Annotated in this window: 29 protein-coding genes and 2 pseudogenes; 18 read left to right on the top strand and 13 right to left on the bottom strand. The window is 43.3% G+C overall.

Annotated features, from left to right (window positions below; translation table 11 throughout):
- From Xhom_RS22990 to Xhom_RS41210, 6 genes and pseudogenes are all read left to right on the top strand, one after another.
- Positions 1-373, top strand: a pseudogene (locus Xhom_RS22990) (hypothetical protein); the annotation flags it as partial.
- Positions 337-747: pseudogene (locus Xhom_RS22995) on the top strand (phage GP46 family protein). The pseudogenes Xhom_RS22990 and Xhom_RS22995, both read left to right, overlap by 37 nt.
- The gene (locus Xhom_RS23000) at positions 737-1,873 is read left to right on the top strand and encodes a baseplate J/gp47 family protein (protein ID WP_069315697.1); all 1,137 of its coding nucleotides are present in this window, start codon (positions 737-739) and stop codon (positions 1,871-1,873) included. The pseudogene Xhom_RS22995 and the gene Xhom_RS23000 overlap by 11 nt, the downstream one beginning before the upstream one ends.
- A complete protein-coding gene (locus Xhom_RS23005; protein ID WP_069315698.1) occupies positions 1,870-2,466 on the top strand; it encodes a YmfQ family protein in 597 nt (198 codons plus the stop codon). The genes Xhom_RS23000 and Xhom_RS23005 overlap by 4 nt, the downstream gene beginning before the upstream one ends.
- A gap of 51 nt (positions 2,467-2,517) precedes the next feature.
- Entirely contained in the window at positions 2,518-3,516 is a 999-nt protein-coding gene (locus Xhom_RS23010) for a hypothetical protein (protein ID WP_084023023.1), read from the top strand.
- Positions 3,516-4,130 carry a tail fiber assembly protein gene (locus Xhom_RS41210; protein WP_069315699.1) on the top strand — a complete coding sequence of 205 codons (615 nt, stop codon included), beginning with the start codon at positions 3,516-3,518 and terminating at the stop codon, positions 4,128-4,130. Before Xhom_RS23010 ends, Xhom_RS41210 begins: the two co-directional genes overlap by 1 nt.
- Before the next feature lie 25 nt (positions 4,131-4,155).
- Here Xhom_RS41210 and Xhom_RS23020 read toward each other — a convergent pair whose 3' ends face one another.
- Entirely contained in the window at positions 4,156-5,133 is a 978-nt protein-coding gene (locus Xhom_RS23020) for a tail fiber protein (protein WP_069315700.1), read from the bottom strand.
- Positions 5,134-6,182: 1,049 nt separating this feature from the next.
- On the opposite strand from Xhom_RS23020, the gene pntA reads away from it, so the two are divergent.
- The 3 genes from pntA to Xhom_RS23035 all read left to right on the top strand — a co-directional run bounded on the left by pntA (position 6,183) and on the right by Xhom_RS23035 (position 12,227).
- Positions 6,183-7,715 carry a Re/Si-specific NAD(P)(+) transhydrogenase subunit alpha gene (gene pntA / locus Xhom_RS23025; RefSeq protein ID WP_069315701.1) on the top strand — a complete coding sequence of 511 codons (1,533 nt, stop codon included), beginning with the start codon at positions 6,183-6,185 and terminating at the stop codon, positions 7,713-7,715.
- A gap of 10 nt (positions 7,716-7,725) precedes the next feature.
- Positions 7,726-9,114, top strand: a complete 1,389-nt coding sequence (gene pntB / locus Xhom_RS23030; protein ID WP_069315702.1) for a Re/Si-specific NAD(P)(+) transhydrogenase subunit beta — start codon at positions 7,726-7,728, stop codon at positions 9,112-9,114.
- A 455-nt stretch (positions 9,115-9,569) separates the two neighbouring features.
- Positions 9,570-12,227 carry a non-ribosomal peptide synthetase gene (locus tag Xhom_RS23035; RefSeq protein ID WP_069315703.1) on the top strand — a complete coding sequence of 886 codons (2,658 nt, stop codon included), beginning with the start codon at positions 9,570-9,572 and terminating at the stop codon, positions 12,225-12,227.
- Between the two features lie 99 nt (positions 12,228-12,326).
- On the opposite strand, the gene Xhom_RS44130 is transcribed toward Xhom_RS23035, so the two are convergent.
- The 9 genes from Xhom_RS44130 to Xhom_RS23080 are packed head-to-tail and all read right to left on the bottom strand — an operon-like array spanning position 12,327 to position 42,074.
- Complete coding sequence (locus Xhom_RS44130) at positions 12,327-15,236, bottom strand: salicylate synthase (protein WP_335673759.1); 2,910 nt, start codon at positions 15,234-15,236, stop codon at positions 12,327-12,329.
- Between the two features lie 35 nt (positions 15,237-15,271).
- Positions 15,272-16,075 carry a thioesterase II family protein gene (locus tag Xhom_RS23045; protein WP_418384822.1) on the bottom strand — a complete coding sequence of 268 codons (804 nt, stop codon included), beginning with the start codon at positions 16,073-16,075 and terminating at the stop codon, positions 15,272-15,274.
- Complete coding sequence (locus Xhom_RS23050) at positions 16,075-17,172, bottom strand: Gfo/Idh/MocA family oxidoreductase (protein ID WP_069315705.1); 1,098 nt, start codon at positions 17,170-17,172, stop codon at positions 16,075-16,077. The genes Xhom_RS23045 and Xhom_RS23050 overlap by 1 nt, the downstream gene beginning before the upstream one ends.
- Positions 17,169-28,970, bottom strand: a complete 11,802-nt coding sequence (locus tag Xhom_RS23055) for a hybrid non-ribosomal peptide synthetase/type I polyketide synthase (protein WP_069315706.1) — start codon at positions 28,968-28,970, stop codon at positions 17,169-17,171. The genes Xhom_RS23050 and Xhom_RS23055 overlap by 4 nt, the downstream gene beginning before the upstream one ends.
- A complete protein-coding gene (locus Xhom_RS23060; RefSeq protein ID WP_069315707.1) occupies positions 28,967-35,167 on the bottom strand; it encodes a non-ribosomal peptide synthetase in 6,201 nt (2,066 codons plus the stop codon). Before Xhom_RS23060 ends, Xhom_RS23055 begins: the two co-directional genes overlap by 4 nt.
- Before the next feature lie 51 nt (positions 35,168-35,218).
- Entirely contained in the window at positions 35,219-37,114 is a 1,896-nt protein-coding gene (locus Xhom_RS23065) for an ABC transporter ATP-binding protein (protein WP_232326280.1), read from the bottom strand.
- Positions 36,999-38,813: an ABC transporter ATP-binding protein gene (locus Xhom_RS23070; RefSeq protein ID WP_069315709.1), complete on the bottom strand. Its 1,815-nt coding sequence runs from the start codon at positions 38,811-38,813 to the stop codon at positions 36,999-37,001. Before Xhom_RS23070 ends, Xhom_RS23065 begins: the two co-directional genes overlap by 116 nt.
- On the bottom strand, positions 38,806-40,071 hold the full coding sequence (locus Xhom_RS23075) for an MFS transporter (protein ID WP_069315710.1): 1,266 nt from the start codon (positions 40,069-40,071) through the stop codon (positions 38,806-38,808). The genes Xhom_RS23070 and Xhom_RS23075 overlap by 8 nt, the downstream gene beginning before the upstream one ends.
- A complete protein-coding gene (locus tag Xhom_RS23080) occupies positions 40,068-42,074 on the bottom strand; it encodes a TonB-dependent receptor (RefSeq protein WP_084023025.1) in 2,007 nt (668 codons plus the stop codon). Before Xhom_RS23080 ends, Xhom_RS23075 begins: the two co-directional genes overlap by 4 nt.
- A gap of 294 nt (positions 42,075-42,368) precedes the next feature.
- On the opposite strand from Xhom_RS23080, the gene Xhom_RS23085 reads away from it, so the two are divergent.
- Positions 42,369-43,340 carry a helix-turn-helix transcriptional regulator gene (locus tag Xhom_RS23085; protein WP_069315712.1) on the top strand — a complete coding sequence of 324 codons (972 nt, stop codon included), beginning with the start codon at positions 42,369-42,371 and terminating at the stop codon, positions 43,338-43,340.
- A gap of 141 nt (positions 43,341-43,481) precedes the next feature.
- Here Xhom_RS23085 and Xhom_RS23090 read toward each other — a convergent pair whose 3' ends face one another.
- Complete coding sequence (locus Xhom_RS23090; protein WP_069315713.1) at positions 43,482-45,212, bottom strand: acyl-CoA dehydrogenase family protein; 1,731 nt, start codon at positions 45,210-45,212, stop codon at positions 43,482-43,484.
- Between the two features lie 570 nt (positions 45,213-45,782).
- On the opposite strand from Xhom_RS23090, the gene Xhom_RS31675 reads away from it, so the two are divergent.
- The 6 genes from Xhom_RS31675 (at position 45,783) to Xhom_RS23115 (ending at position 51,869) form a co-directional block, all read left to right on the top strand.
- Positions 45,783-45,920 (top strand): hypothetical protein, encoded by a 138-nt coding sequence (locus tag Xhom_RS31675; protein WP_157104603.1) that lies wholly within the window; start codon positions 45,783-45,785, stop codon positions 45,918-45,920.
- Positions 45,921-46,469: 549 nt separating this feature from the next.
- Positions 46,470-47,393, top strand: a complete 924-nt coding sequence (locus Xhom_RS23095) for a tyrosine-type recombinase/integrase (RefSeq protein WP_232326355.1) — start codon at positions 46,470-46,472, stop codon at positions 47,391-47,393.
- Positions 47,394-47,585: 192 nt separating this feature from the next.
- The gene (locus Xhom_RS23100) at positions 47,586-48,452 is read left to right on the top strand and encodes a DMT family transporter (RefSeq protein WP_069315715.1); all 867 of its coding nucleotides are present in this window, start codon (positions 47,586-47,588) and stop codon (positions 48,450-48,452) included.
- A 239-nt stretch (positions 48,453-48,691) separates the two neighbouring features.
- Complete coding sequence (locus tag Xhom_RS23105; RefSeq protein ID WP_069315716.1) at positions 48,692-49,783, top strand: amidinotransferase; 1,092 nt, start codon at positions 48,692-48,694, stop codon at positions 49,781-49,783.
- 442 nt (positions 49,784-50,225) lie between these two features.
- A complete protein-coding gene (locus Xhom_RS23110) occupies positions 50,226-50,852 on the top strand; it encodes a fatty acid desaturase family protein (protein WP_232326281.1) in 627 nt (208 codons plus the stop codon).
- A 150-nt stretch (positions 50,853-51,002) separates the two neighbouring features.
- Positions 51,003-51,869 (top strand): 2OG-Fe(II)-dependent halogenase WelO5 family protein, encoded by an 867-nt coding sequence (locus Xhom_RS23115; RefSeq protein ID WP_232326282.1) that lies wholly within the window; start codon positions 51,003-51,005, stop codon positions 51,867-51,869.
- Positions 51,870-51,966: 97 nt separating this feature from the next.
- Here the strand turns inward: Xhom_RS23115 and uspE are convergent, their stop codons facing one another.
- On the bottom strand, positions 51,967-52,914 hold the full coding sequence (gene uspE, locus Xhom_RS23120) for a universal stress protein UspE (protein ID WP_069315718.1): 948 nt from the start codon (positions 52,912-52,914) through the stop codon (positions 51,967-51,969).
- Between the two features lie 127 nt (positions 52,915-53,041).
- Positions 53,042-53,797, bottom strand: a complete 756-nt coding sequence (locus tag Xhom_RS23125; protein ID WP_069315719.1) for an FNR family transcription factor — start codon at positions 53,795-53,797, stop codon at positions 53,042-53,044.
- A 260-nt stretch (positions 53,798-54,057) separates the two neighbouring features.
- Between Xhom_RS23125 and Xhom_RS23130 the strand changes: the two genes are divergently transcribed.
- Entirely contained in the window at positions 54,058-54,942 is an 885-nt protein-coding gene (locus Xhom_RS23130) for a dimethyl sulfoxide reductase anchor subunit family protein (protein WP_069315720.1), read from the top strand.
- Between the two features lie 500 nt (positions 54,943-55,442).
- Positions 55,443-57,401, top strand: a complete 1,959-nt coding sequence (locus tag Xhom_RS23135) for a pyridoxal phosphate-dependent decarboxylase family protein (RefSeq protein WP_069315721.1) — start codon at positions 55,443-55,445, stop codon at positions 57,399-57,401.
- Positions 57,402-57,671 lie beyond the last annotated feature (270 nt).

Raw genomic sequence — 57,671 nt, forward strand, 5'->3', positions numbered from 1 at the left:
AAATCCCGGTGAAGTGGTGGTGTATAACCAGTGGGGACTGCATATCCTGCTGACCGAATCGGGGATCACCGTCGAGGCACAGGGGCAACCGGTCACGGTCAATAACGCATCTGAAGCGACCGTTAATGCATCAACAAAGGTGTTGCTGAATACGCCGGTATTAGAGGTCAAGGGCGATGTTATTGATAACTGTAACAGCAACAAAACTACCATGAAACAGCTCCGTGATACCTATAACGAACATACTCATCCGGTGCCGGGCGTGAGGTCAGGGGATTCGACCGTGACCAGCCAAACGACAGGAGCGACGGTACCTCAGCGTGGGATGTCAAAAATATCCATGCCGATTGGCTGGTTGGCCACGGTGATTTAGTCACCGGTAACGACCTGCAAACCGCGATTATTATCAGTTTGTTTACTGACCGGCAGGCGCGGGCGGATGATGACATTGACGGCACTGATCGCCGGGGATGGTGGGGCGATAACGGCGCTGATTATCCGATAGGTTCCCGTTTATGGTTGCTGCATCGACAGAAGCTCACCACTGCCGTCGCACTGGCGGCGGAGGATTACGCGCGTGAGGCGCTGCAATAGATGTTGGATGATGGTGTTGCGGAGTCCATCGATATTCGGACTCAGATTGTCTGGCCAAATCGTCTGAATATGATAATTCGTTACCAGCGTCCCGGCCGTGATGATGAGGGCGTTCGGTTTTTCTGGGTATGGGAGAGGGACAATGCCGTTTAAACGAAAAACGCTGACGGAACTCCGGGAGCAAAACCGCAGTTATTTGCAGTCAGAATTACAGGAAACAGGTCCATTATTACGGTTTTCCAATATGGGGGTATTGGCCGATATGGATGCGGGGATGGCACATCTGCATTATGGCTATTTGAATTATATCGCGAAACAAACCACGCCATTCACTGCAACCGATGAATGGTTGTCAGGTTGGGCCGCATTGAAAAAGATATTCCAAAAACCGGCGACGGCAGCACGTTGTGAGGACTATCAATTTACCGGGGCGGACGGGCTGATTATTCCTGCCGGTACGATACTCAACCGGGGCGATGGTTACCAGTATAAAACGGTCAATGAAACCCGGATTCATCATGGGCAGGGACAGGCTGTTCTCATCGCGCTATTGCCCGATGTTACCGACGATAATTCAGGCGGGGGTGCGGCGGGTAATGCGCCTGCCGGTACGGTCTTAATGCTGGACCAGAGTAGGGCCGGGGTGGATGTTGAGGGCACGGCAATTTCACCGATAGCGGGCGGCGCAAATATCGAGAGTGAGGCCGATTTTCGTTCCAGAATGCTGTTGGCCTATCAGGGATCACCTCAAGGGGGGTCGGATGATGACTATAAACAGTGGGCACTCGCCGTCCCCGGGGTTACCCGTGTCTGGGTCAAACCCCGAGCAGCAGGGGCGGGCACGGTGGGCGTGTATATTATGTGTGACAATAATGGGCGTGACGGTTTCCCCATGGGTACCGACGGTGTCTCATCACATGAACCCTATGCTGTTCATGCCTCCGGGGATCAGTTGCGTGTTGCTGATTATATTTACCCGTTACGGCCGGTGACAGCACTAATCTGGGTATTGTCGCCGATAAAACGACCCGTTGATTTCACGATTAACGGCCTCGCTCAGGTGGGCACTGACATCACCAACCGCATCGCCACCGCGATTGATACGGTGTTGTTTGAGAGCGGAAACCCGGACGGAACGGGGAAAATATTGATATCCGATCTGCAGTATGCGATTGCGGATGTGCCGGGCACGGCCGGTTTTGTTATCACGTCACCGACAAAAAATATGGAGTTGTCTGTCGGGCATTTGCCTGTGCGGGGTGAGGTCAAATACACATGAAACAATACAGCGTCAGTGAATACACCTCAGCACTCAACGGATTACTGCCAACGGGTATGGCCTGGACGCGAAATCTCCATTCAGTGATGAGTGCCACCATGAGGGCTATCGCGCACAGTTATCACCGCAGTGATCAGGATGCGCATTTGTTGCTGGAGGGCAGTTTCCCGGCAACCGCCACCATTATGTTATCAGAATGGGAAAAATCACTGGGATTACCTGATGAGTGTGCCATGGGGGAAATTGACAGTATTTCATTACGGCAAAAATCGGTGGTATCTAAATTATTACGAACAGGGGGCCAGTCAAAGTCCTATTTTATCAGTTTGGCGACTGAACTCGGGTTTAAAATTACCATTACGGAATTCAGGCAGGCCAGAGCGGGTCTGTCTGTGTGTGGTGATGCCCTGAACGGGGAGGACTGGCCCTTTGTCTGGCGGATTAATTCCCCGACAGCCACCATTAATTACGCGGTGGCGGGCGGAAGTTATTGTGGTGACCCGTTGCGGTCATGGGGAAATAAAAAACTGGAATGCCCATTTCAGAAAATCAGTCCGTCTCACACTATTCTGCAATTCGGTTATAACCCGTAATCAGTCATTAATTTTAATTTTATTATCACTTTCATTGAGTGAGGATTATTTATGCAAAAAATCGGTGATATTACAAATACCGCTGATGGCAATGGTGAGTATACAAACGGCAATGTCGCTGCGGGTGTAACACCAACACTATTAGATGCTGCGTGGTTTAATACAATCCAGCGAGAAATGATAAACGTAATATCCAAAGCGGGGATCGAGTTAAATAAAAATAATGATGCTCAATTATCAGAGGCAATATCTCAATTAATAGCCAAGAGTAAAATGACCCTGACAGATAGTTTAGGGAAATCGAGTGAATTAGCTGCCAGTCAAAAATTAACTAATCAGGTTAATGACAACGCCAACGCCCGATTAGCAAAGAACCAGAACGGGGCGGATATCGAGAATAAACAGCGTTTTGTTTACAATCTGGGGCTGACCGATACGGTAGACCTTGCCGTCAGTGCCATACCGAAATCCGCCATTACTCAACACTCCGGGATATCTCAGGATGAGGTGATGAGTCAGTATATTACTTCACAATTAATAAGTGAACGTATCAGGAAAGTGGATGCTGAATTATTAGCTGTGCCTATCGGGGGCATCTTGATGTGGTGCAGTCCGGTGTCCTATCCCGATAATTTCCTGTCAATGGCAGGGGGATGGATTGACCGCGAAAAATACCCTGAATTACTCAAACACTACCCGTCCGGACGATTACCCGACTGGCGGGGTTACGTGCCTCGTGGCTGGGATAATGATCGCGGGGTAGATTCGGGCAGTGGCAGGCAATTAGGCTCGTTTCAGGAAGATGCTATCCGGGATATCACCGGAGTGATTAGGACCGGCAGCCGTAAAACAGATGGGATTTACGACAATACCACCGGGGCGTTTTCAACGAGCGGCACGGGCGGCAAAATTGCGGTTTATGGTGAATCAGACCGTCCCAATGCCTATACCTATGAGGACAGGGAATTTCGGGCATCGCATGTCGTCCCGACCGCAACTGAAAACCGCATGAAAAACGTGGCCGTGATATTTTTAATCAGGGGGAGATAATGAACCAACCCACAATACCCCCCGTACAATTTGATGAAAAGGGTTTTGCCTTGTCTTATGGCTGGGCGCAGGTTTACCGTGCCAACACGGTAACCCGGGAATACGTCGGTGCAAGAGTGGAGCGTACGTCGGAAGGACTCAGTTTGTCTGCGGGGGCATATCTGGATGAACCGACTTTACCTCCGTTACCGGATATGACAATTTTCCGAACCGTTGACGATAAATCCTGGGAATATGTCCCTGATTACTGCGGTAAAATGGCGTATCGCACCCAAACCCGTCAACCGGTAGAAATCACTGAAATTGGTGACATAGCCGTCGGACTCACCTTTTTAGCCCCACAGACCCCGTTCGATAACTGGGACGGTAAACAGTGGGTAACCGATGTTCAGAAAGTACAGCAGTTACGGGTTCAGGATGCCGAACAACAAAAACGGCAATTCCTGTGGACAGCCAGAGAGAAAATTGATATCTGGCAGGACGCGGTTGATTTAGGTATCGCTACCGATGCCGAGAAAGCCGCTTTGCTTGCATGGAAGAAATACCGGGTGCTGCTCAACCGGGTGGATTGCACTACTGCACCGGATATCGCATGGCCGGAACAGCCGAAGTGATAATAGGGGCTGAGTGCCCCTGATTTTATTTCGCTGGGGTTATGTCAGTTAATGCATAAGCATAAACTTTCCCTTTAACCACCCCTTTGGGAGCTTCTGGAAAATTCGCCATATTTGATAGGTTATGGATCGTTGCATAACCTGACGCAAAAGCATTTAAAATGATCCCTTGGGCAAAAGGCCCTATTGATATGTAGATATCATAGTTATCACCGGATGTATTGATAGTTGCCAAATCAGTAGGTGCACTGCTATTGATTGTGTACATCACCGCATTGATTCCGTGAGGATAGTTATTCCCTGTTCTTAAGACTATATTGGCGATAGTGCATTGCTCAAAATGACCAACATTGTATCCAGAACCACCAATTAGATTAATATTAATGGTGCTTGGAGAGGCCATCGTCACCTCAGCAATTTTTACCCAAGCTGCTTTTTGAACCGTTAGGTCATAGATATATTGCTTACCTTGAATGGAATTTTTTGCCAATTCTACGGTTTTCTCTAAACCAAGATTGCTTACAAACGTATCCTTATCAGAAATATCCGCTCCATTTTGATTTTTAGCTAACCTACTTTCGGCGTTAGTATTTGCATTGACAGCATTCTGATTTGCGGTGATTGCCAATGCTTTAACTTCGCTGATATTAGAATCAGTCTCTGTTTTAGTGTAGGCTCCAACATCCCCCGCACTAAGGCTAATATCAGCAGACAGTGCCTTGCCATTAACTTTACGTCCGACTGGAACGCGGGCATTGGCATTATTGTTCGCGGCATTCGCCAAATCATGTGCAGCCTTCACTGCTTTTGGTGTTGCCGCCATAGTTTCGCTATCACTACCGACATCATTACTCAGGACAACAAATCCTTTATCTTGCAATGTTGCATCTGGATGGTTGCGGCTCTGGGCATGTTCTTCTATCGCGCTTTTAACATATTCACGAGTTGGCACAACTACAACGTTGTCTTCTAATGCTTTTGATTCAGGTTTTTTATCTTGCATATTTATTCCCTCAGTTCATCAACAATACAGATTGCTAAGATTGCTAAATAACATGAAGGCGGTGGGATACTGCTCCGCCAGTGAACATCAATAAAATCGGTTCATCAATATTGGAGAGTACGGCTTGATTAACTGTAATGGGTGAGTGGCATATTTTGATGGCAGGATGACATAAAATGACAGGTGGGGAATTAATAAAATCTATTCCTCTACTGATAAAATTTAGCATGATAAAAGCGAGATTTCCTGTATTTAACCTCTTAGTTTTCTTAATTTCTGGCTTTATGTATAAAATTAATAAAATCAATATGTTATATAAATGGAATTTGAAGGCTCGTTAAGGTGGTAATTCATGGAGAAGCGTTAAAAAAATAGAGAGCTAAAAACAGGAGGGAAGTTTCTTTTTCCAGTAATACACTGAAAGTAAGTTAATTTATTATTTTTGCCCAGTACCTTTAATATGACAGCTTAGATTCAAGCCCTCCCTGTAGTGATCCCCACATGTTAAAGGGCAGAAAGCAGCCCTTTGATGATTATCTTTCCTTTTTATTCTCACCTTGAAACCGCTCCCAATTTTTCTTATCTAATAAGTATAAAATCAATTTTTATGTACCACATTATGTACGCTTTTAGCGTGTACATGGTTGCGTACATATATTTTATTTTATATGAAAAATTAAATGTAATTCATTGTTTTTATTTATTTATTATTTTTTGTCATGAGTATTACATTTAATGCCAATTGTCGCACGAAATTATGCTTTGCAAATAAACGATTATTAGTTTTTGGTATATAGAACCAAGAATTTTAATAAATGTAGTGATTTATACAAACTGAAGTATCGTTTACATTGAAAGGTCATTTTGTTTCTCTGACAATATGTTTTCTTACGCAATGATGACAATTCATTAATACTATTTTCATGATGTTACTATTTTTCATTTTATTGATAGGTTTTACTGATGGTAGTAATAAACGCAATCTAATCGTTAAATAGATTTCAACAAGTAATAATCGGCAATATCTCATCTTCAAAGAAGGAAACATTATGCATATTGGTGTACCAAAAGAGCGCCTTCTCAATGAAGCTCGCGTTGCTGCCACTCCATCAACCGTGGAGCAATTGTGTAAATTAGGATTCCACATCACAGTTGAGACAGAAGCAGGGCAACTTGCCAGCTTTGGCGATGTTGCTTATCAAAAAGCAGGAGCTGATATTGTAGAGCATCATCAAGTTTGGCAAGCAGATATCATTCTTAAAGTTAATGCCCCTAAAGACAATGAAATAGCCTTGATGAAAGAAGGTGCTACGCTAGTTAGTTTTATCTGGCCAGCGCAAAACCCAGAATTACTGGCAAAGTTGTCAGAGCGTAAGATAACGGTTATGGCAATGGATTCAGTACCACGAATTTCCCGTGCCCAATCTCTCGATGCGCTCAGTTCTATGGCAAACATTGCAGGCTACCGAGCCATTATTGAAGCAGCCCATGAATTCGGACGTTTTTTCACAGGACAAATTACAGCCGCAGGTAAAGTACCACCAGCTAAGGTCATGATCATCGGAGCAGGGGTTGCAGGGTTAGCAGCGATTGGGGCTGCGGGTAGCCTTGGTGCCATTGTCCGTGCTTTTGATACACGCCCAGAAGTGAAAGAACAAGTGCAAAGTATGGGGGCCGAATTTCTGGAATTAAATTTCAAAGAAGATGCTGGTAGTGGTGATGGTTATGCAAAAGTGATGTCGGAAGCTTTTATCAAAGCAGAGATGGAATTGTTTGCTGCACAAGCAAAAGAAGTCGATATTATCGTCACAACTGCATTGATTCCAGGTAAACCTGCGCCATGCCTTATCACTAAAGAAATGGTTGATACCATGAAGTCGGGTAGCGTAATTGTTGACCTGGCTGCCCAAAATGGGGGTAATTGCGAATACACCGAGGCCGATAAACTTGTTGTGACACCAAATGGAGTCAAAGTTATCGGTTACACCGATTTGCCTAGCCGACTACCTACTCAATCATCGCAACTCTATGGAACAAATCTGGTCAATTTTCTGAAATTACTATGTAAAGAGAAAAATGGTGAAATCACCATTAATTTTGATGATGTCGTTGTACGTGGTGTCACTGTTATTAAAAACGGAGAAATTACATGGCCCGCGCCACCAATCCAGGTTTCTGCTCAACCGATAGCTAAACCTGAATCGGAGAAAAAAGACAATAAGCCAGCAGAAAAATCGCAATCTCCGTGGCTGAAATATGGGTTATTCGCATTAGCAATAATTCTATATGGCTGTCTAGCGCGTGTCGCTCCGAAAGAGTTTTTATCCCATTTTACCGTCTTTGTTCTGTCTTGTGTTGTAGGTTACTACGTTGTTTGGAATGTTACTCATTCATTGCATACACCACTTATGTCTGTCACCAACGCTATTTCCGGGATTATTATCGTTGGCGCAGTATTACAACTTGGTGAAGGAGGATGGGTGAGTTTCTTCTCATTCATTGCAGTATTAATTGCCAGCATCAATATCTTTGGTGGCTTTACTGTCACACATCGAATGCTGAAAATGTTTCGTAAAGGATAAGGGGTAGCTTATGTCGAACGGAATGGTTACAGCTGCATATATTGTTGCCGCTATTTTCTTCATTTTCAGCCTTGCTGGACTTTCCCGCCATGAAAGCTCCAAACGGGGTAATATTTTTGGTATCGTAGGTATGGCAATTGCGTTGATTGCCACAATTCTGGGACCTGATGCCGGTAACGTTGGCTGGATTATTTTGGCAATGGTCATCGGCGCTGTTATTGGTATTCGTCTTGCTAAAAAAGTGGAAATGACGGAGATGCCGGAGCTGGTCGCTATATTGCATAGTTTTGTTGGCTTAGCGGCGGTCTTGGTGGGTTTCAATAGCTTTATCAGCCATGACATTTTCGTCAATATTATTATGCATCATATTTATCTGACAGAAGTTTTCCTCGGGATATTCATTGGTGCTGTGACATTTACAGGTTCTGCTGTGGCATTTGGTAAATTGCGAGGGATACTCTCCTCCAAACCATTGATGTTGCCACATCGCCATAAACTCAATCTGGTTGCTTTAATTGTTTCCTTTGTTCTGATGGTCACCTTTATAAAAGCAGAAAGTACTGGTTTACAAATTTTCACTTTGCTAGCAATGACAATCATTGCACTTGCTTTTGGCTGGCACTTAGTTGCATCTATTGGTGGTGCGGATATGCCAGTGGTTATTTCCATGCTGAACTCATATTCAGGTTGGGCGGCAGCGGCAGCAGGCTTCATGCTGGACAATGACTTACTGATTGTTACTGGTGCTTTAGTGGGCTCTTCAGGTGCAATTCTTTCTTACATCATGTGCAAAGCGATGAACCGTTCTTTCATTAGCGTAATCGCTGGCGGTTTTGGTACAGATGGTTCTTCAGTAACTGATGAACAAGAGATGGGAGAATACCGTGAAACAACAGCAGAAGACGTTGCTGAACTGCTAAAAAACTCAACTTCAGTGATTATTACTCCTGGATATGGCATGGCCGTCGCCCAAGCACAATATCCGGTTCATGACATCACGGCAAAATTACGCGAGAAGGGGATTAATGTTCGTTTTGGTATCCATCCGGTTGCGGGACGTTTGCCTGGTCACATGAACGTTTTACTTGCTGAAGCTAAAGTTCCTTATGACATTGTCTTGGAAATGGATGAGATTAATGATGACTTTGCTGAAACAGACACAGTTTTGGTTATCGGAGCTAATGACACAGTTAACCCTGCAGCTCAGGACGATCCTTCCAGTCCGATTGCAGGAATGCCAGTTTTGGAAGTCTGGAAAGCACAAAATGTCATAGTGTTTAAACGTTCTATGAATACAGGATATGCCGGAGTACAAAATCCAGTCTTCTTTAAAGAGAATACACAGATGTTATTTGGTGATGCTAAAGCGAGTGTTGAAGCAATTCTTCGGGCTTTATAGCAGCCATAAAACAGACTTTATATCAAGAGCTTCGTGTTAAAACATGGAGCTCTTTTTTACTTCCTCTCAAATCTAACAAACTACCAAACATGAATAAGCCGTTGACAAGTTGGCTGAATATTATAATCAGCTATTAAATATCAGCCTATTTAGTCAGAGAAAGAAAATATTTGTCAATTTTATGAGTTAGATCCTAATAGGATAGTCTCTAACTCATTATAAATAATGAATAAGTTAGGCCTCATAGATGAGAGCAATGTTATGAAATATTATTTTTTGTTATTTAAATACGGTGTAAATATTACTAATGTATTCTTAATTAAGAACTTTCAAAACTAACCAATTATCCCATAAGCCATTTCTCAAATATTTATTGCTCCCTCAAGTCTGACATGTTTTATCCGGTTAATGGGGTTCTATTGTCCAGTATTTTATTAAATTAAAGGGAAATAAGTATGCTTGCTGATTCTCTGACAGAAAATCATTCTTCCGATTGTTGTGTGCATGAGTTTTTTGAGAGACAGGTGTTGAAAACACCAGATTCTGTCGCTGTTCGATTTGGGGAGCAATTACTGTCTTATCGGGAGTTAAACCGTAGGGCAAATAGATTAGCACATCACATTCATCGTTATCATCATGATGGCGATAAAATTTCTTCAGTAGGGATCTGCTTAGAACGTAGTATTGATACCGTTGTTGCGGTTATTGGTGTATTGAAAGCAGGGGTCACTTACGTACCGATTGATCTCAGCTATCCTACCGAACGTCAAGCTTATATTCTGAACGATTCCAATGTGTCGGTGGTTATTTCTCGTGATGATATAATTTCCTCACTTCCAGAGACAATTACCTGTATTGATTTAGCTCACCATGATTTTTCCTCTAGGAATGAAAATGACAATAACGATAGTGAGGCAGAAAATCTAAGTGTTAATTGCTCCCCCCAAGATCTCGCTTATCTTATTTATACCTCGGGTTCGACAGGAAAACCCAAAGGCGTACAAATGCCTCATCAGGCTTTAGTAAATTTGCTGGTTTGGCAGCTCCAAAATCAAGGCGATTATTCTGGTAAAAGAACTTTGCAGCTTTCGCCACTCAGTTTTGACATTTCGTTTCAAGAAATCTTTTCCACCTTATCCTGTGGTGGCGAATTGATACTAATCTCCAACCACCTACGGCTGGATCAATTGGCGTTGATATCCTTTATTGCAGAGCAACGGATTGAACGAATATTTCTGCCCTATGTCGCACTGAATGGTTTAGCAATGGCCGCTATTGCACAGAAATGTTACCCGGAAAACCTTATTGATGTGATCACCGCGGGGGAGCAATTAGTGATTACAACCGCTATCAGGCAGTTTTTCAATATATTACCCCATTGCCGATTGCATAACCATTATGGCCCATCAGAAGCACATGTTGTGACAGCTTATACCTTGGAAGGAAAAGCGGAAAATTGGCCTGTGTTGCCTACCATCGGTTCGCCAATCCATAATGTTGAAATCCATTTATTGGATGCCAATAATCGTGCCATTACGGATAACACACCGGGAGAACTTTGCATTGCAGGGCGACAATTGGCGCATGGCTATCATCAACGTCCTGAAGAAACGGCTGCCAAATTTGTCTATCTTGCCGTGAATGGAAATTCCCCCACACGAATGTACCGTACTGGTGATTTAGCAAGATGGCGGGAAGATGGATTGTTGGAACTTTTTGGCCGGATGGATTTTCAGGTCAAAATCCGTGGATACCGCGTTGAACCAGGAGAAGTTGAAGCTTTGTTGATGCAACATCCCGCAGTGCGTGATGCGGTAGTACTGGCGCAAGGTGAGAGTTCTGAAGACAAGCGTTTGGTTAGTTTTGTCATTGCCTCGGAACAAGCTTCCCTGCACCATTCTCAGAGCAGCATCAAAGAGAGCATTCAGCAGTTTATGAAAATTGTGGCTCCCGACTACATGCGGCCCGCAGCCATTGTCATCGTCGATAGCTTCCCTTTATCTGCCAGTGGAAAACTTGACCGCAAAGTCTTTCCGGTTATTTCCATAGGAAAACTCAGACAGCAGGATTTCGCCCCAGCGAAAGAGGGAGCTGAACAGGTGCTAGCTGAAGTGTGGCGTGAATTATTAGGTATTAAAACCATCAGCAGAAATTCCCATTTCTTTAATCTGGGTGGTCATTCATTACTAATCATAAAAATGGCGTTAGCTTTACGTCGTCGTGGATTCACGGCGGATGCACACATTCTGTACCAGAATCCAGTATTGTCTGAATTGGCAATGCAATTGCAAGTTTGTGAGCCAACGGAGAAAGACTCAGACATAGTGGAAAAAGTCCTGTTACGGGATGACAAATCTGTTCCGTCCTCATTTGACTTAAGCAAGCATTGGGGAGAAGGGGCTGTTGCGGAAGTTCGTCGGATATTACCAGAGAATTTGTGTAATCAGATCCGGCAACAATCTAGAATACACGGAGTCACGGCTGCCGCTTTATTTCACTTGTCTTGGGCAAAAGTGATCGCTTGCCTGACAGGATGTAATGACGTTGTATTTAGCACCGTGTTACTGGGGCGTAGGTTGATGTGTGAGGATGTCGAAAAAGCAATGGGGCAGTTTATCAAAATATTGCCACTTCAATTGCACTTGGATAGCCAGTCTGTGCTTACCTGTCTCTGGAATGCGCAAGGCAGCCTGATGAAATTGGTGGAGTACGAGTGGGCATCATTATTGGATCAACAATTAGAATCGGCGCGACAATCAATACAAGCATCGGGAACAACATCATTATTTAACTCATTACTGAATTACTACCATAGTGAACTATACAACACTATTCCGGCACATCCTTTTCAGGCAGAAAATCCTGTCCCTGCGAATGAAATCAATTATGCTGGAATTACGGAGCGGACACACTATCCGATTTACATTAGCATTGATGATCTTGCGGAAGATTTTGTGATTAATGTGCAAATTGCACAGGAGATGCGAGGGATTGAACCTGTATTAATTTGTGACATGTTCTTAATGATATTACAGGAAATGGTAACTGCGCTGGAAATTTCGCCAGAGAAAAAAATAGGGCACATTTATTGTAGTAATTTAGCTCCTATCTGATGTTTTTATTTGGAGTATCCGAAAAAATTAATCACCCTGGGAAAACTCGAATAATTCGGTTTTCCCAGAAGTGTTATTACGACTTATCCCAATAGACTCTTAGTCTTTTTTATCGGAATAAGGGCGTACGTATTTCATAATGCACTCAAGTTTTTCACAGGTTTCCTGCCATTCTCTTTCTGGTTTTGAATCTCTGACCAGCCCCGCACCAGCCTGAAGCCAACTACGTCCTTTATGTTGATAGAAAGAACGTAATACCAGCGCGGCATCCAGTTTGCCTGAGCTATCCAACAACATGACACAACCACTGTAAAGCCGGCGCGGTTCACCTTCATAACGAGAGATGGCTTCCAATGAAAGCTTTTTCGGTATCCCTGAAGCGGTAACTGCCGGAAATAGGGCAATGAAAGCATCCCAACGATTTTTGTCCGTTTGCAGCAATCCTTTTACTCGTGATGCCAAATGTTGTACCGAACCACGTTCACGAATAGCCATAAATTCTGATACGCAAAGCGTGTCTGCCTGACAAATCGGGGCCAGTTCTTCTAATGCGAGTTTGGCAGATACAGCGTGCTCAGCGATTTCTTTCGGATCAGAAAGTAAATCAGCCCGCAACTGTTGATCCTGCTCCTTGTCATGTGTCAATGCTCTGGTGCCTGCCAATGGTTGGCTATTAACCCAACCGAAACCATCTGCCTCAACTACGGTTTCAGGGCTGAAACCGTAAGCAGAAAATTCTTCATCTCGTAAGAAGAAAGAGCGGGCTGGGGTGTTAGCCTGACGGCCTAGCCAGTAACTGTGTGTTATATCAACATTTGAACCAAGTTCAACCTTGCGTGACAGGATCACTTTTTGATAGTGGCCTGCGGTAATATCCTTGACTGCACTTGCAACACTGTTTTGATAATTATTTCTAGCGTTTGTTGTATTGATAATTTCCAGCTCTTTTGTATATGGGAAAGCCGGTGTGCCTGCTTGCTCAGCTAGCCTGACTTTTTCTCTCAATATTGGGATTTGGTCTTCTTCCAGCGTCCGTATCAGAACTTGTCCTTGAGTTATGCGTAATTCATGCTGTGGAACAGTGATTTTTATTAATGCTTCATTTTGCTGTTCTAATGATGGATCTAATGGTATCCCGTATGTCATATGGGAAAACTCAAATAGTGTTCTGCCATAAGCACGCCAGTCTTTAATAGGAATCGTGTTGAGTACCTGCTCAAGTTTCTGGCTTAATGTATTGATATCGTATGGATAATGATTTCCTTTTGAATCAATCAATTGTCCAGATGCATCTGCGCTTATGGTGGCTGCACAGCCTATCCCTAATGACCATTCCCCTTTGATTTCATAGAGTGTACAAGGTTGTACATCATTGTCTGCGAGCAAGTGGGTGACCAGATCTAATGGAGTGCTGGTAATAGCGATAGTGTGTTCATGATATTGTTGCATTGGGCTTCCGTGTTCTGTTTGTGCCATCTGTACTAACTGACGTTTGTCGATTTTTCCTACTGTGGTTAATGGCCAATACGCCACAAACAACCATTGATCAGGGATTTTATGACGCTGAACGCCTTTCTGATGTAAAAATGTCTGTATCTGTGTGGGTTCCGGTTGGTTGCTACTTTTTGATATGCAAGCACAAATTCGTTCACCCAAGAGTTCATCAGGAACAGCGATGACAACTGCATCATCAATATCTGGATGTTGCAGCAGTAATGTTTCAACTTCTTGTGTCGAGATTTTTTCGCCACTGCGGTTGATCTGCTCTTTGATTCGTCCCTCAACGATTAGGTTACCTTCTGGTCTCATACGAACCAGATCGCCTGTACGGTAGAAACCATCAATGGTGAAAGCGACAGTATTATGTTGCTCTGCCCGGTAATACCCTGCGATGGTATAGGGGCCTCGTGTAATCAGTTCGCCTACCTCACCGGATGCAACAGGTTGCAGATTGGCATCAACAATTTTGATCTCATCTTCTTCTGATAATGGGCGCCCCTGGGTGTTAATAATGACCTCATAGGGATCGTCCAGTCGGGTATAGCAAAGCAATCCTTCCGCTGTGCCAAATACCTGTTGCAAAGGCCCAAGGCGTGTCATGACCTGTTTTGCCAGTTCCGGTGTGAGCCTGCCTCCACCGACTTGTAAACAGCGCAGGGATGAAAGGTCGCTCTGTTCCCAATCACGGGCCTGCTCCCAGAGTCGGGCAAGTGCCGGGACTAACGCTACATGTGTCACCTTGTGCTGTTCTATCAATGGCATGGCTTCATCACAACTGGCGGTATCACTTAGGAGTACGCATCCTCCCTGAGAAAGTGTGCCCAGAATTCCGGGGCTGCCTAAGGTGAAATTATGTGCAACAGGCAGTACCGCTAAATAAACACTTTCGGTATTAACTGAGCACAGGCGAGCTGAGAGTACAAAATCATAAGTATAGGCATCGTGAGTGCGTGGAATTAATTTCGGTGTACCTGTCGTTCCACCGGAAAGCAGGAGTACGGCAATATCGCCGTAACATGGGCCAGAGACATCAAGCGGTTCACCATCAATGGAGGATAAAGCAATAAATTCCTCCGCTTCCCCATCAACGATAACATGCTGCATATCAGGGCAAGATGCCGCTACTTCCCGTGCCATTTCCCGATAATCAAAACCGTGAATACAATCAGGGATAATATATGCCACTGGGTGGGCAATCTGGCAAAGTGCATGAACATCATGTGCCCGTTGTGTCGGCATTAGTAACACTGGATGAGCGCCTAGCCTGAATAGGGCAAAACAGGTAACAACAAAAGAGATCCGGTTAGGTAATTGCACCATAACGTTGTCACCACGACGGATCCCCCGCTGGAATAATCCACTTGCCAGCCTTTCCGCAGCTTGATGGAGTTCACGGTAAGTTAATTGTTGCTCTTGATAAATCAGCGCTGTTTTATCACCCCAGATACTCGACCATCCTGCAAGCTGTTGGTCTATTGTTTCGCCATTCCAATGATAGTCTGGCGTCATAGTAAGATTTTTTTCTGGGATTGAATAAGGTGCCATTATGCGAACTCCTGTGGATAAACATATTGCATAAATTGTGTAACGTGACGAATAAAACTTTGCGGCTCTTGCGTGATATAAAAATGACTGCCGGCAATCTCTTGGCAGCAATACGAAAGGTTTTGCTTGTCACCGGCAAGCCAATGGTGCCACTGCTCAACTTCCAGACCGGAAGCCTCTTTGTCTTCGTGACCATAAAGCAACAGGGTTGGTGTTTGCAGTTTTACTGAATCGGATTGAATAACATGGTGATAATGTTCCGTAGCCCAGAAGTCAGCACGCAGCATGGGTAAGAACAGCGCCAGTAATCCGGGATCTTCCCGTAACATCGGGCTGCAACCACCGATATCAATCAGTTGTTCAATGAATTCATGCTCTGGTAATCCACTCAATTGACGGCGGGATTGAAGATGGGGGGCATGACACCCAGAAAGTACCAGTGCTTTAGGAGAACAATCATGTTGTTCAAGGCGTTGGCAAGTTTCAAAAGCGACCTGGGCCCCCATACTGTGACCAACCAGTATCAGGTTCTCTCTCTGTGCTGGCGTGAGTGACACGATCAGATCAGAAAGTGATTGGGCTAATGGCGCAATTCTGGTGACTGCATGTTCATTCATGCGGCTGTCACGTCCGGGATAAATCACCAATGAAACGGCGATATCTGGGTTTTCCAGAGTAGACCATTGGCGAAATGCGCTGCTGCTGCCCCCGGCAAAGGGGCAGATTAATAGGGTATATTTGGGCTCGCCACGGGGTGTCAGACACGGGCGAATCATCGGATGCGCAGGGAGTGCCCATTTCATCAGCATTCTTCCTTAATGAGCATCAATTGAGCCGGATCAATCCAGACCGGGGGCTGTAAATCCTGAGTAACAGGTTCTCCCATCATGCGCAAAATCTGTTGCCATAAGCCTGCTAACCGTAATTGGTAGCCGTCACTGAAAGCAGGGGGGCAAAGTGCGCCATTCAATACAGAACTTAAGGTGTTGAGTAGAAATGCCACGCCTTCAGCACCATCACATTCAAATGCTGTCATCCAGTCTTTGGTTGCCGGACAAAGAACGTGAGATGTTGTTTGGTGTTGATAAGCTCCATCCGGCTGACTGGCAGTCAGATAGAGGCTCTGGTCACTATTCAGATGATTAGGGGCATGAAGAACCGGTGTCCAGATCACCGGCCCATAACTGGCTTCCTGCGTCAGATAACCCGCAGGCCAAATCAGCGTCATCTTGTGCATGACAAGGTTATGCATATCGGGATCTCTGGGGTCCAGATAGGACTGAACATCCAACGTTATGGTTGTTCCCGCCAAACTCAGTTCAAAGCAATGAAATGCATGACCCCGTTGCCCCATATAGGTTATCTCTATTTGTTCCGGGCAATGACAGGCCTGTAACAACAGATCAATGGCGGAAAACAGTAGTTGACGGCTGGTTGTCAGATAGCCATTTATCGGGTGTTGTTGTGATAATTGACTGATCTGGTGCGCCGCATGCAACCAGCTTCTGCCGGTATGGCATTGGCTGTAAAAGCTATTGACCCAAAATATAACACCATGTTTATCAGCGGTTGCCTGATGTCTTTTGATAGCTTCTGCATCAAGGGGATGTTCCTGAATAACAGAAATACCCCGTGCCAATAATGCCTGAGTTAATTGATCACCTTTGCCCCCGATAACTTCTGCACGTATGACCACACAAGCAATATCAATATCATCCGGCAATTCATCCAGTGAGCGGAACAGTGGCACATTGAAATCACGGGCCAATTGCTGTGAGCGAGGGCTTCCCTGTGCCAGAATACCGGCCAGTTCCAGATCTGGCCGAGGTTGCAGGAACGCATTAAGGTACAGTTCGCCAAATTTGGCACCTACAATCAGAACCCGCCGTGGCTTTATCATATGTTCTCCTTAACAGGCTCAATAGTCGGGACTGAACACAGAATGTTTTTCAGACACATAACCAGAGAGCTGACATGTTTGTGTTGGAATAAGCTGTAGTGATTACCATCAAGTTGTGTCACGTTGACTGGCCCGAACGCTTGCCAGCCGAGATCCATTGAGGTGATTGTTGTTGGATCGAGATAATCCATAAAATCAGGTAACGCCTGCATGGCCCGGATAAGGCTGAAAGGTTGTGAACTTTGTGGTGGACAATAGTCAAGTAATGCACGCAGATTATGGTGCCATACGGTATAAAGCTCAGTCAGTGAGCCATCAATCTGTACTGATTGCGGTAAGGCTTCATGCAGCGCTTGCAGGAATGTTTCAGTATCGGCTGCGATCGCGTGGTTATCCAGTGCCAAGTCTGGGAATTGTCCCTGTAAATCGAGCAGGAAATGACGGTGGCAGAATATATCATCCTGCGTCAGATCAGAGCGTGTATTTGGGGAGAAACTATCAATCAGGATGCAATGAGAAACGTGTTCACCCGCAACACGTAATTGATGTGCCATTTCATAGGCCACCAATCCGCCGAAAGACCAGCCAGCCAGTGTATAAGGGCCTTTAGGCTGGAAGGTACGGATTTGATTGATATAGTCAGCCGCCAATGCTGCAACGGAAGGCTTATCGATATTCAGGTTATCTGGTGAAAATGCCAATCCAATCAGGCGTTGATCGCCGAAATTAGCCGCCAGATGACGATACCCCAACAGATGTCCGCCAATAGGATGGACGATGAACAATGCAGGTTGTTCAACATTTCCCTCGTTCAGTATCACACTTTGGAAAGTATTTTCCGGTTGATGCTCAATAAATTCAGCCAATGAATGTACGGTATCGTAAGTTTGTAGCAGGCTGAGCGGGTACTGGCGATTAAATGTCTGGTTGATTTTCACCATTAACCGTACGGCTGCCAAAGAATCTCCCCCAAGGGTAAAGAAACTCTCGTGCACGTTGATACCTTGTTGCTCTAATACTGATTCCCACAGGCTTAATATCGTGTGTCCTATTGTACTGAGAGCCGCTGATGGCGTTGAGTTAACTTCTTGCGCTTTTTCAACCAGAGTAGCCAATGTGCGTCTGTCAATTTTACCGTTGTCGGATACAGGTATCGTATCGAGAATGACAAATCTCTGTGGGCACATCCAAACCGGCAGAGTTTGCTGCAACCAGTGAGGCAGTACTGGTAAAAGCTCGGTAGATATTGGTGCGTTGTTAGTTAAACGTAAGCCAGCAACCAGTTGTAATGCGCCGGTTGGTGTCGTATGTGCAAACACTAACGCTTGTTGTATTGCAGGATGTTCACATAAACGATGCTCAATTTCGCCTAATTCAATCCGGTAGCCCCGAATTTTAATCTGGTGATCATTGCGCCCCAGAAATTCGATGTTACCGTCCGGCCGCCAGCGCCCTAAGTCACCTGTGCGATAAAGCCGCTCACCCGTTTGAGGATGCGTGATAAATGCGAGTTCTGTTTTTTCAGTGTCAGTCCAATAACCCAAAGCCAGTCCTTGCCCACCAATATAAAGCTCACCAGTTACCCAGACAGGACAAGGCGAAAGTGCTGCATTAAGCACATAGAAAGTCTGATTATCCAGAGGCTTACCATATGGAATACTGCGCCAATTCGGATCGACCTGTGTGATAGGATAGGCAATAGACCAGATTGATGCTTCGGTTGCACCGCCCAAACTCAGCAAGTTAAGTGCGGGATGAAGAGCATGTAATTTGGCCGGTAAATGAGTCGGTATCCAATCACCACTCATTAGTATCCAGCGCAGACTGTTCAGGGAATGCGGATAGCTGAGGGCATATTCTTCAAGCAGTTGCACAAATGCCGGAACTGAGTTCCAAACAGTAACCAATTCTTGTTGTAACCATGCCAGTAATTTGTCGGGTTGCTTACTGTCACCGGGAGAAGGCATGACCAATTTTGCCCCACGGCTCAGCGTGCCGAATAGATCATAGACTGAGAGATCGAAGGTTAACTCTGAGATTGCCAGTACGCTATCGTGCTCATTGAGTGCGATACGTTGGTTAATATCAATAATCGTATTGACTGCGCCCTGATGATCTATCATCACGCCTTTCGGTTTTCCGGTAGAACCTGAGGTGAATATGACATAAGCCAGATCTTCAGGTTGTACAGATAAACGCGGCCCGCTGGTGACTGGCAAGTTGTTAAGCAACGTTTCATCCAGAGAGAGGACTTGCACATTGTCAGGCCAGCCCATCTGTTGTGCAAACTTGGGTTGTGTCAATACGGTATCAACTTTCCCTGATGCCAATAGCTGATGAATCCGCTGTTGTGGGTAGCTGGCATCAATAGGCAGATAAGCGCGTCCTGCCAATAGAATTGCAATAACCGCGACAACCTGTTCCCAGCCTTTTTCCATCACTATACCAATCAAAGATGAATCTTGATTTTCCTGTGCTTGCAGATGAGCCGCCAGTGTCAGGCTTTGTGACCACAAAGTGCGATAGTCGATCTGGCGAGAAGCATCTACCACAGCCGTATGTTGTGGATAACGATTCACAGCCTGTTCAATCAGCGAGCAAAGGGTGTGTGGTGGAAAATCACTCTTTGTCGCATTACTGTTCTGGCACAAAGCGCGATCATTTGCCGGGAGCCATTCAGGAAGCGGGGTGCTCCATTGGTAATCCGGTTCGAGCAGTGCAACGATACTGGCTTGATAATGGGCAAACATGTTTTCTGCAACTTGGGGCTGGAACAGTTGCGGCAAGATCGCCCATTGTATGGTGACACTGCCTTCTGCGCCGGAAATGAGCATACAGTCGAGATAAACATGGGGTGTTTGCGCACCAAAGAGATTCAGTGTTCCTAATCCTGATGGCCCTTTACCCGCAGTACCAGTTGTATCGTTGAATACGATCGGCATGCCGGCGTTCAGGTTGTGGCGGTGCTGATTTTTTTCTCTGAGTACCAATTGCCCGTCAAACAGCGCATGTTGAAGATCAGCTAACCATTGTTTTTGTATCTGGTTTATCGCATCGTTGAACCCTGTGATATTACGTAAATCCACTTCCAACAATGAGGTAGTAGACAGATTGCCGACTAACATATCGCAATGTTGTGGCATTAACAGGCGGTTGCCATGCAAAACATTAATAGTGAAATGCTCGCTGTTACTCCATACTGACAAAACATGAGCAAATAGTGTGAGCATCACTTGTGATGGCGATACCCGGTGTTCTGCTGCGCGTTGCTGCAAACACTGCCATTGTTGTGGGCTGATATATCCTGTCAGGCACTGTTGATCCAGTTGCTGTGACTGGTGATCTTTCAGTGGTAATACTGGTGCATCGGGCAGTGAAGGCAAACGATCTAACCAGTATTGTCGGCTTTGTTGCCAGGTTTCTTCGGTTTTTTCATTCTCCAGTGCCTGAATATAGTCACCAATAACCGCTGTCGGTGGCTCTGGCTGCCAATCAGATTGCTGATACCAATGGTGTAAATCACGCAAAATCAACGTCAGGCTCTTCCCGTCCGCTACCAGCAGGTCGATGGTCAGGTGCAATAGATGCGTCCGGTCATCGGTATGGTACAGCGTTAAATCAAACAGCGGCCAGTTGTTGCTGGGAACACCTTGAATACGCAGAGTCTCGCGGGCGTTATTCAGTTGTGTTTCACGTTCATTCGGTATCATGTTACGGCAATCAATAACTGTCGGTGTATAACAGGGAACTTCCGGCAGAATATGATATTGCCCCTCTTTCACATAACCGCGTAATTGCGCATGATGGTTTATCACACGGTTCCAGGCGGCAGTAAAACGAGGCAGATCAAGCTTGTCGATAGCCAGTTCAGCGTAGAAGTGGGCGATACCATTACCAAACTGGAACAGTTGGCTCTCTCCCAACCAATAAGCATATTGCAGGGGGGTGAGTGGCAGCATCTGTTCTGATGCTGGCTCAGTTTGATGCGGTGTTGCCAATGCCACTGAATTTGTCTCAACAACCCGCAGAGTACGGCAAAATTCACTCAATTTAGGATGTTCAAACAACTGTTGAAGATTGGCTTGTTTGTAACCTTGGCGGCGTAGTTGCACTATCATGCGGGTCGCAATCAAACTGTCACCACCACTTTGGAAAAAGTCACTGTGACGCTGTATTAACTGAGGCAACAATGAACTCCAGAGCGCAATTACCTGCTGTTCAATATCATGGAGTGGATCATCTTTTGTTTCCGGTTGCACCGCTTCCGTGGTTAACGGTTGTACTGTGCTCTCTTTGGTGGTCACTATCGATGGCAGTGTTATTGATGGTAATGCAGCCAACGGTAACTGCTCTTGCTGCTGAATATGCAATGAGTAAGGCAAGGTAGAAAATTGTGCCGCAATTTCACTGATATTCAGCCGTGCCTGCTGTTCTGCCCGCGCCAGAATCAGTTGTTGATGCAGTTCTGGTCCGTCTTGTCCCGGCCATTCCAGTGAAACCCGATAACCGGACTTTTCCAGGCACTTACGCCAGTCGGCAAGTTCCAGCAATGCGCTATTATTTTTATCATCACCGCGATCGTCGGCCCAGGCGTTAATGCCCTCAATAAATCCGACACTGGCGAGTTGCATGGCACTTTCGCGCTTGGTGGATTCAATAATCAGCAACCATCCGCCGGATTTCAGTAATCGGGACAGGCGTTTCAGGGTATTTCGCAGATGAATGGCATCATGTAAGACGTTAACCGCCATAATCAGGTCATAACCAGATTCAGGATGTTGGCTAAAATCAATGCGCTGATTAATGTCGAACAAAGCAAATTTTACGGTTTCGCCGTAGTGGTTGAATAATTGGCGTGCATCATCCAAAAATAGTGGTGAAACATCAGTAAAGTGATAACTCTCAATGGATTGAGAATTATGTTGAAGAACTCTTTCTGAAGTGGCTCCTGTTCCGGCACCCACTTCCAGTACCGTGAAATGTTCGGATGTCTGGCTCAATTGCCGGACAATTTCAGCAGCAGTTTGGTTCAGGCAACGTAACGCAGGGTTCTCACTGTAGAGGCTGGTTGTGGTTTGTTTATCGGCAAACAACAATTCCAAAGCATTGGTTCGTCCGGCAAGCAGGGGATCATGTTGTTCAATACATGTTGCTATATAACGGCTGATAGTTTGGCACCACACGGCATCATCCAGTTTTGCCGTAGGGGCAGGAATCTGGCTGAGAGGTTGCAAACAACGGTATCCGTCACCGATTTTTTCAATAAATCCTTGTTTGCTTAATAACGCAAGCCATTGGGCAAGCAGGCGTTGATATTGTGGTGCCAGTTGTAAGCGTTGTTCGATCTCTTCACGAGAGTGACATTCTGTTGAATAAGAGAACAAGTTATGGCGCAGTAAAGTTTGTCCCAGACCCAATAATGCTTGTTGCTCAATATATTGCCAAGAATGTTCAAATGCTTGTTGTTCCGCTAATGTTGGTAGCGGTAAGACTTCGGTGTTTATAACCAGTGGTTCTGGCAATGATAATGACAAATTATCTTCTGCCACCAGCCATAAATTGTAACCATGAGTGTCATCCTGACGTGGCTGAATTTCTGCCAGCCGTATTTCAGGCTGAGAACGCAGATATTGTTCAGTCTGACGAAATTCAGGATGTTGTGGCCAGAAGTCATAACGTGTTTGTCCGGCAGGTGGTGAACAAAGATCATGATGCTCTAAGCGTTCAGGCTGGTGGCAAATTTGTATTATTTGCATTAACAACGCGTTGTAAGCGGCAAACAGTGCTTCAATAACCCCCGGCTCTAACACATCATCCATGCAATACCAGTTGAACAGCAGCTCACCGTCCACTTCCATAACCTGATGATCCAGCCACACTTGTGGGGTTTGGCTCAGAACAAAGACCGGATCACCCAGTAATTGAGTGATGGATTGTTTGATTGCGACACCTTCTTGTGCCATTCCCAACATACTGGTGAAAACGACAGGCGTTAGTGGTTGTCTGTTTTGGGTTTCACCATTTTGCAGGCGACCAAGTTCCCGTAACACTTCAACCCCATTGACATGACTATGACTCAGGCGCTGCCAAAGCAAGGCCTGCGTTTTTTCCATACTGGCACGCAGGGAAGTTGTTTTGCGTAAATCAAAATCCATCAACATGACTGAGGTAAAATCACCAATCAGCTCCTGAACCTCTGGATGGAAAGGCTGTCGGTTAAAAAAAGTCAGATTGAGGGTAAACAGCGGATGACGGCTGTACCATTCAAGCGTATGGGCAAACAGTGTCAACAAACCCGCAGATGGTGTCACACCCCATTTTTTCCAGCTTTGTTTAAGTCGTTGCCAGTCTGATTGTGCCAGCCGACCTTCATAAGTCGTGAATTGTGGCTGACTACGCTGAGGCAGTTGTGGGTTCAACGGCAATCTAGGTGCCGGTGGCAGTAAGAGTAATTGTTCTTGCCAGTATGCCCATGATGCTCGCCATTCTTTACTTTCGCGTTGCGCTTGTTCTGTCATCACATAATCGCGGAAAGTAAATGCTTGTGGAGCCAATGGTTGTTGGTGATAAGCCCGTTGTAGATCGTCCATCATGATCCGGAAACTCTGTACGTCGAACTGCAACAGGTCCAGATTCATATGTAAGCGGCAACACTCATTCGGTAACAGCGAAACAGAAACTTCAAATAGTGGCCACTGTTCCGCAGGTGGCACTTGATAGGATAAAGCATGACGACGCCGAGACAAAGCCTGCTCACAGGTGGTATCGTCTAGTGTTCGCAAATCATCTTGTGATAAAGCATACCAAGGCGTTTCAGGCAGAATTTTTTGTTGCCCATCTTCATCCACAATCATGCGCAACATGCCGTGACGCTGAATTAAAGCATTCCATGCCTTCTCAAAACGTAAGATATCAAAACCATTCAGGGCCAGATCCCATTCAAACAGAACGTGACAAGCCACACCACCAAAATCAATGGCTTGAGTACGGCCAATCCAGTAAGCATGCTGAATTGGCGTCAGAGGAAATGGCTCATGATGTTGAGTACTGTCAATCATGATCGCAGATTGAACAGAGGAGATAGGGTGCTCAGGCAATGCGTCTCCGATGAGTGCATTAATCCCTTCCAGCGTCATATTCTGATAAGCCAATTCTGCGGTTAATCTGAAACCAAATTGCTGGTGGATCACTGTATTCAGTTCGAGGAACAGAAGGGAATCCAAACCGAATTGCAATAAATCCTGTTGTGGCTCCAAACTTTCAGGCTGTTCTAAGCGCAATAATGTCGCGATACTATTACGCAGCCAGTTAAGCCGTTGTTTACTGTCTTGATAAAGTGTATTACCGGCGGAGAGTGAAGATGTTGCAACCGTATGGGCGGTGCCAGTCTGTAAGCGTCGCAAAATATCAGGATGATGTTCATCTAACCGCATTGCCAGATAGCAAGGAGAGGTGGTATGCAGAGATTGATTGAGATGCCAAATACCCTCATTGACGCTGAACGGTAACATGCCATCTTGTGCTAATTTTTCCACTAATCGTCGGTCGCTGGCCATGCCAATGCCACCCCAAACGCCCCAAACTAATGTTTTTACCATCAATGGCTCGGTTGCTGTCAGCGCTAAAGACTCCAGACAAGCGTTGGCGATTGCATAGGCTCCTTGACCCTGAGCACCTAGCATTGAGGCGGCAGAAGAGTGCAGCAGCAGATATTGCGCATTATGTTGCTGAAGTACAGATTGCAATGTTAAGGCACTCTGGGCTTTGACGGCTAACATTTGTGACAGATGCTGATGCTCAAGTTTTGCCAGCGGGGTGTGATCAGCAATACCAGTGGCATGAATCGCACCCGCGATACCATCTTCTTGTGCCAGTGTTTGCACCGCGTTTAACAAGGCTGGTGTGTCAGTGACATCAACATTAATCCAGCGTATTTCGCATTCGGTATTCAGTGATAACTCTTGTACAACAGCATCCCACTCTGCATGTTTGCGGCGGGCAAACACGGCAATTTTACGAGCGCCTTGAGTCAGCAACCAACGAATGGAAATTTGCCCGATCCCCCCCATGCCACCGGTAACAATATGCCAGCCCCGATGAGGAATCGACATCGGCTGTTGCGATAATGGTAAAGGTTGACGCTGTAAAATAGGGGTAGCGACTTGATTTCCGCGTACTCTCAGCCAGCGATGCTGTTTATCCAGATAACCAAATGCTAATGACAAAGCGTCAGTATCGTTGATATCAGCGATATCAATCGCCTGAATACGCCGATGGGGATACTCTTCAACCGCAACACGCAACAATGCCCAGATAGCATATTGAGCGGGATTGATATCCTCTTTTGATAAGGTACTTTCAGATTGAGCGCAGCAAGTTACAACGGTTAAGGATATTTTTTCATCACGTTTTAATTCTCTAATGACCTGATCACACAATTCAACAACATCATGGCCCTGGAGCAGTAATAACGTATTTTCGCTTTCAGGTTGCAAATCAATACCTGCCTGACGCCAATATTGAATAATCGAACCATTCACTGTTGACGAACGAAGGGTATATGCCGTTGAAGATCTTTGCTTATCCGCAGTATTTGGTTTATCTACAGTATTTATTGTGCACCAATTCAGGGCATAGTGAGTATCAGGACATGGTTGTGGTGCAGGAAGCCATGATTTTGTCGTAGCCGGAGATACCACTAATTGGCGGGGCAGATCAGTCCGATCACTCATCAGTGCGAATAAGCGTTCACCAGCATGGATCAATGCAGGAAAATCAGTGAGTAAATTCGCTTCCAATAAGCGGCGTTTGGCATACGGCAAGACACGGTGAGGACGATATATTTTACTTACTGTTGGCCCGGGAACTTTCTGGTAATAGCCTTGCTGAACACAATGGTTCAATAATTGCTCCAGCAAAGGGCGCCAGCAAGGTTGCAATCGGCCGGCGCGAATCGTGTCGATAGCACTGAAACCTTGTTCAGCTTCGTGTCCATGACATTGATATATCAGAGCATCGGTATACAGCGCCCGGAGTATTGCTGCATTGAAGTTTTGCTCAATGGCAGGATCAAGCAGAGAATTGACATCAAGCCCAACATTAGTATTGGCTGAATGTTGTTCAGATTTGGCAGCGGCGAAGCTGTAATGCTGTTTATCAAATGGATAGAGTGGTGCATGGCATTTTATCCCACTAAACGGGAAAAGACGCTGCCAATCAAGTTGTGCACCGGCACAGTAAAATTGCATTAGCGCAGCTTGCTGATCTGTCTCTGGGGAACTTTGACGATGTGCACCTGCAACCCATGTTTCCTGCGGTAAACCGCTACGCCGCCCGATGCCCGTTAGCTGAGCATCAGCGCCGAACTCTACGAATAATGCCACACCTTGCTGGCGAGCAACCTCAATGGCTTGATGGTAACGCACCGTCTGACGCATATGATTACGCCAGTAGTCTGGTGAACCTAATTGCTCAGAAGTTGCAATATTAGCGGTTAGGGTAGAAATCAGCGGAATTTCTCCCGATGCAGGCTGTAACTGGCTATTATGCTGAGAAAGACGCTGAGAAAATTCCTCCAGAATTGGTTCAAGCATGGCTGAATGTGCTGCACAGGCAACGTTAAGACGCTGGTAACGAATCTGCTGCTGTTCCAGACGTTGTGCCAGTGTGTTAATTTCCGTTTCTGTACCAGCCCAAACCCAGTGTTGTGGGCCATTACAAACCGCCAAATCCAATACCAGTGAATGAGTCAAGGGAAGAATATCGTCTTCGTTGGCAAACACTGCCAACATTGCGCCTTCTTGGGCGCATTTTTGCATCAACTTGCCCCGTACTGCGACTAACGGCATCACTTGTTCAGGCGTAAAAATTCCGGCAACAACGGCAGCGGCGAATTCTCCGACAGAGTGCCCCAGTACATAATCAGGCTTTAATCCAAGCGCTCGCCAATGTGCAGCCAACGCAATTTGATGCGCCACAATTGCTGGTTGTGCGTATTCAGTGGTGGCTAATGCGGCATCATATTCTCCGAACATCACTGCTTTTAATGGCAGAGTCAATTCAGAGGCACAAGCGATACAACAACGATCCAGCATAGCGGAGAAAACAGGAGAACTGGCATACAAGACTTTTCCCATGCCAGACCATTGACAGCCCTGACCGCTGAATTGCCACAGTTGTTTACTTCCTCTCCTGGCTTGTCCGCTAAAAATATCTGGTGTTGGGCTATGATTCGCAAAGGCAGACAAGCTTGCTGCACTTTTTTCAGCATCTTGTGGGGTTAATGTCAGCGCTAAACGCCAGGGCAGTGAAAGATCGCGACCCTGCAATGCAGTCCAGGCCAGATAGGCGTGATTTTCTGATGTCAATGCAGTCGCGTAACGTTGGGCCAATTGACACAATGAGGATTCAGAAGCGGCAGAGAGCAACAAAGGCGTGGTTTGTGTCTGATCCTGAGAATGATTGACACAGCGATGATGCAATTCTTCAGGCAATGATTGCACTACGATATGGCAGTTGGTGCCGCCAATACCAAATGAAGAAACGCCAGCGGTACGCAATTCTTGCGGCCATTGTTGCCCTTGTGTTGCCAGCTTGAATGGGCTTTGCTCCAGTCGTAATGCCGGATTTGGTTGCTGTACATTAATCGTTGGTGGAATGTAACCATGCCAGACAGACAAAACTGCTTTGATCAAGCTGGCAATACCTGCGGCAGTATCAAGATGTCCTATGTTGCTTTTTACTGAACCAAGATAACAAGGCGGTACTGCTACACTACGGTCACAGAATATGCTGCGTAAAGCGTCAACTTCTATCGGATCACCAAGTGGTGTACCTGTACCATGTGCCTCAATCATGCCGATATCATCAACGCTGATATCTGCTAGTTGTAATGCTTCAGTAATAACGCTGCGCTGACCATTAACCGAAGGGGCAGTAAAGCCAACTTTTTCGTTGCCATCGTTATTAATGGCACTGCCACGCAATACCGCCATGATAGGATCACCATCGCGTAACGCATCACTCAGACGTTTCAGCGTGACAACACCAACACCATTGCCGCCATAGGTGCCATTTGCTTGGCTATCAAAGGGACGGCAATGTCCATCAGGTGAGAAGATCATCCCCGGTTGATACAAATAGCCGCTTTCTTGTGGGAAAGAAACTGCCACACCACCAGCCAGTGCCATGTCACATTCACCGGAACGCAGATTTTCACAAGCCATATGTACAGCAACCAGTGAACTTGAACACGCTGTTTGTATTGTTAAGGCGGGGCCTTTCAGATTTAATTTATAAGCAGTACGAGTCGCAAGGTAATCTTTGTCATTACTCATCAGCGCCTGTAGCCCTTTCACTTTGCCAACATCGGTCATAGTGAATTGTGACCATGAAGGCCAAGTACTGACCCGGCTACTACCGAAAACACCTGTTTTCAGGTGTATATTACGCGGTGAATAACCGGCATGTTCAAGCGCATGCCAGGCTGTTTGCAGGAACAGACGTTGCTGAGGATCGAGCATTTCTGCTTCCTGACGTGAATAGCCAAACAGTGTAGCGTCAAATTGTTCCGCGTTCTCCAATATCGCTGCCTGGTTGACAAAATTTTCACTATCAATGACTTCAGGAGGAATACCTGCATCCAATAATGTTTGACGGGAGAGTGTGGTAGTACACTCAACCCCATGTTGCAGGTTGTGCCAGAAAATATCGCTATCAGGTGCCTGCGGAAAGCGGCAGGCAAGGCCAATCACTGCGATGGGATCACAATTATCGTAGTGAGGCGTTAAATCAGTCATTGTGCAGCTCCTTTATGACGTTTTTCCCGTTGTTGCAAACGCTTTTGTTGTTGACGCTGACGAAGAGTAATCGACTGGCAATTTTCGTCTTGGGTGTCTTTTCGGCAACGCAAACTGAGCGTCTCTGGTGTTGGATAAGCAAATAAATCAGTAACGGAAAGATGCTGGAAACCCGCATGTTGTAATTGACTATGCAATTGAATTAGTTGTAGTGAGTTGGCTCCAGCCTCGAAAAAGTTCTGTTGTGCATTGATAGGTTGATTTATGACAGATAAAAACAGGCGTTGAATTTCGCTGCATGTTTCACTGCATATTTCATGGCGTACTTGTAGATCGAATCCTTCCAAACGTGGTGATGACGCAATAGCCACAGTAGCGTTATCTTCAACCGTATTATCTTCAATCATCAGGCATTGCTGGCGTGGTATCAGTTGTTCCAACGCAGAATGCCAGCTCTCTGGTTGTGCAGCGAGGGTGCGCAATAGCGCCATATAGCTGTTGAACATGTTTTGTAACTGATGTGGCTCAAATAATTCTTCAACCGCATCCCAGTTCAGGCAAAGCTCGTTATCAGATTCATAAACCTGATGATCCAGCCAGATTTGTGGCGTTTGCGAGATACCCCAAACCGGTTTCATCCATGATGAATGTGAAAGGAATTTCCCTTCATGGGTTCCCAAAGCACTGGTGAAAACGACCGGCATAATGGCAGCATCAGGGCCACGGCTCTGAGCAAGTTCACGCATCACTTTGATCGCTGAAATATGACGGTGATCCAGATCCTGCCATAACTGTTGTTGCAACCGTCGTGTACTTGATAACCAGTTTTTCTCCGGGTGCCAGGCCAGTAGTGACAGTGAAGTGAAATCTCCCAGAATATGTTTAATATCTTCGTGCCAGTGTGGGCGATCGAAAAGAGTAAGGTTAAGGGTTAATTCCGGCTTGGTGCTGAAAGCGGACAGAACAGCCGCATAAGCCGCAATGAGGAGCGCAGAAGGGGTTATCTGATGAGGTGCAGCATGTTGCTTTAACTGATTCCATTCATGTGCAGATAACCGATCGCTATAGCGAACAAAACGCGGTGATTGAACACTTTCTGGTGCAATACGCAATGGTAATTGCGGAGCCAGTGGTAATGTCTTTACTTGCTCCTGCCAATATTGCAGCGAATTCTGATGCGTCGGTGTTTGTTGCTGACGTAACACACAATCCCGGAATGTGACGTTCAGTGGCGGCAATTCGTGTTGCTCGTCAAGGTATAGCTGTTCTAATTCAGCCAGCAATATTTGCATGCTCAATCCATCTAACAGCAAATTATCCAGACTGACAAATAGCCGGGAGACAAGGTTGTTGTCTTGTGCCAGTTGGAAATCGAATACCGGCCAGTGACTGACATCCAATACCTGATGTGACAGACGGTCGCGTAGTGTGTCTGCTTCACTGAGAACAGCAAATTGGTGTTGTTTAACAGAGAAAAGCGGAACATTTTTTAATATCTGCTGCTGTCCATTTATCACAATAGTTCTGAGTACCGGATGGCGCAGGATCAGGCGATTTAATACCCGATTAAGACGTTGCACATCCAGTTGTTCTATCCGGTATTCGATAAAGAAGTGCGCACCAACACCACTCAGGGTAAAGCCAGGATGGCGCCCGACCAGATAGGCTTGCTGAACTTCGGTCAATGGGAAAGGTTGATATTCATCTTTATCCTGCTCTTTAGATGATGAAATTTCAGACAGAGGATCAAGCAGAGGAGAAAGTGTCGCGGTGAATGTCGCTAATTGCGGATGACGGAAAAGGTGGCTGAGTTCACCTTTCAAACCTTGTTGTGCCAGTTCACCTATCAGGCGTGTCGCTAAAAGACTGTCACCACCAAGTTGGAAAAAGTCGCTGTTACGATCTGGCTGCGCAGTATTCAACAATCGTTGCCAAATGACAGCCACCGCTTGTTCCTCTGCATTCAGCAAAAGTACGTCACTCTGGTTTGTCTCAGTTTCGGTTTTCGCACTGAACAGCAAACCTTGAGCCAGTGCCTTACGGTCGATTTTACCGTTAGGTGTCAGAGGCAGACGGGGAATAACATGCAAGCGCTGTGGGATCATATATCCCGGCAAATATTGGGCCAGTACGGACTTAATTTTTTCCCTATCAGGGATAGTGACGCTGTCACTTACTTGCATCAATAACAGACTAAGGCTACCAAAGGTAATGGGTGTATCCGTCTGTAATGGGAGAAGAGATAACCACTGTGATGCAGAACGTAGCTGAATACCGTGAGGTGAGAGCAACTCGGTTGTGATCAGAGAGATAGAGGAAGCATGATGTAACTCTACTGCTAATACCAATGCACCGGGTTGTGCCAAAGGCATCAACGCTTTGATGCAGTTTGCTGGATCTGTTTCTCGGTGTAATACATTGTTTAGCAGGATAATATCTGCCTGATGTTGTAGCGACTCAGGAATTTGCTCAGGCCAGTGTTTTATTGATGCATGAGCGTGGTTACTTAATCGGGTTTGCATCTGGTTAATCATTGCCTGAGAACGTTCAAAGCCGATATAGGATAGATGTTGATCAGTAATATGTTCTGCCAGCCATTGGGCACAGAGACCACTGCGGGCGTCGAACTCCATCACGGTAACTGGGCGCTGTAACCGTTGGGAAAGGGCAATAATGACCTGTTTTAATCCTGCCAGCCATTGTTGAGTTTCTGGCAATACAAAGAGCTGTTGCTCTGGTGCGAATTGCGGATCATCAAGTAATGTGACGGCTGTTTGTTGTCCGGTAAGAATATTACGCAGCGTAGAATGCCAACGCTCAGGAATATATCCTGCTTCATTATTGAGTGCCTGACTTAATATAGAAGATGACAATCCGGCCTGATATATGTGATGTGCAGACTCAACCAATAGACTGCATTCCAATGGATTACACTGGCAAAGGTACGCCAGCATACGGGCAAACCAGTCATGATATTCCGGTTGAGGTTGATAGTGTTTCAGGCAATCGGTGAGCGATTGTGGTGAAGTAAACGTAATACCATAACGAGACAGATGTTCCAGCAAGAATATTGCAACTTGGAATTCGCGGCTATCATCAGGTTGACTCGTCTTATTGGTTATTGCCTGCATTGCAGGAAACAGCTCACGATAGTTTGTTGGTAACTGTGGAGCACGATTTACGCGTTGGCATAAAACATCGCCTTCCAATTCAAGGAACGCCACCAGCGATTTATCTTTTTCGCCACTGGTCAACGCAACTCCTTTACTAATACCGGTTACTTGATTGAGGGCGGCATCTATTTCTCCTAGCTCAATGCGGTAACCACCAATTTTGACCTGACTATCGCGGCGTCCCACAAACTCAAGCCAGCCTTCGGGGTGATAACAGCCCAGATCACCAGTACGATACCAGCGTTCTCCCTGATCAACGACGAATTGCGCCGCAGTGCGTTCTTCGTCATTAAAATAGCCTAATGCGACGCCGACACCACCAATCCAAAGTTCACCAACAACCCAGTCAGGGCAATCACGGCCATCTTCACCCACGATACGGTAACGCTGGTTAGCCAAAGGATAACCATAAGGAATAGAGCGCCACTGTGCGTCAACTTTTTTGACAATATATTCATTCGACCAGATAGCAGCTTCCGTTGCTCCTCCCATGGCACTGAGTACACCATCAGGATTGAATGCCTGGTAACGTTCAGGCAGTGACAAGCCGACCCAATCACCGGACAGCATAACGGTACGAAGCGTTTTCGGCGCATCAACCTCTATCCCTTCACAATAGGTCAGCAACATATCGAACAGTGCTGGTACGCTGTTCCACAACGTAATGTTATGTTGCTCGATCAACATTTCCCATGTTGATGGATCACGACGTTGTGCTTCATTAATTAATACCAGTGCCCCACCGGTACTGAGAATGCCAAAAATGTCATAAACAGAGAGGTCGAAATGCAGGGCAGAGAGTGCCAGCAACCGGTCACTGCTTTGAACCTGATGACGACGATTTATGTCCAGACAAGTATTGAGAGCGCTTTGGTGACTGATCACAACACCTTTTGGTATCCCGGTTGAACCCGAGGTATAGATGATATAGGCCGGATCGGTTACCTCACGTTTAGCCATGCTGGCTAAAGGGGATACTTGTTTATCCTGATGCCATGAAACACAGTGTACATCCTGTGACCACACCGTATTTTGCTGTGCAGGATCAGTGATAACGATATTGATTCCGGCACTTTCACAGATAGCTCGACGGCGGCTTAATGGCTGATCCACAGGGACGGGAACGTAAACACTGCCAGCATAGAGTATGGCTAATACAGCGACAATTTGTCCGATGCCTTTTTCCATACTAATCGCAACCCGGCCTCCCGGCATCACCGACATTTCTTGCAATACAGCGGCTAACTGACGGGCTGCCAGACTGAGTTCGCCATAACTCATTTTTTGATTGTGAGTTACCAACGCAACAGCATTAGGAGTGCGCTCTGCCTGTGCAAACACGTCCTCATGCAATAAGGCATCGGGTAGTGGTTCAACTGTATTATTAATTTGATGACGCAGATGGTATTGCGATTCAGGCATCAGATCCGGTAGCTTTTCGCTCCACTGTGTAGCATTTTCTGTCAGATTCTCAATAAGCCCTTGGTAGGCAGTGAATAAGGTATCCATTAAGCCATCAGGGAAGAGTTCATCGTTGCTATCCCACTGAATATTGAGCGCGTTTTCATGTTCAAAAGCGACGAAATCCAACCATACCTGAGGTGTTTGTGATATTCCCCAACTTGGTTTTCCCAGAACATCACGGGTATTCTCACCATATAAAGGACGGCCTAAATTGCTGGTAAATACAATTGGCGCCCCGTGTGGATGGTTACCTCGTTTCTTGAGTTCACGTAAAACTTCTACACCAGACCAGTGACGATGTTCGTAAGCTTCGGCAAATGTTGCCTGTGCATCTTTAGCCAGTTGGCAAAACGGTAAATTATCACCGGGAATGTCTAACAGCAGAATGTTGGTAAAATCCGCCAAAATGTTGTCAACCGCAGGATGCAGTGAAGCTCTGTCAAATAGCGTTAGGTTAAACAACAAGCGTGTTGAATTGCTCCAGCGACATAATAAAGCGGCAAATGCAGTCGCCAATGCCATGGTTGGCGTAACCCCATTTTGCTGTGCGAGATGTTTAAAACGTTCCCAATGCTCAGGTGCTAAACAGAAACGTCTGCGCTGAATCCGGACATCTTTTATTAGGGCTGGGTCCCGAGCCAGAGGAAGTTGGGGAGCAAGAGGCAAAGTATCTAACCGACTACGCCAAAATACCTCGGCATCCTGTCGGGCTTGCCCGAATTGGCCCTGATATTGCGTTAGATAACTGCAAAAATCATAGTCAGAAGAAATAGCAGGCAGGCTGCGTTTGGCAATTACTGCGGCCAGTTCGGTAAAGAACAGACTGAAACTGGCCGCATCCATGATCAACAGGTCGATATTGGTATGCAGCCGGTGTTGATTGTCACCAAACAGACTAAGTTGAATATCGAAAGTTTCTCCTTCGTCAACCTGTAATACCCGGTGGCTCAGTTGTTCACGTATGTTGCTCAGAGCTCGTTGCTGTTCATTTTCTGTCAAACTGCGTAAATCATGAACGGTTAATTTTTTCCAATAAGCATGGGTCATGCCTTGCTGGCGTCCATCTGGCAAAAAACGTACTCGTAACATAGGATGCCGCTGAATCAGCACATGAATCGCAGTTTCCAATTGTTCTGGTTTCAGCCCGATACCATCAAACTCTTGATACAAATGGCAACCAATTCCTCCCAACGTTTGTTCCGGTGAACGCCCGACAAAATAAGCATGCTGTACTGCCGTCAATGGGAAAGGGCAAGCATCTGCAATTCGTGGTTGTGGCGTTGTATCTTGGGACACTGTTTGAGTGACAGGTGCATGACATTGTGGTGTATTGCACTGTAAGAGCTGGCTCCAGGCATGCAGTGTCGGTTCTTGGTAAAGTTCGCGCAGAGTGACGCGATGCCCCTGGCGTCTAAATTGATTTAACAATGCCATTATTTGCATTGAATCCAATCCATTACGAATTAAATCGTCATCATCACCCACCAAAATATTCTTTTGATTAAACAGGCCAGATATGAGTTGGCGCAGCGAATCAGGGGAGAGAAGGTCCATGTGCATGAAAAAATCCTATAAAAATGGCAGTCACGTAATAAGTTAAAAATGAGTGGATCACACCTTGTTCGGGTGAATGTTTCCGGGTAAATGTTTCGGATGTAAGTGCCAATGCTCTTCTGAACCAAGGTGATTTTTCCAGAGAGATTGATAAAGCGGGCAGCGATTCAGTAATTCGTCATGGGTACCGCTATCACACAGGGTTCCATGATCCATTACCAATATTTGATCAGCGCGGGTTATTGTGCTTAACCGATGAGCGATAACGAAAACGGTTTTATTCTGGGTAAGAGAATCAAACGCTTCTTGTATCAATCGCTCATTTTCCGGATCCAGTGAAGCGGTTGCTTCGTCCAGGAATAAAACAGGAGACTGTTTTAGAATAGCGCGAGCAATGGCAAGACGCTGGCGTTCACCACCGGACAATGTACCGCCATCCACACCTAAAAGGGTGTCGTACCCTTGTGGCAAGGCCATAATCGTATCGTGAATATTGGCAAGGTGGGCGGCTTGTTCCAATTCCAACTGAGTTGCATTCGGATTGCCCAAACGGAGATTATTCGCGACAGTATCCTGAAAGAGTGCTGTTTCCTGGAACACCATTGTGACGGTGTCATACAGGGCTTGGGTCTGATAATGATGGATAGGAGCACCACCCAGCCGGATTTCACCTTTACCCAGTTGATAAAAAGAGAGCAATAAATAGGCCAGCGTGGATTTACCGCTGCCACTTGGCCCCACAATGGCGGTCATACTGCCTTGTGGCGCATAAAATGAAACGTTTTGGATAGCTGGTTGGCTAGTGCCTGGGTAGCTAAATGAAACATTGTTAACTTCAATATCGTATTTGGCTGGTGCTGCTAATGGCCCGGAAACTTGCGTTTCAACCGCTTCTATCTCTGCAATATGCATTTCGCCCACTTGTGTCAATGCGGTCACATTGATCAGGGGAATGATCCCGCGTAAAGGGGTAATCGTGGCAAACAGCAGCAAAATCGTGATGAGCATTTCGGAAAGTGTGAGTGCTTCCGGAGAATGGAAACGTAGTGCTCCGGCTAGAATACCAACCACCACACTGGTATCAATGACAATGTAGAACAGACTCAGTAGCGGTATGCTTTTAAATACTCCACGGCGGAATGCAACACGTAATTGCTCAATTTCTTGGTCAAAACGCTGCTCTACCGTTGTGGTCGCCGCTGCTGCGCGGATAAAGGCCATGCCTTGTGCATACTCTACGATCGATTCAGACACGTCAGCCATCATCGCTGCCCGTCGACGCAATATTTCATTTAGCTTTTGACGGATTGCGCCCAGAATGATTAGACCAACCATCAATACCAATAGGGCACTGCCAGCAACAATCCAATCAAACCAGAATAAAGCCAGATAAATGAGCGCCAGCATCGTAATCTGACAGGTAATTTGTGGTGTGGTATAGGCGGATTGATTTTCCTGCCATTGCACATCTTCGGATAATGTCAGTGCTATTTTTCCGGCACTTAGCCCCCGGATTGTTGCGACAGACATACTGACAAGCCGCTGTAGCAAAGAACGACGGATTTCTATACCCAATCCATAAGCAGCAATGGTGAGTTTACGCAGTGCGCGAGACATAAAAGCGAACCGCAGCACCAGTAACAGAATCAATAACGTCAGAGTGATAAACGGCAGCATATTATTGCCACTCTCTTTCAGATGAGTATCCTCCAGATGGGTGATAGCCCAAGCTGCGATGGCAAGTTGAGCAATAATCGCAATGATATCAAGCTGCTTATATAACAACCCACAGAACCAAACCCGTTGCAGTTTCGGGGGCAAATGTTGCTGGAGACGATTAAATAGCCCCATGATAATTTTCTCCTGTTCCGGTAGTTTCTCCCCGCCAAGCGGCCCACTGTTTGGCATATGCGCCTTGCTGTGAAACCAATTCATCATGGGTACCTTGCTCAATAATTTGTCCTTTATCTAAGACCAGTATTTGATCAAGATGACGGATAGTCGGCAGGCGATGGGCAATAACAATCACTGTTTTGGTGTGACATAGTGCATTGAGTGCTTGTTGCATCTCTTTTTCACATTCAGGATCGGCATAAGCTGTGGCTTCATCCAAGACAAGAATTGGCGCATTTTTCAGGATAGCGGAGGCAACGGCGATACGCTGTTTTTCTCCCACAGACAAGCTGATACCGTTGTTAAGCACAGTATCGTAACCTTGTGGTAGCTGTTGAATAAATTGGTGTGCCTGTGCTGCGGTGGCTGCCGCTTCAACCTCGGCTTGGGATGCATCAGGGCGGGCCAGTCGGATATTATTGGCTATCGTATCGTTGAACAGAAATACACGCTGAAAAACAAAAGAAATGTTATTACGCAGGGTGGGTTCATCCATATTACGGATATCAATACCACCAACGGTAATTTTGCCTTGTTTCGGGTCCCAAAGACGAGCAATCAAACTGGCTACAGTCGATTTACCCGAACCACTGGCTCCTACCAGGGCCAGTGAACTTCCGGCAGGTACGGAAAACGAGATGTTATTTAATGCATTATCCTGCCCATTTTGATAGGAGAAGCTGACATTATGCAAGGTAACGCTATGATCGATAGGGGATTGAGCATTAGTCGTTGGACTCTGAGTACATGGTGTTAATTCAGGTTGATTCATTAACCAGTGATAACGTGTGATTAATGCTTCTTGCTGTTGCAAACGTGTCATCACCGCGAACATGGATGAAGCAATATTGCCGAATGCCATAGCGGCCAGAATAAAGAAGGTGAATTCAAATACAGAGATTTCTTGTCGGTTAAATAACCAGACTGCCAATGGAAGTACAAATAATAAGTTAGCGCTCGATAATACAAAAAAACGGCTGGATTTTACCTGCACTTTCTCAACCCAGACATCGATAATACGTGTCAGGGCAGTGAATGCTTCTTCAGCTCGCTGTAGCGCAATATTGCCGCCTGAATAGGTTTTTACCACAGGGATAGCATTGATAACTTCACCCATGGTCGAAGCAATACGATTTTGGGCTGCGTAAAAGTGCTGAGTTGTGGTTTGAACTTTTATCTGAATATAGATGAATAATAAACAAGCGCCCAAAGTTGGGGCGAATGCCGCTAATGCTAACCGCCAATCGATGACCAACATAACACTCAATGCGATCAGCGGGCCAAACAAGGTTGCGGACATCTCTGGAATGATATGGGCAATACCATCTTCAAGCTGTTCGACGTCATCTAACATCATCTTCTTGATTTCGGTGCTGTCAGTCTGCATGAAGAAGCCTAGGGGAACAGACTTCAACTTACTGCTGATGTTACGACGAACATCAGCCTGAACATCGGCGGCAATCAAATGAGAAACAAATGTTGAGCCACTGAAAGTCAACATAGCAGCAAAGGTAAAACCCAATAACGTGACACCGTAACTCAATAACGTGTCATATTGTCCGTCATAGATAGATTGGGTAATTAACCCAGCAACCGCTGCCGGTAGTATTTGTAGACCAGCAGAAACGATGGCAAGCAAAATTGCAATGTAACTCAGCGTGCGGTATGGGCGCATCATACCCCATAATGTCTTAATGACACCGGCATCAGCAGCGCGTTGCTCTGGCGAGTTCTGCGCAGAAGAGTCATAACTAAGCATAGGTGCTTTCCTTTTGGAAATCTCGGCGCTTGCGTAATATCCAGAACAGGCCAGTGAGGGTGAAGAGTGATGCAAGAGCGAAAAGGGAAGCGTAACTTGCTTTGGTCACAATTAGCCCGCCCAGCATTGAACAGATGATCGCTATACTCATATCTGCGGATTGCATCAATGCAAAATCCACACCAGACTGTGTACCTGCTGCCAGAGACATCATCTGGGTATACAAAGCAACAAATTTAGCCGCGGTGATTAACGTGATGAAAATGTATATGGCTGAAAGTAGGGAGAGAGAAGTTTCTGATTGTTGGGCAAGCCAGAAAATCCCCGCTAAGACCACACATTCAAGCAGCATAAGGCCCAATAATGTTTGAATAGCTCCTAGCTTGCGTACAATGATGCCGCCAGACAGGACACCAAATAATCCGGCCAATGCACCACCACTGGCTGCGATAATGCCAAGCTGAGTTAGATCTACTCCGCGATCGATTAAAAATGGGGAGAGCATTCCGAGTGACAGGCGCGTACCTACCATACATAACAGTATTAAAACCAGTGCTTGTTTAACCGGAGCACGGCGTAATGCACTCTTCAGAGAGGGCTTTGCCATATCTTTTGAAATCATAGCCTTTGAAACATCCGGTTCTTGCTTCTCCTGAGTTTTTCGGATGAACAAAATAGGCAGTGACATCAAGAAAATCACAATGGTTAATACACCTGCACCAATGTGCCAGCCATACAGTGAAGTCAGATATAAAAACAGGCCGCTGCCGATAATGGCCCCCAGATAACCGCCCCCGACCTGCATGACATTGCTCCAGGGACGATGTTGTGGTGATAACCGGTCAATAGCATGACCATCTGTGGTGGTATCTACGACGGTCAGGCAAAGTGTTATCAGAAACAAAGCCGTAATAATCAGCGGCATATGTTCAGCGGGGTTTGCCAATGACATAGCACAGAAAAGCAGGGTAATTAGCAGATTGCCACAGAGCATGAGGCGGCGAGGGTGAGTATCCCCCGAACCTGTTTTACGATAGCGCTCTACAATCGGCGCCCAAAGGAACTTGCATGCCCAGGGTAACATCAACAGATAAAGTAACCCTATCTTATCTGGTGTTACACCGTGGCTGCGCAAAAATGCGGGCATGCTTTGTAACGTTAACATGCCAATGGTACTTTGGATGGTGTAAACACCAGCCAAAGTCAGAAGCAGTAACGAGACGTGACGGGAATTTGAAATATTGTGCGTTTGCGTCATAGTGCAACGCTCACGTCCAGCCCAACATTCAAGCCCTTACTTATCATACTGAGCGTACTGGGGCCTTGCTGGAAACTAGAGACTCGGTACTTTTTGTTGCCCAGATTTTCGCCATAAAGTTTGACGTTAACACCATGAGCCATTTCTAAACTTAATGAGGCGTCATAAAGAGTATATGCTCCTTGTTCAAGGGTATTCGCTTCATTAAAGTAGCTTTTTGAATAGTGGCGGGCGCCCGCATTTACATAAAGGTTGCCTGGCAAGATTGTCTGATTAATCAGATAGTCGACACTTGTATTAAGCATGATATCTGGCGCATATGGCAGACGTTTGCCATTGTAACTTACGCCATTTATGGTATCGGTTGCATGAGTGAAGTTTGATTTACCTACACTGCCGCCAAGAGAAAATCTGAGTCCTTGCATTGGTTTGATCTGGCTACTCAGTTCAATCCCTTTACTTTCTGCTTTTCCGGCATTGCGAATGGATTGCATGGCAATAGGCCCAACATAGATCTGCTTATCTCTTGAACGGATATAATAAACTGCGCTGTTTAACGTCATGGCATTGTTAAAGAAAGATGTATGCCAACCGAATTCATAATTATCTGAGGTTTCGGTATCGTAAGATTTTTTATCATTGGCAGAGGAAACAATATTGTTGAACCCGCCGGGTTTATAACCTCTAGTTGCAGAAACATAGAAACGGGTATCAGGCGTGAATTGCCAGCCCAAAGCCGCTTTAGGTGTAAACTCGTTATTGGAAACTTGATTATTAAACGCATCAACCGCCATCGTGCCAGAACGGCCTGTATAGGCTATCTGCGATTTTTCATGCGACAAACGTCCGCCAAGGGTCAGATCCCATTGGGAAGCAACCGGTAATTTAACTTCACCAAACAGCGCCAGTGATTTTGTTTTAATCGTGTTAAGGGAATCACTGTAGTAACCAGGATAAGCACCAACCAGATGTTTACTATTTTCATCTGAGAACCAACCGCCGAGAATACTGGTTATTCCATTTGAATAGTTGGAATTTAAACGCAACTCTTGGGTTGTGGCGTCGTGTTTCTCTTTCCATTTACCCCCGACGAAATTACGGAAGATATCGCGATCCTGATAAGAAGTGACACTGGTCAATGCATTGTCACCGAAATCATATTCAGCTTTCAGTGCATAACTATTGACTCGTCGTTTTAAATCAGGGGTAGCACCATCAAACTTTTTCCGCCGGAATTGTTCGTCAGTTAAATAAAGTTCTTCGTGAGAATTAAGATCTTCATGAGCAAAGCTAAGTTCAGCGCTGAAAGGGGAATCATCTGGTGCAAATGTCAGTTGTCCTTTACCCAACCAGGTTTTGCTGGAATCAATATTTTTATCACCCCGATTTGGGGCATCAATTTGGCCGGGTTCTTTTACCCAGCGTAGGCTAGTACTGCCATAAAGAACACCCTCAATAAGAGGTGTTGATCCACTGAAGGAACCGCCTTGTTTCAATCTGGAATAATTACCAGATAAGTTAAGCCAAGGACCTTCTTTGGGCGAACGGGTAACAATATTGATAACACCCGCTTGGGCGTTTCCACCATATAAGGTGCCTTGAGGGCCTCGTAATAATTCTACACGTTCTACATTGATTAATTCTTGTGTTAGAAATTGGTGGTCCTGAGGAACGCCATCAACATAAATTCGAATGGAAGGTGAATAGTAATCAGGTGAACTGATGCCACGAATTGTGGTTGCCGAATAGGTTCGATTGCCACGAGAGCGGATTTGTAAACCGGGGAAAGCACGTTCAAGATCCTGCACTTGGGTGATGCCCGCCTGCTCAAGTTCTTCGCCAGTTTTAACCAAAACGCTGCCATCAATTTTATTTAATGCTTCTTCTCGTTTGTTAGCCGTCACGATCAAAACATCTTCTTTAGCTTCAGGTGCATGTTCTGCCCAAGCCATAGGTGAAACCAGGCAACATAAGACAGATGCCTTAGCATATTTTCTTTTCATATGAATACTCGTTATGCCTTGTCAAATTATGTTTTACAAAAAACAAGTGTGGTAAAACAAAAAACATCTCTGGGAGACTAACGATAGTAGAAAATCGGGGCTAACGGGATAGGGACAAAAGTAGCGCAATGCGTACTATTGATAATGATTATCATTAATGATAAATTGCGTGATATTTACATTATGTATATATATAAAATAAAAGCATAATGCTCTTAACACACACAACATGCTGTTTTTTTTATGTAAATAGCATTTGAAATGGAATCTGATGCTAATTTTACAGGGGATCTCATGAAGACGATCTATAGCGAGAAATTGGGAGTTTTCACTGCTGGCCATTGCAGTTATATACATTCACAGGTGGAGGAAAATGACATAACTCCCTCGTTGTTAACAGAGGAACTATCTGACGGAATTCACATAAACCGGATTCGTCTTGAGCTAAATAAAGATTTCACTGAATATTGTGAAGGGCCGCCAACAGTATCAATTGCTTTTGTTCTAAGCGGGAAAGGGAAAATGGCGATTGAGAATGGTGATGATTTAGATATTAATCCAGGAACAATGATTTTTTTCTATTCGCCTAAGATGACGCGTGGCATAAATTTCTTTGGCTGTGGAGCATGGCATATTCTTGATATCCGTTTTTCTCTGAACGAAATTGAAGCTCAGGAGTTGCCATCTTTTACCAAACTAACAACTGGTTTTGAAAAAAATGCGAGTTATAGCGATGTCTTGATGATGGCTCGTCCTATCTATCCACCATTTATGCAGATAGTCAATCAAATAGAAGAATGTCAATTAAATGGTAGTGTCAGAAAGGTTTATTTAAAGGCAAAAGCGTTGGAAATACTTGCTTGTGTGACTGCTCAAATTTATGACTGCCAGTATAATGCGATTAACGGCTTGCAGCGTCGTGCGGTTTACAATGCAATAAAGATAATTAACAGCGACTATCATTACCCTTGGACAATAAAATCATTATCAAGAGCAGTTGGTCTGAATGAACGGAAATTAAAAGAGGGATTCCGTGCAGTTGTTTTTCGTACATTTCATCAATATTTGGAAAACGTTCGTATGACTACAGCGGAAGATTTATTGAAGAAAGGGATGAGTGTCATTGAGGTTTCAGCCGCAGTGGGGTATTCCAGCCCAAGCCATTTTTCTAAACGTTTCCGGCAACACTATTTGATCAACCCTAAAGCATGGCAAGCAAAATATGCCGTTAACCATACATTATTGACCGAGCATATTGTTATGTAAAGTCAGCAAATCGTGCTCTACCGCCCGCTTAACAGCGGGCGGTATTACATATGAATATAAATATTTTTACCTAATCGACCTGGCTACAAAATAACGATATCGTTATTTTTCTTGTATAACAAATGATTAATTTTTTAATGGTTAATTATGGCTTCTTGCATACCATGATATATAGTCATTACTTGATATTGGTGTTTCAATTCCAAATTTATCCACTTCAAAACTGGAAATATAATCATTAATTTTTTCTGCGTACTCACGTATATATTCTGTTCGTCTTTCATCTGTTTTTTTAGATCTCTGCAAATCAATAACTTCATTTTGTAACAGTTTGCTCATGTTGCGGTGAACCCAATCAAGGAGATAACCTTCGATGATCATATCAATATCATCCATGTGATATGTGTCTATGATTGTTGTCACTAAAGATAAAACAGCATATGTTTGACTTAATTCAATAAAATCGGTGTCATGCTTATTGATGAAATCAAAATTTATTTTTTCTCCATTGATTATCAGTTTATTTAATTTATTTAATATAGAATTCATGTAATCATTTAAAATAAAAAACAAATCATGCTGAACATTTTCTTTACGGATGGTTACTCCATTAATAAAAATAATCTCTCCAGCTTTCAGGGAAAGTACGATATTATCACCTTCGGCGGTAATTGCACCAAAATTAGCTATTAAATAATGGGGGATTTTGTTGTTCATAAATAACCCATGAGCGCCACAACGCTCTCGGCAATTAAGTAATATTTCTTGTGTACGCCATGTGCATAAGGATTTTGCAGTAATAATTTCAATAAGTAGCTCATCTGGAAAGTTAAAATTTTTAACTGATCCTGATAGCATTACTGAAACTTTTTTCGTTAACTCTCTTAAATACAACGCATGTGTGACTGTACTCAGGGTATCCCAGGCAAGGCCTTGGCTAAAATGAAAATAATTTATCACTGGCATAGCACCAGAGTAGCCGAAAGTTTGTCGATGATGACCATATGTACTGGTGATATGGAGAGCCGATTTGGCCGCTGTAATCGAACTAACAGCCATACATAATTTCCCAGTATGTATGCGGTTTGTAACTAATGAAAACCGTTCTTTTAATTTTTTAGTATGTAATGATACCTGACCATTTTTGGTCAATGTTATCATATTGCCAGCAAGGAGCCCTTCAAAAGGAATTTCAATATTATCAAATGAAGTTATTGCGTTATCAAGATAAAATCCCGGCTTATCACCAAGCGAAGTAATTTTAACACCAGTAATTAATTGACCATTTACTGACAGAGGGACGACAAATGGAAAAATACCATATTTTTTCCCTGATACATTGAGCTGAGCTAAAATCACAGCTATTTTAGGTAACTCACATGGTATGGTATTAGGCATAAATTTATATGCACCAGAATTGGGAGAGTTAAGGATGAATACACCTTTTTCTGGTAAATAACTAGCCTGTGTTTCTATTGCTATCAGATTATTACCGTAAGCTAATTCTGTCGCCAAATATACGCCAATAGCACGACCTGAACAAAGCTCTTGGTATAAATTTTCTATATATGGAGTTTGATCGCCTAAATTGGCAATCGTCCCTATGGCTAGATTAAAATGAATTGACATCATAGAAACGACTGCGCCATCATGCGGAGCCACTAGCTCATGAAGCGTAACAAGATCATTAAATGATGTCACATTAATATTATTATTATGAATATAATTAAGTAACTCCGTGAATTTTTTTACTGACGATTGGTAATCATTACAGGTCACTTTAAGTATATTGACAATATTATCCGGCAGATTGGAAGTACCTATACTCAAATAGTGTTTTAATTTTAATGCTGAGTCACATAATAATTTCATCTTATTAATGCCTTATTTATTAATAATAAAATATATGTACGGTTCAATTTTGTTTTTGACATAGAACAGTGTTAAGAGCATTGATGATAAGTTATCTTTAGAGTTTCATGAACGCTAATTAATTCCATGTAAAAGACTTTTTATTAATAACAAAATTTTTCGTATATCAGTGCAACTATATTTTATATTGAGAATAAAAATTAAGGCAGGTTAATGAGCGAGGATACACTGCTATCGATTATGGTGTCCCTGTCTGTACTTTCCCGGCAACAAGCTGCGTTCAACTATTTCCAAATACGGACTCTACATTTCCTGAGTCTCTATCACCGTTTTTTGAAAATAGAGACTTCTATTTATTAGGCATTAATTTCCGGGTGGACCCCGTTGTATGGCTGAATATTCATCAACATAGTAAAAGAAGCGCTACTGACTGAATAATAGAAAAGTTACAGTTTTGGGAGCATTCAAAGGTTCGTGAGGTATTGAGTCGTTAACATTAATGTTTCACAATTTTGATTAACAACTCCCACTGAGCGTATGTATCGACTAGTTCATTTTGCAGGTAAATGTATGTTGATAATTGATGGTGAGGACACGTTTACTTCCATGCTGAAAACTTTATTTATTTCTATGGGGGAGAGCGCACAGCTCATCAAAGTGCAGGGCGAAATTAATTTTTATCCTTATGACTTAGTGGTAGCTGGGTAATCCGCTGGATGAAATATGGTCACCTGCGAATGAATGAAAAACTTATTATCGAGCAAGGATTTTGTTGAGATGTCGTTGTGTCATGTTTGGGAAAATCACGGGAGATAGTGGTCATACTGTGAATATTGGGTTGTCAGGAAAAATAGCATTCTTTGCAGACTGCCGTGGATACATATTCGTCAATTAAAAATAATTAATTAAAACAATATCTTAACTAAGTTGCTCCAGTCAAAAACATTCTACTTATTAAAATATACATTTGAAAAAGTAGCTTTTTTTAAATAAAATGGTGTGAGTAAAGTTCCCCAATTTTTACAGCGCGTAACCATTAAGACGCTGTAGAACTGTACTAAAAATAGGCATTCAGGGGATAGTAGATGGAAATGTTGATTCCGTTTATCCCTTATTTTTTGGGATGTGGTTTTGGCGAATTGAAGACATTGATGTCAGGAGGTAACTTTGAACCACCAGAATAAAAATAACCACGAAAATGATGATGATGATAAAAAATCACTTATTGTACTGACTGGCTCTCAACAAGATCAGAGGATGGTGACGTCTTTATCCATTCCGGGAAAACAGATCTATGACAATCCTGCGATTGCTTATCTTGTCAGTCTCGGTTCCAAACGCAGTCGTCAGACTATGAAATCATTTTTAAATATCGTGGCAAAAATGCTTGGATATCAAAATGTGCAGGACTGTACTTGGAGCGCATTGCGTCGTCATCATGTTCAAGCCATTATGGAAATGCTTTCAGATTCGGGTAAAGCCCCTGCAACGATCAATACTTATCTTTCTGCTTTGAAGGGGGTTGCGTTAGAAGCATGGTCAATGAAACAGCTCGATACCGACAATTTTCAACATATAAAACAAGTGCGTTCTGTCCGAGGAAATAGATTGCCAAAAGGAAGGGCACTTGAACGTTATGAAATCAAAAACCTGTTCTTTACCTGTGAAAATGATATCAGTACAAAAGGATTGCGTGATGCAGCCATTATTGGTGTGCTTGTAGGATGTGGGCTGCGTCGATCAGAAATTGTTTCTTTAGATATGAAAAATATTATTCGTCGCGAACAAGCACTGAGAGTTATGGGGAAAGGTAATAAAGAACGTTTATCCTATATGCCGGAAGGTACATGGGAACGTTTAAACCGTTGGGTAGATGAAGTACGCGGTGATCATCCCGGGCCACTTTTTACCCGAATTCGTCGCCATGATGATGTAACTGATAATCGTCTGTCAGATCAAGCGATTTACCATATTCTTGAGATACGCAGAATAGAGAGTGGATTGGAAAAATTTGCCCCTCATGATCTACGCAGAACATTTGCATCTGTCATGTTGGATAATGGTGAAGATATAGTGACCGTCAAAGACGCAATGGGGCATTCAAGTATCACTACAACTCAAAAATATGATAGGCGTGGAGATGAACGCTTACGAAATGCCGCTAGAAATCTGGATTTTTGATGAAGACTAATTCCTATTTTTCAACCACACTTCACATTCTTTTTTTAAAATAGTAAACGTTATTTCGAAAAACGCTATTTGCCTCTGTATGATTATCCAGCAGAGGCATGGTACTATTTTGTACATAAGATTCTTGTTGGCGTTGTTCAATTTGATATTTTTCATGTAGTTAAAATTACAGGTGTGCTTGTTATGACCTCAAAAACACTTTGGAATACTTACGGTTCAACTTCTCTTTTCGTTTTATTATGGAGTAGTGGAGCTGTCTTTTCTCGATGGGGACTGGATCATAGTTCTTCCTTCGCGATTTTAACTGTACGTTTTGCCATTGCTTTTCTATTCTTATTACTTCTCTGCTTATTTAGAAAGCGTTATTTTCCCATGCAAGGAACGACCAAGAAAGTTGCGGGTGTTGGCTTATTGATCATTGCTGGGTATTCTATTTTTTATTTTCTTGCATTGGAGAATGGAATTACTCCCGGCATTTTGGCAACAGTAATGGGAATTCAACCCATTATTACACTTTGGGTGATGGAACGACATTTCTCGTTTCGTCGTTTGATGGGCTTACTATTATCTTTGACTGGTCTGATACTCGTTGTGTTTCAAGGGTTAGTCATGACTCAATTTTCTTTTGCAGGAACTTTTTTTTCTTTAGCTGCACTGGCTTGTATGAGTATTGGTGCTATCTTTCAGAAACAGATCCAACAACCTCCCTCCGATGTTCTACCTTTACAATATGGCGTAAGTTTACTGGTATGTTTGTTATTTGTTCCTTTCAAACCATTTCATATTGAACCTGTTATCGGTTTTATTATTCCCGTACTGTGGCTTGGTTTAGTCATCTCAGTAGTTGCTCAATTATTACTTTATCGTCTTATCAGAACAGGCAATCTTGTTAATGTTACCAGTTTGTTTTATCTTGTTCCGGCTGTAACAGCAATAATGGATTATTTATTTTTAGGTAATGCATTATCTATTTTAAGTATGATTGGAATGGTTGCAATAATACTAGGTTTAGTTCTGATTTTTCGTGAGAAAGGAACAAAAAACCGTTAATAATATTAAGTTAATTCAAATAATTATAATTATTATAATTTATTTTTATATTATGTGTTGTATTTAAAATAATAATGCCATTAAAAATAACTATAGTTGCTAAATTTTAAAATCCGATTAACCTAAACAGGAGGCCATAATCGGATTTTTTATTATACAACGGTAGAACCTATCCCATTAGATCCTTAACTAAATTCATTCTTTATAATATAAGGACATAAATAACGAAAGGAGATAATATGAAAAATTTACCTCATTCGAAATTATTTAAATCACCTGTCAATGCATTTACTGAATGGGACCCGCTTGAAGAAGTGATTGTTGGTATTGTTGATGGTGCCAGATTTCCTTCATGGCACATGGCATTAGAGCCTGTCCTGCCAGAACAACAAATTGTCAATTTTCAACGAAATGCAGGCCGTACTTTTCCCAAAGAACGTATTGAGGCAGCTTCTCGAGAATTGGAAGAATTTGTTCATATTCTTGAAAGTGAAGGAGTTAAAGTCCGTCGTCCTGACGCACAAGATCAATCACTAGTATTTGGGGCCCCAGGATGGACAAGTACAGGATTATATTGTGCCATGCCTAGAGATGTACTTTTGGTTATTGGTGATAACATTATTGAATGTCCATTGGCATGGCGATCTCGTTATTTTGAAACAGCCGCTTATAAGTCTTTATTGAAAGAATATTTCAGAGCAGGTGCTAAATGGAATGCTGCACCGAAACCTCAACTGACTGATGAACAATATAATTTTAATTGGGGAAAAGAGAGTAATGAACAGCAGAAAGTCGCTCTTGCTGTTACAGAATTCGAACCCACTTTTGATGCGGCTGATTTTTATCGTTGTGGCCGAGATATTATTGCTCAAAAAAGTCATGTAACAAATGATTTTGGGATTGAATGGTTAAAACGACATATTGGTGATGAATATCGAATACATGTATTTGAATTTGATGATCCAAACCCCATGCACATTGATGCGACGTTTGTTCCTATTTCACCTGGAAAACTGCTAATTAATCCTAAAAAAGTATCAAAAATTCCTGATTTATTTAAAGGGTGGGATGTATTACATGCGCCAGCACCGATTATTCCGGACAATCACCCTTTATATATGACCAGTAAATGGATCAATATGAATATCCTGATGTTGGATGAAAATAGGGTAATTGTTGAAAAACAAGATGAACCCATGATAGCAGCAATGAAACGTTGGGGATTTACGCCTATTCCATGTAATTTCAGAAATTTCAATAGCTTTGGTGGATCTTTTCATTGTGCAACATTAGATGTGAGACGTTGTGGTAGTTTACAGTCTTATTTCTAATTATTCATCAATAAATTTTAAAATCATCGGTAGTGAGTATCTGAAAAATTCAGGTAATTTTATTTTGTGATGAGATCATTCATTTATTTTATAGAATTATTGAGTTTGATACTCAATAGGTTTCAAATTGCAGCGCGGAAAAAAAAGCGGTAATTAGAAAGATGAAGAGCACAGAGATATTCTCTACCGGAAATATTAGCAGTGAGGTAAATATGAAAATCTGGAGATATTCAACTAAAGATTCCATCATGTTTATACTAAGCTTATTAAATATTATTGTCAGTATAACACTGGCATTATCTTGGAGTAATTTATCTATTTCAGCTTGGTCAGTTAATGTTACCATTCTGTCATTCATGACAACTTATAATATTATCGTTATTTCACATTTTTTACTCATACCCCGTGGTTTATATCACCAACTATGAATAGTTTCGTTTCCATGTTGAACTCCATCAACATAGGACAATCCCTTCAAGCTTATAACTTTACTCATGTCAGGAATCACCATAAATATCATAATGATAATGGAAATCCTATCAACGATAGGTCATCAACTTTTTTAGGTGGTAAAGGCGGTGAACACAACACATTGTGGAATTATGCTGTTCTTGGAGGTTTCAGCACCTTGTACAGTATAATTCCACACATATTATGGGCGTTATTTTTATGGGCAAAACCATTTAGTGGGCGTGACCATCATTTTGAAAAATTGGTTTCAAAAAATGAAATCAATAAAAAGAAAGAATTTGCTCAATTGCGTTTGGATAGGATTACAATGTTTATTGGTCTAGTAATTTTATTCAGTATATCTTGGCAATGGACATTACTTTGTTATTTACCTTCACTCTTATTCGCTTTTATTTTAGTGAATTTACAAAATTATTATGAGCATCATGGGGCTAATCCGGAAAGTAAATTCACCAATTCAGTCAGTCATTATGGGAAACTATATAATTTATTGACTTTTAATGATGGATATCATCAGGAACATCATATTTCAGGTGGTACGCATTGGAGCCTTCTACCTAAATTACGTGAAAGATACATTGACAAATTTAAAGAGTAGGAAAGAATTATCAGCCCAGTGCCAGCAATTTTAGGTTTTTTACACAGAAAAAGAAGCTTGCTGCATAAAAAGCAAGAAACAAAGACACGGTAATCCTCGTAAATAGGTGAAGATAAATAACATATTACTTAAAAAAATAAAGGAATAGCCATGATGCCTAAAAAATTATCACTAACAGGAATAAAACTGACAGCATCAGAATTTGTTATACATGAGACTGAAGGTCATATAGCAATAGATACAGTTGATGCTCTTTTAAATGGTCATCTAGCTGCATGTCGAATCCGTAACTTTTTATCATGGGAACAACGAAAGAAAATCATTGATAACTTTTGGCGATCTTCAGCCAGAAAACCTCGCTATGGTGAAGGAATAGATGGGGTAGAGGGGTATTTTCTTGGTGCTTCTCACATAGAGAAAACGACTTTTGAGTATCTAAAAGAAGCTGAGTATTTTCACTCTGCAATTGATGAATTATTTCAAGGAGCAATTAATCCTCTGGAGCGGTTTGTGGATCAACTAAATGAGTCACGGTCAGAGAACTTATTGCATATTCGGCCAGCTACATATCAAGGAATTCCTGCTGGTAATGCTAAAGCGGTTTACTGGAATAATTCCGGAGAATTTCTTCTCTTACCTCATGATGATTTAGCTCAACTTAGCGACCCATTACAAAGTGGTTTTGAAATTCAATGTGTCCAGCGTGTGATGGCTGTGAATTTTTACGCAGAAGTTCCACAAGGTGGTGGACAATTAAAAGTATGGAATATAGATCCAGATGTTGCTTCTCGTTCAGCTTTTGGGCTAACACATAGTGGTTTTCCTTATCCAGCAGAGTTACTCGAAGAACATGAAAGTATGGTTATCGATATAACTCCAGGGGATTTAATCCTGCTCAATGGCAATTTGGTACATGCTGTTTTAACGGGAAATGCCAACCAGTTGCAGGAAAAACGGTTGCTTATTACGTGCTTTATGGGTATCCACAAAGATGGTGACCTTATTTGGTGGACATAGATTTTGGAACAATATTATTTAGCGTATATTATAAAATTGCCCGAAATAAGCATGATTTTGATTTCGGGCAATCATTTTCTGGCGATAATTGTTCAATTTATGGCTCTTCATCCACACTAATAGGACAAACAAATCCATCTGGTTTAATGGCAAGCAAATCACATTTTAATTTATCAATAACATGCTCAGCAGTATTACCAAGAAACGCAGCGGATAGCCCCGTTCGGCCTAGAATGCCTAAAACAACGACTCCTGCATTTAATTCATCGCATACTTCCGGAATGACTTTTTCCGGTATACCTTCATGAACATGGGTGTACTGCTCACTAATCGAAAATTTTTGCCGCAATTCCTTCATAGAAACAAGATGTTGACCACGCAATGCTTGGTTATACACATTCGGATCAAAATCAGGTAGCTCTGTGGCAATATTTAAAGGTGCAACCGGATAAGCACTAACAAGATGAATCAGTGGTTCTTTTACAATTCGATTGGCAAGATCTTGTGTTTCTCGCACTAATTTAAGATTTAGTTCATTATGATAAGATTCTTCATTGGATAAATTGACTGCAACAACCGCAGAGCCACTTTCTGGCCATACTTGATCTTTTACCATCCAGACAGGACAGGGACTTTTACGTAGCAATTGCCAATCAAGTGGAGTGAAAATGATGGATCCCAGTCGAGAATGCTGATGTGCCATTTTCAATAATAAGTCATGATTTTCAGTGATGATTTCTTGAATAATGGCTTCGTAAGCGCGATTGTGCCAAACAACTTTGATCTCAATATCAATCCCTGACTCAAGATAGTAATAGGCTTGCTGCTTTATCCAAGCGGCTCGTTGCCCAATAACACCTTTGCACATGGCATTTCTTTCTTCGGGAGAAAGAAGGCTGGTCATTTCATATGAAATATCATAGATAGGTAGAAAGGCTTTAATTCGACCACCATTACGCTGCACGATATAAACTGCACGTCTTAATGCGGGCTGATCATCCTGATTGGGGTCAATTGCAACTAAGATATTTTGGTAGTTTGCCATATTGAGTTCCTCGCAGAGGCTGAATGCCCCCTTCATACAGAAGATAAACCAATATAACCAACTATAACAGGGTAAAAAAATGCCAGATCAGGAAAATATAGTGATCTGGCTTAAAATTTAGATGACATCAGGATGCGGTAGCGGGAGCTTTACCAGCCAATTCCGTCAATTTAGCCATATCTTCGACCGCGATATATTTGCCTTTGACCGCCAAAATGCCATTCTTCTGGAAACGGCCAAGTAAGCGACTAATTGTCTCAACAGTCAAACCAAGATAATTGCCAATGTCGCCACGTGTCATGGTCAAACGGAATTCACGAGGTGAGAAGCCTCGTTGCGCAAAGCGGCGGGACAAGTTGTAGACAAAGGCGGCCAGCCTTTCTTCCGCATTCTTTTTGGAGAGCAACAGGATCATCTCTTGGTCACCTTTGATTTCGCCACTCATCAAGCGCATCATTTGCTGACGCAGATTAGGCATTTTTCCAGAGAGATCATCCAGAGTTTCAAACGGAATTTCACATACCATCGATGTTTCGAGAGCTTGGGCAAAACTTGGGTGTTCGGTGTTAATAATGGCATCGAACCCAACTAAATCACCCGCAAGGTGGAATCCTGTAATTTGTTCATCGCCTTCTTCAGTAATTGTATAACTTTTGATTGTCCCAGAACGGATGGCATAGAGTGATTTCAATGCATCACCCGCCTTAAACAACGTTTGCCCTTTCTGGATAGGCTTCTTGCGCTCGATGATATTATCTAGCTGATCAAGTTCGTGTTCATTTAAGGTGAAAGGAATGCAGAGCTGGCTAATGCTACAATCCTGACAGTGGATTGCGCAACCACCAGATTGAATCCGACGAATAATACGTTTTTCCGGGATCATAGGGAATGCTCATTAGAAGTGATTGATATGAGAGCTAATTTAACATATTTAGGTAGCTCTGATAAGAGGTAGATACTCCTATTAATCACGGCATAACTATCGAAAAAAAGTAAATTTTTTTTTGGATTAACATTGAACTTGCGTAAAATTTTGCCCATTCAATATAATATCTCAATCAAACTAAAATTGAATCAATAAGATATGGATGTAATACGCGTCGATGATGTTTTTTGATTACAGAGAAATGGAATAGAATTGACATGAGTGAATGGCTGTTGATTGCATTTACAATGGCAGTACAAGGCTCCATTGGGCTTGTGCTGATGAGTGCACTTTATATTTACTGGTTTAAGCATAAATTAAACACATGGCACAATTCGATGACTATCATTGTGCAAAGAACCTTATTAGTCAGCAATGTGTTGGCAGGGATCAAGTTAGTGGCCTCCCTAAACATTTTAGAGTACCCGTTGAATGTTTATCACTCATTCCGTCATGTTATGCCGGAATGGGTAAACACAGAAACAACTTTTGCTGCCATCTATTTTGGTCTGCTGGTTTTATATACGATTTTTATCGTAATCATAAAACAAGTACATGCTTATATCCTTCTGGGGATAGGTATCATTGGTTTAATCAGCCTTCATTATATGGCGATTATTTACGTTAACAGTGAGATGGTCACTTGGACAAACATTAATACTTATTTTCTGTTCTACAGTGCGGTGTTTACATTGGGGCCTGCGTTGGCACTGTCATTTATTGGTTGTCCGTTAAGAAAACACATTCAAGGACCATTGCCTATCAAATTGGTGATGACAGCACTGTTGGTTGTGTTTATCAGTATAACAGTGCGCTTGATTGAACACCCAGCCTATATGGGGTGGTTAGCGGAAGCCATAACAGTGAATGATAATGCTATTTTTCCACACCAAGTTGAACTTAATATCAAAAGTGCCTTTGGACTGAGGATGGTTTCATGGTGCTTATATATCATTGCAATGACAGTTTGGACGTATGCTTTATGGAAGGAGAAATATAGCTTATCATTGCATAATAATTATTCTATTTTACTTGGTGCAATTTTTATGTTTATCGCTGAGTTAGCTAATCAATATACATTTTTTGCTATGTGCAATATATAACATACTCTTTATTTTTCAATTTACAGCTTTGTTGGTTGTATTCACTTACTCCAATCGCATAACTTATCTATGTTTTGTTCTGCATAACAGAATTTGTGAAAAAATCACGCTTTCTGTTATGTGTGAACGCCATCATTAGAGCCTAATGGTATGGCTTGTATAGTTCATATATAAATCTTTACTCCATAACACCTTAAGACATTCTTCGCATTTCTTTGTAGTAGCGCACAAATTTAAAGTTAATTATTAACTTATTATTAATATTCATAGAATAATGTCTTATATCTACAAAAATAGATTAACCTGGCACAGGTAGTAGAGTGATTTTTGTGCATTACCTAAAAATCAAACAATATACTTTCAAACAGTTATTGTGGGCTTTTTATCAGCATCACAAGGAATCCTTCATTCATATAGAAAATAAAAAAATTTATTAATAAATTTATAAAATTTAACTTTACTATAAAACACAAAAAATCAGTTAAAAGGTTGCGCAAATTATGACCAAGCCATTTCATCCAAATTTAAATATAGATGCGTTGTTTTTGGGCCCAAAATCAGAAAATGCGGTTTTTTTTAGAGAGATGATGGACTATGCAGTTAGCGAACACATACATTGGCGCTCAGGTTTTCATCCCGAAGATTCGGCCTTGGTCACATCTGTTGACCGTTATGAACACAATTACAGAGAAACACTTTACCAGACAGAAGGGATCTTAAATCAGTTATCAGCAAAACTGAAAAACACGTCAATCCCTTTCTTTTCTCCCCGTTATCTTGGCCATATTAGCAGTGATACGTTGATGGTTTCTAACCTTGCTTATGTTATGGCCATGATGTACAACCCAAACAACTGTAGCTATGAATCCTCTCCTACAACAACAGAGCTGGAACTTGAATCCGGGTTAGATCTCTGCCGCATGTTTGGTTATGATCCTCAGCAATCTTGGGGACACATCACTTCTGGCGGTACTGTAGCTAACTATGAAGGATTATGGGTTGCCAGAAATGTAAAAACGTTACCTTTTGCAATTTCCCAACATCCAAAAGCAAAAGATCTGCTCAATCATAAATCTCCTCAGCAATTGAGAAACATGTCAACGGCTGAAACTCTAGATTTAATCAGTGAACTGCAACAGCGTGGAATTTTCGAGGAAGTCCGCGATATGACGTGTCGTGGCATTGGAGTAAAACCAGAAATATTGGGCAAACTACTGGTTCCACAATCCAAGCATTACTCTTGGATGAAAGCAGCAGATATTTTTGGTATCGGTCAGGAAAACATTATTTCATTGCCTGTTAATGAAAACTATCAAACTGACATTGTTCAAATGAGGAAGATAGTTTTTGATTTAATTGAAAAAGGCGAGTCAATTTTGGCAATGATTGCTGTGGTAGGAACAACGGAGGTTGGGGCGATAGATCAAATTGATAAAGTCATCGCATTGAGGCAGGAATGTGAGGAGCTTTATGGTGAATCATTCTATATCCATGTTGATGCAGCTTATGCAGGATACGCTTGTTCTATGCTCCTGAATGAACAAGGAGAGTTTGTAGAATATGATGATCTGGTTAATCATCATCGTACGATAGGAATTATGCCTGAAGGCATTAGCTGGCCGAAACCGGAGGTTTACCAAAGTTTCAAGGCATTGAAAGAAGTTGATTCGATTACAGTTGACCCGCATAAGGTTGGATTTATTCAATACGCGGCTGGTGCCATCTGTATGAAAGACAAACGTATTCTCGACCTGATTTCTTCCCGGGCGGCTTATGTCTTTGAAGAGAAAAACGATAATACGAATCCCTCAGCTATCAATAGAGGAATTCTAGGTTCATCTATCATGGAAGGCTCAAAAGCAGGAGCGACAGCAGCGGCTCTCTGGGCTGCCCATCGATTATTACCTTTGAATATCAATGGATATGGAAAAATCATCGCTGCCGGTATTGTCACCGCTCACCGTCTATTGGATAAGCTCGCGAATTTAGCGCCAATAGAAGTAGGTATGCATCGGTTTGAAGTGCATATTATGCCATTCCCTGATTTTCATATGATTAACTTCACATTCAAAGAAGTTGGCAACGAGAGTTTGACCCGCCACAATGCCCTCAATAAACGCCTTTATGAACTTTGTTCATATTATACAGGGCGTGCTTATGCCAACGATTTTCTTACATCATCCACCATACTGGATTACAAAGAGTATGGTGATACACCGCAGCATTATGCAGAAAAATGTGGTTTTAGCCGCAGTGAATGGGAGAAAACCCGCCGCATTTATGTATTACGAGCTGCGGTAATGACTAGTTGTTTGCGTAATGAAGAACATTTCGAAGAGTTTTGGCAGAAACTTCAAGCTATCTTTGTTAGTAAACTGAATCAGTTGGTTGATGAAGAAGAGAAAAAAGTACGACGGACAACCAGTATAGATAAACCGTTTATTGCTGTCCGGTCATGATAATTTGAATATGACGTCGCTGACATTTTCATTAACCTAAATAACTACCAGCAAAAAGAGCCTGAAAAGCTTTTCAGGCTCTTTTCATTACCTCGAATATTTCAATATTATTTATTTTATACCTACCCAAACAGTCCAAAAATCTTTTTCAACAATAAAATCCGACAGCGTTCCCAGCTTCTGAATCAGATCGTACCATTCTTATTGGGCTTCACGGCCAACATAAGCATATTTGTTTTCTTTGGCATTAAAGTTGATTGGCATAATCAA

The organism is Xenorhabdus hominickii (assembly GCF_002632725.1).
GTDB classification, from domain to species: domain Bacteria; phylum Pseudomonadota; class Gammaproteobacteria; order Enterobacterales; family Enterobacteriaceae; genus Xenorhabdus; species Xenorhabdus hominickii.

Bases quoted from the DNA above. Each gene is read 5' to 3' on its own strand.
- Xhom_RS23000 (WP_069315697.1), top strand. From the start codon at position 737: ATGCCGTTTAAACGAAAAACGCTGACGGAACTCCGGGAGCAAAACCGC.
- Xhom_RS23005 (WP_069315698.1), top strand. From the start codon at position 1,870: ATGAAACAATACAGCGTCAGTGAATACACCTCAGCACTCAACGGATTA.
- Xhom_RS23010 (WP_084023023.1), top strand. From the start codon at position 2,518: ATGCAAAAAATCGGTGATATTACAAATACCGCTGATGGCAATGGTGAG.
- Xhom_RS41210 (WP_069315699.1), top strand. From the start codon at position 3,516: ATGAACCAACCCACAATACCCCCCGTACAATTTGATGAAAAGGGTTTT.
- Xhom_RS23020 (WP_069315700.1), bottom strand. From the start codon at position 5,133: ATGCAAGATAAAAAACCTGAATCAAAAGCATTAGAAGACAACGTTGTA.
- pntA (WP_069315701.1), top strand. From the start codon at position 6,183: ATGCATATTGGTGTACCAAAAGAGCGCCTTCTCAATGAAGCTCGCGTT.
- pntB (WP_069315702.1), top strand. From the start codon at position 7,726: ATGTCGAACGGAATGGTTACAGCTGCATATATTGTTGCCGCTATTTTC.
- Xhom_RS23035 (WP_069315703.1), top strand. From the start codon at position 9,570: ATGCTTGCTGATTCTCTGACAGAAAATCATTCTTCCGATTGTTGTGTG.
- Xhom_RS44130 (WP_335673759.1), bottom strand. From the start codon at position 15,236: ATGACGCCAGACTATCATTGGAATGGCGAAACAATAGACCAACAGCTT.
- Xhom_RS23045 (WP_418384822.1), bottom strand. From the start codon at position 16,075: ATGAAATGGGCACTCCCTGCGCATCCGATGATTCGCCCGTGTCTGACA.
- Xhom_RS23050 (WP_069315705.1), bottom strand. From the start codon at position 17,172: ATGATAAAGCCACGGCGGGTTCTGATTGTAGGTGCCAAATTTGGCGAA.
- Xhom_RS23055 (WP_069315706.1), bottom strand. From the start codon at position 28,970: ATGACTGATTTAACGCCTCACTACGATAATTGTGATCCCATCGCAGTG.
- Xhom_RS23060 (WP_069315707.1), bottom strand. From the start codon at position 35,167: ATGCACATGGACCTTCTCTCCCCTGATTCGCTGCGCCAACTCATATCT.
- Xhom_RS23070 (WP_069315709.1), bottom strand. From the start codon at position 38,813: ATGCTTAGTTATGACTCTTCTGCGCAGAACTCGCCAGAGCAACGCGCT.
- Xhom_RS23075 (WP_069315710.1), bottom strand. From the start codon at position 40,071: ATGACGCAAACGCACAATATTTCAAATTCCCGTCACGTCTCGTTACTG.
- Xhom_RS23080 (WP_084023025.1), bottom strand. From the start codon at position 42,074: ATGAAAAGAAAATATGCTAAGGCATCTGTCTTATGTTGCCTGGTTTCA.
- Xhom_RS23085 (WP_069315712.1), top strand. From the start codon at position 42,369: ATGAAGACGATCTATAGCGAGAAATTGGGAGTTTTCACTGCTGGCCAT.
- Xhom_RS23090 (WP_069315713.1), bottom strand. From the start codon at position 45,212: ATGAAATTATTATGTGACTCAGCATTAAAATTAAAACACTATTTGAGT.
- Xhom_RS31675 (WP_157104603.1), top strand. From the start codon at position 45,783: ATGTTGATAATTGATGGTGAGGACACGTTTACTTCCATGCTGAAAACT.
- Xhom_RS23095 (WP_232326355.1), top strand. From the start codon at position 46,470: ATGGTGACGTCTTTATCCATTCCGGGAAAACAGATCTATGACAATCCT.
- Xhom_RS23100 (WP_069315715.1), top strand. From the start codon at position 47,586: ATGACCTCAAAAACACTTTGGAATACTTACGGTTCAACTTCTCTTTTC.
- Xhom_RS23105 (WP_069315716.1), top strand. From the start codon at position 48,692: ATGAAAAATTTACCTCATTCGAAATTATTTAAATCACCTGTCAATGCA.
- Xhom_RS23110 (WP_232326281.1), top strand. From the start codon at position 50,226: ATGTTGAACTCCATCAACATAGGACAATCCCTTCAAGCTTATAACTTT.
- Xhom_RS23115 (WP_232326282.1), top strand. From the start codon at position 51,003: ATGATGCCTAAAAAATTATCACTAACAGGAATAAAACTGACAGCATCA.
- uspE (WP_069315718.1), bottom strand. From the start codon at position 52,914: ATGGCAAACTACCAAAATATCTTAGTTGCAATTGACCCCAATCAGGAT.
- Xhom_RS23125 (WP_069315719.1), bottom strand. From the start codon at position 53,797: ATGATCCCGGAAAAACGTATTATTCGTCGGATTCAATCTGGTGGTTGC.
- Xhom_RS23130 (WP_069315720.1), top strand. From the start codon at position 54,058: ATGAGTGAATGGCTGTTGATTGCATTTACAATGGCAGTACAAGGCTCC.
- Xhom_RS23135 (WP_069315721.1), top strand. From the start codon at position 55,443: ATGACCAAGCCATTTCATCCAAATTTAAATATAGATGCGTTGTTTTTG.